The following is a 57,671-nucleotide window of genomic DNA, read 5'->3' as shown; positions in this document are numbered from 1 at the left end:
GCTCTCTAGTACTATCATCATGCCACATTCTAATTATTTGCCCTTTAGTTCCATTTTTTGTAGGATCCATATCTATACATAGATGGTTTCCTGATCCATCATAAGTAATCGGAATCCATTTTGGGTTCCACCAAAAATCTTTAATTTCTTCATCGGGTTCAGTTTCATTATCTTCAAAGTCTCCACCTTCATATAAATCGTACCAAATTTTCCATTCATCAATTATTCTATTAGAAGAAAGTAACTCTTCCGCATCTATTAAGCCTTCGGCATTTCTGTTTTGACCGTTGTGTATACTTAAAAATGCTATAAAGTCTTCAGGTAATTCTGTTTGTATGGTTTGTTGGAGTTGTTTTATTTCTTCTGGTTGAATAGCAGGTTGAAGCTCTTCTGATAAATGTGGAGCATTAGAAGAAACCCAGTTTTTAAAACGGTTCCATAAATTTTCGATTTCAATTTTTTGATTTTTCATTGTAATTATTTTTTGTAGTGTAATATTGGTGCTTGCTAAACTTCTTGTAAAAAAAATAGATAGTGCTTTTCACAGCACTATTTTAATTTTCAAGCTAAAGTACTATGTGTGGAAAATGCTTAAGGAAGTTTTTTCGCTAATTTTTCGTTAAAAAAGAGTAGAGGAGACTAAAATTGTATTCCTAACTTAAAGTTCAATACTCTTCCTGTCATGTAGTTAGGAATGCCGTATTGGTTTTTACTGTAAGCATCACGTACCCATGTATTGGTGTTGGAATTACGGATATCGAAAATGTTAAATAGCTCTAAACCAGCGGTGAGTTCTTTGAAACTACGTAAAAATCCAGTTTTATGTTGTTTGTTAGCATCAGCAAAAACATAAGAAATTCCTACATCGGCACGTTTGTAATCATTCAAACGGTTTTGAAATTGATATACATCAGCATAAGCAGGAGCACCGCCAGGTAACCCTGTGTTATAAACAAGATTTAGATAAGCTTTTAGGTCTGGTAAATTAGGTACATAATCTTGAAATAATATTCCAAAATTTAAGCGTTGATCAGTAGGTCTGGCAATGTAGCCTCTGTTGTTAATATTTTCTTCGGTCTTTAAATACCCAAAGCTAACCCAACTATCATTACCAGGAACAAACTCTCCGTTTAAACGAACATCTAACCCGTAGGCATAGGCATCAGTAACATTATCAGCACGATAACGAATACGAACATTATCTACTGAATACGCATTTACATCTGATAAATCTTTGTAATAAGCTTCGGTAACTAATTTAAAAGGGCGTTCCCATAGGTTGAAACTAAATTCATTCCCAGCAACTATATGAATAGATTTTTGTGCTTTCACTTCAGGGTGTACTTGTCCGTCATAATCACGTAACTCTTTATAAAAGGGAGGTTGTGAATACCAACCACCTGAAACCCTAAATAACATATCATTTTCCCAATCAGGTTTTATGGTAAGTTGTGCTCTAGGACTAAAAATTGTTTGAGAATACGCATTAGTAGAAGCTGTTTTTATAGACCAATAATGAGAGCGAACACCTATATTCATCCAAACTTGATGCTCGTTCCAAGTAGTTTTCCTGCTAAATTGTAAAAAGCTAGTAACACGATTGATGTCTATTTCATTTACCGCTCTTATGTTTCTGTAAGGCTCAATAGGACCTGTAAAAGGTTCGTATGGTTGGTTGTTAGGTATGTGATGTGGCGGACGAACAGAAAAACCTAAAGAATCTATAACTTCCCATTCACGAATACGATCTTTTATATTTTCAGCTTGGTATTTGACACCTGCTTTCCATTCATTATTACCCTCTTTAAAAGTAGCTTTTAGTTGAATATTATTAATTAAAGCATCTAAGTCGTTACGAGCATGGTTAATCTGTGAACCGATGCCTTGAGAAAATTCAACTTCACCGAAATCTTCAGAACCAATATTGCTATTTACTTCACCTATGGCGTAAGCGGCAGCAATATCAAAGTATTCTTCTTCTTGTGTATTAAAAGATGAAATAGTACCAGTAAGTTTTAGATTGTCGTTAACTTGATAATCAGCAGAAAAAGCTCCAAATAAGGTTTGAAAACGATCTTCTTCTTGTCCTTGATAAAAAACAATTAACTCTAGCGGGGCACTTAAGGTACCAAATCGAGTTTTACGAGTTAATGGTTTATAGTTGTAGTTGTTGAGAGAGAAATTACCTAAGAAATTTAAAGTAAGTTTATTGGTAACTTGATAGCTTAAAAATGATTGTACATCAGTAAAACGGGGTCTGAAGTTAACTTCTGTTTGTTTACTATTAACAAATAAACTATTATCACGATAACGAACACCTACTATAGCACTAAGCTTATTGTTAGCAAAAGTATCTTCAATAGTAAAACTACCTCCTAGTAAACTTAAATCTAGCTGAACACCAAAATTGGTTGGTTTTCGATATGTAATATCCAAAACAGAAGATAATTTATCACCATATTTTGCTTGAAATCCACCTGCAGAAAAATTAATATTCTGAATCATATGTGGATTGGTGAAACTTAAGCCTTCTTGTTGACCAGAGCGAATTAAAAAGGGACGATATACTTCAATACCATTGACATATACTAGGTTTTCATCAAAGTTACCACCGCGAACATTGTACTGGGTACTTAATTCGTTATTGTTACTAACTCCCGGTAGTGTCATTAATATATTTTCAACACCAGCATTGGCACCAAGTATATTTTTTACTTTTTTGGTTTTTATTTTGGTAATGCCTTGTGCTTCTTTTTCCTGGTTTTTAACAATAATTTCTTCCAACTGTTCATTTTTAATTTGTAAAGTAGGAGAGAAGTTAAAGTTTTTTTTTCCTCGAGATGTGAATTTTTTTACTAAAGTTTTATAGGAAACATGCGTAAATGTAACGGCAACTGTTTTTCGCATAGGAATCGTAAATTGATATATTCCGCTAGCATCGGTGGTAGTTCCTTTTGATAAATAAGAAATCGCAACTCCTTCAATAGGTGTATTGAATTTATTGGTAATGATTCCTTTTACTGTAGCTGTTTTTTGCGCAAAAACTAGTGAAGGGAACAGTAATAAAAGAATAATTTTTTTCAAGCTTGTTTAATTTGTTTTTCTGAAGAATGTTACTGAAACTGTTTCAGTATTACCCACATTATCAGAGACTACAAGTTTAAAAATATGTTTGCTACCAACCAACTTTTTATCATTAAAATCGTACGTAAGGATTCTTTTTTTATGATTATACTCCATTAAAACCCACTCACCATCAATAGTAGCGCGATAATTTTTAATACCAGTTTCTTTATCTCCAATTTTAACTTTTAGTGTTTTATTTTTAGAAATCCATTGGTTATTACTAAAATTATATAGTTGAATAGTTGGTTTTTGAGTATCAAAACGTAAAGCATAACTACCTAAACGTTTGGTTGTAGTATACACTTTGTCTATTTTTTTTCTTGTAGATGTGTATCTCGGGTATTTCGGGTTTGTAACATTGGCAATGTATACATGTTGTTTTTGATCTTCTGTTAAAAAAGAAGTTTCAAAAGTTAGTGTATAACGCTTGTCTAAAGGAATTGTAGGGTTGTGAACTTTAGCGGTACCATTTTCAATCTTAAAATCAATAAAGCAATCTTCATAAAAGGTGTTTTTAGGAAAAGCAATTGTTACATTTTTTTGATGAAACTTATTAAAGTTAGCTGCTATAATTTTATAGTTTGTGGTATCTTTTTGCTTATAAACTAAATTACTTGCAGTCCCTCTAACTGGTATTCTTATTTTAGAAGTGTTGTGTTTGAAATCTTTTGCAATGATTTCAATATTGTAATTAGCTCCGTTTTCAATATGAATCTTTCCATTGTTTACTAAATCTTCATATAGGCTAAGTCTGTTTGCTTTTACTTTATGTGTTCTTTGTACCCTATTTCTATATTTTTTATAATGCTTGTAATCGATCAACAGATTAATATATTTACTCTCAGCAAAAGAAAAGGTTTCAACATCATGATAATATACACGCTGACCATTTACCTTCATTTCTAAACTATAAATTCCATTTTTATTCAATGCACCATTTAATCGGTCAAATACACTAATACCAAAACCAACAGTACCGCTAGCTGTAATTTTTTCTGCTATATAATTACCATCTCCCTTGTTTTTAAAAGAAATAACAGACTCTAAAGCAGAGTTGTTAATTCGAGCATCATCACTTAATGGATAGGCTACTAATTTTTGAACAGTAGGAGTTTTATCATCTTTAGCTGTTAAACCGAAATGCATTGGGTTGATAATATGTTCTGTTTTAGTATTTCTAACTTCATAATGTAGATGTGGACCGCCAGAACTACCGGTGTCTCCAGTATAACCAATAAGTTGCCCTTTCTTTACAGGGAATTTATCTGACTTAAGAAAAAGGTTTCCTGTGCTATACTTTTCTTTTTTATACTGAACACTTTTTACATATTGTTGAATACTTGGTTCAAATCGTTTTAAATGTGCATATACAGTAGTATAGCCGTTAGGGTGCGTTATATAAAGAGCTTTTCCAAAACCATACTGCTGTACTTTTATACGAGAAACATATCCACTTGCAGGAGCATAAATAGGAATACCTTCTTTTCCTTGGGTTTTAATATCTACACCAGAATGAAAGTGATTACTTCGTAACTCTCCAAAGGTACCAGACAGTACTACGGGGATTTTTAGTGGATTTGAAAAATAATTTCGTGGATACTGATTTTGAGCTTGTCCGCTAACAAAAAAGATTAATAAAATAAGAGAAAAATAAAATTTCAAAATGCAATAGTTTTAAAGCAAAATTAGTAAAATTCTATCAAAAACCTTAAAGGCTTAAAATCAATGGTTTGGTAAAAAACATTAAAAGAGTTGCTAATTATAAGTTATATTAATAACTTTGTGAATATAGTTTTATTCTCTAAAATAAATGAGTAACCCTTTAAAATCAGTTCATTTACTGGAAGATAGGTTAAAGAACTTACTTTCGAACTATGAGTTTTTGAAAGAAGAAAATAAAGTTTTACTTCAAAACAACGCAGAGTTACAAGTTTTATTACAAAAAAAAGAGAAGCAGTTAGAAGAGCAGCAAAAACAATTTAATTTGCTAAAAATTGCTAAAACTATTGAAGGCAGTAACGAAAATACAAGAGAAACAAAACTCAAAATAAATGCTTTGGTTCGAGAGATTGATAAATGTATTACTCTTTTGAACACATAAATATTAAAGTTCTTTACATGGCAAAAATAAAAGTTAATGTGGTAATTGCTGGTAGAACGTATCCGTTGAGTGTGAATAATACCGATGAAGAGGAAGGATTACGTAAGGCAGCGAAAAGCATTAATGAATTAATTGCTAAGTTTGAAGAAAGTTATGCGGTAGCAGATAAGCAAGATGTTTTAGCAATGAGTGCTTTACAATTTGCCTCAAAAGCAGAAATAGTATCGTTAAAAAATACTAAAGAAAATACCGAAGTATTGCAAAAGATAAATGAATTGACTAACTTGCTAGAAGATCATTTATAAAACGTTCTTTAAAATATATATATTTAATATACTGCCTACATTAGTACATTGTTTGTTAAACTCAACGTTATTCAATTATAAAGGATGAGTCGTGGTTAGTAAAGCAAGCCGATTTTACCTCGGATCCTTGATCAATCAGTTAATCCTAAACTTGTTATTTTGGAGTTTTTAAAACCCTATTAATGTAGGCTTTTTTATACAATCAAATCAAAATTATGGAGGGAATATTATTTCCTGTTTTAGCAGGAATTATAGGTGTAGCAGTAGGTTTTTTTATTGCTAAAATGTTAGAAAAATCTAATGCAAATAAATTAATACAGGAAACAAAAAAAGAGGCTGGTAGCATTATAAAAGAAGCTAAAGTAGAAGCCGAAGCAATAAAGAAAGATAAGATTTTACAAGCTAAAGAGAAGTTTATAGAACTGAAGTCTGAGCACGAAAAAGTAATCTTATCAAGAGAAAAGAAAGTTTCTGATGTAGAAAAAAGAGTAAGAGATAAAGAAAGTCAAGTATCATCAGAGCTAGACAAAAACAAAAAACTTAATAAACAATTAGAGAAGAAAGAAGCTGATTTTGATTATAAATTAGACTTTTTAGAAAAGAAAGAATCTGAATTAGAAAAAATGCACAAGCGCCATGTGGATATGCTTGAACAAATTTCTGGACTATCTGCCGATGAAGCAAAAACAGAGTTGGTAGCATCTTTAAAAGACGAAGCAAAATCTGATGCTATGTCTTTTATTCAAGACACCATAGAAGAAGCGAAAATGACTGCTCAACAAGAAGCTCGTAAGGTAGTGTTAAACACTATTCAAAGAGTAGGAGTAGAGCAAGCAGTTGAAAACTGTGTATCTGTATTTAATCTTGAATCAGATGATGTTAAAGGTAGAATTATTGGTCGAGAAGGACGTAATATTCGTGCTTTAGAATCTGCAACTGGTGTTGAAATTATTGTAGATGACACTCCTGAAGCAATTATCTTATCTTGTTTTGACCCTGTTCGTCGTGAAATAGCTCGTTTATCAATGCATAAACTGGTAACAGACGGAAGAATTCACCCAGCAAGGATTGAAGAGGTTGTGAAGAAAACAGAAAAGCAAATTTCTCAAGAAATTATAGAGGTTGGTAAGCGTACTGTTATCGATTTAGGAATTCATGGTTTACACCCTGAATTAATCAAAACAGTTGGACGTATGAAGTATCGCTCTTCTTATGGTCAAAACTTGTTACAACACTCACGTGAAGTTGCAAATCTTTGTGGTATTATGGCTGCTGAAATGGGCTTAAATGCAAAAGCTGCTAAGCGTGCAGGTTTATTGCATGATATAGGTAAAGTACCAGAAACAGAAAGTGAATTACCACACGCATTATTAGGAATGCAATGGGCTGAAAAATATGGTGAAAAACCAGATGTATGTAATGCAATTGGAGCTCACCATGATGAAATTGAAATGAAGAGTTTAATGGCTCCTATAGTTCAAGTATGTGATGCTATTTCTGGAGCAAGACCAGGTGCACGTCGCCAAGTTTTAGATTCTTATATCCAACGTTTAAAAGATTTAGAGGATATTGCTTTTGGGTTTAATGGAGTACAAAAAGCATATGCTATTCAAGCAGGACGCGAATTAAGAGTTATGGTAGAAAGTGCAAAGGTAAACGATACAAAAGCTGCTGAATTATCATTTAATATTTCTCAAAAAATTCAGAATGACATGACCTATCCAGGTCAAGTTAAGGTTACTGTAATTAGAGAGACAAGAGCTGTTAATGTAGCTAAATAGTTTATTAGTTATATAAAATGAAAAATCCCTCATCAACTTTGATGAGGGATTTTTGTTTAATTACGGTTTCTTCTTGATTTACCTTTTTGTTCAGGTTTTCCTTTCCTATATTTATTATTCTTGTAAATTTTGTGTTTACGTCTTTTTATAACTTTACTACGCTTTCCAATTTTTGAATTTGGTAAGGCTCTATAGTAATAATAATTATTATCCTCTCTAAACTTACGATAGTTTCTTCCAAAATCTTTTCTGTAAAAATAAACATCATCATAGTCAAAAATATCTCCTATGTTTATATCGATATTTACATCAACTCCATCATCATAATAGTAACGATCATCATAATGATAACGGTGTCCTGATTTTACAAATCCTCTAAATCTTGGATTTCCCCATCTATCGTATTGAATATGTAAGTTTCCTACTTTAAATAAGTTTCCGAATTTATATTTTATAAATACGTTACCAATTCGTTTCACGTTTCCTCTAGCATCGTAGTTTATGTACACATTTCCTACACTTCTAACACGACCTCTTCTATCACGTTTAATGCGTACGCCGTAATCAGAGTATCTATTGTAATGGATATTAAAGTCGAAATCTCCGTTTAAAAATACATGGAATTGAATTCCTCTTTCTACAAAGGTAACAGCATCATTATTACGATTTGTAACCCCAATTTTGCTAGTTGATTTTTCAATGTTGTCGGCATTTACTGTTGTTAATGACATCATTGCTAATAATAAAAGTATCCCTGTTCTCATAATTGCTAATTTTAGGGTTATGCTTACTCTATATGCTTTTCAGCTTCCGCAGTTGTTGTATAATTTTCAAAGAGCGTGCCAAAAAATATTTTACTATTGATTTTAAATAGTCGTGTAAAGTTTTAATTTGTTTTACCTTATTGATTCTTAGTGTTTTATTTTGGTTGTGAAAAATAATTTATTTGTCCACGTAAAAAGTTCTATATTTATACGACTTACTCGAAAACTTATACTTACGAATGATAGCAGCTATTAATAAAAATTTACAAAGAGGAATTAAACTATTAGAAGCAATTAATGATGAACAGTATAGTGATACATCAATTCCACCATATTATTCGAGTATAGGTGCTAATATGAGACATATTCTGGATGTTTTCGTCTGTATTTTTAACGGGTTAGATAAAAAATGTGTTGATTTTTCTGACAGAGAACGCAATCAACTAGCTGAGCAGAAGACGGAGTTTGGAATTGCATATTTTAAAGAGGTAATTGAGCAACTATATTGTTTGGAAACAGAAGATTTTGATACAATTATTTCTGTTACAGATGATTTAGGAACTGGAAAAGTAACGGCAAATTATACGTTAGGTAGTGCTTTGATACAAGCGCATAGCCATGCAATACATCATTTTGCTAGTATAGGTTTTATAATCAATCAATTAGGAATAGAGTTACCTGATGCAGATTTTGGGTACAACCCTACAACTCCAAAGAAAGAATTAGTAAGATAATTATCGATTAATGTAAACCCAGCCTTTTTTAAGCTTTTGATAAGCGTTTGGTTGGTCACCTAATTCTAAATTGTAAAAGTAAGTTGCTGCTGGAAGTTTATCTTCTCTGTTAATAGTTGATCTACCATTAGAAGTACCGTCCCAATCATTTTTATAGTCTTCTGTTTGATATACAATATTCCCCCAACGATTATAAATAACTAGTTTGTTGTGAGCATATTCATTTACTTCATCAAAAACTAAGTAGTCGTTAAGATTGTCTCCATTTGGAGAAATTAAAATATTATTATTTGTCTTAATTTCATCGTTTAGTAATGAACCAATGGTAATTACCTCGTAATTATCTGGAACAAAAGCAGCAGATGTAATTGTTCCTTCTAATAAATCTCCAGTAACTTCCAATACGTCTAAATTTACCCATTGATTTTCTGTTTTATTCCAGCCTACAACGATTAACTGAGAAACTTGATTTGCCAAAGAGCCTATATCACTACGATTATTCCACGTTAATGTGATTTGGGTTTCATCTTTTCCGTTTAAGTCCCAAAATTCAATATTGCTAATATTTTCAATTATAGCTTGTTTTTGGTCTGTTAAAAAATTAGCAGTAAAGTTTGTGGGAAAATTAGGATCCTCGTAAAAATATGCCCCTTTAAAAAAGTAATATTTATCTGTGTGAGGTAAGCTCATTGGACGTAACATTGTTCCGTCTCCCACAGGAAAGGAAAAACTAGAAGTGTTTTTATTTCCTTGTTTTAAAGATGTATATCCGTTAACGTGTCGTTCATTATCTTCTCCCGCGTAGAAATCATAATCAATAAAATCTAATGAAATATTAGAATTATTTTTTGGAGTGATTATTTGCCCGTTGATAAAGCTTAATTGATTGCGTATTCCTAGAGAGTTATATAATTCTAGATTTTGTAGAGCATCAACCTCTACATTGAAAAAAGTAACTTGATTGGTGCCTGAAATGGTTCTGATTTCGTTGTCAGCATAAAACCCTGCAAACCCTATTGTGTTATCTATAGTACCATTGTTTGTTAAATTTATATGAAAACCAATTTGCGCTCCATCATGTAATTGCACATTTCCAGTATTATAAAATGCTGTTTGTGCTGTTACTATGTAAGTAGTATTAATTAATATAAAGAGCAATAGTTTTTTCATATCTCATTTTATTTATAGGCGGTGTATAATACAACAAGGTTTTCAGTACTTGCATTATTAGTTCTACTTACATTAATAGTAAAGCCATTGGTGTTAAAAGAAGCAAGCGAAGCTGTAATTTTACCAAGATCGTCACCGTTTTGATTACTATATCTTAAGCCTATACAGTTTGATGAAGAAGCAAATCTTGATATGTCATTAATAGAGTTACCACTACCACCAACATAAATAACTTGTTGAGTTATAGTACCACCATTATCTCTTGCAAAACCATTCATAGTACCAAATGAATTAGCTATACTACTATTGTTATTACCTACGCCGTTATCAGTATCCAAGTTAAAAGATTCAACATTTGCGTGGGCAACAAATGTAATTTGAGAAGGTTGAAAAGGTAATGTATTTACAGTTATACTTCCACTGCTATTGATTATAAAAGCTCCAGTGTATACCGTTGGACCCAAATATACTCCACTATTTGTGCCAGTAGTAATTTGATTATTTGCTTCTGTTGCTAATAATGCCTTTTTTTGTATGACGCCGCTAGCATTTGTTGTTAAAATATCTGTAGTATTTGTAACTGTTTGGATGTCTCGAACACGTAATCTTCCATTTACATCTAGTCTTTCGGTAGGGGCGTTTGTATTAATTCCAACCTCACCTCCGTTTTCTAAGAAGAGTCTGTAATCTTCTACGTTACTTTCAACAAAGTTTAAACCATCCGCTAAAAGATTCCAGTGCCACCTAGGAGTTCCTGTATTATCTTCAAAAGCTAAAACATCAACTCCATTAGCTCTTATAACTAAAGGATGTGTGTTAAAAACGGAAGCTTGATTAACAAGTACTTGTCCAACGTTATTATTAAGTCTTAGTTTTTCTATATTTCCAGCTCTTAAAACCAAATCTTGGGCATCAATCGTTCCTAAAAAATTAGTGCTAGAATTTGTTCCATTATTTCCTGTAATAAGCCAACTATTTAAAGAGGGACTATCTATCCAATCAACTCCAGTACCAGTAGAGCTTAGTATTTGACCAGAAGTGCCAGAAGAGTTATTAACATCTAATAAGGTGCTGTTAAATTCGGTAGGACTTTGTAGCATAATATTACTTGGAGCAGAAAGCTCCATTGTTGTACCCGCTGAAATTTGAGAAGAAGTTCCAGAAGATATTTGCATTGTGCCACCAGTAGAACTTATTTGTGTGCCGAAAGTACTAAATAGTTGTAAGAAGTTAATATTATTAAAAGTTAAGTTGTTTGCATTACCGTTTAGTATGCGATTATCTGCCAAAGTACCATCAGCAGTATAAATATTTTGAGATGTCAGTGTGGAAGTGATTGGTTTCCAGCCATCTACAGTGTCGTATATTTTTATTTGACTATTGGTTGTATCGAACCAAACATCATTTTCTACAGTAATTACTGTTGGATTATTAGGGTCAGTAGGTGATGTAAAGACGTTATTGTTGTTTACTTTTTGTATAGTTCCTTTATTGTCAATAACTCTTATCTCTTGAGAAGAAACAGTATCTGAAAAGGTTATTATCAAAAGGATTACTAATAACTTTATGATATTATATATATGTCTAAATTTAAAGGTCATTACTATACTATTATAACTTTGTTGAACTCGAAGGTGCTCTAAATATTCCAAAAGGTTGTTGAGTTTTGTTCTATCTCTTGTATTTGTATATTACTTATGTTAGTTCTGTACATAATAAATTCGGTAAAACTAGTCGTGGCATGATGTTGAGGTTGATTACCATTAGCCCAACCTATGGTGAAATCTGTATTTAAAGTACATCTACCAGTTACATGAGCTCCATTAAATCGTTGCACTCCTCCAGATCTAGCAATTACATTAGTGTTACTTTTTATAAAAGAATATATTTCCCAAACCCCAACATTTCCATTATTATTGAAAGAGCGTGTGCCGTTGCAACAAATACCAGGATCAAAATATAAATTCTGATCACTCCAGTTTACATGCGAAGACCAACGATTAGCGCTATTTAATACACCAAATGTATGTTGTGCTCTTCTGGTTGCTCTCATTACTCCTATAACTGTACCTTGATTTCCATTATTAGTTACATCTTGAATACCGTTTGGAGTATTAATTAATAAGTGATCATTATTTCCATCGCCTTGAAAATGTGGGTTGTTTATAGTAGGAATAAAACGAGGCTGTCTGTTTCTTGTCACCTGTACAGCGTTCCTACCGAGTCCACTTTGATCATACCACGTATGTACAAATACATTATTAGCTCCTCTCCATGCGTTTATTGCTGCAATATCAACAACATCATTATCATTCCACCCAAAATCTTGTTCTGCATTATCTCCAGCTCTTCTAAGTCTAATAATAGGGCCATTATAGTCACTTTCTAATACCCGCATAGAAAAGGCAAAACTTATATTATCTAGTTTGTCATCGAGTATGTGAAGGGGTTTCATTGTAGGGAAGTGATTATATCTAGCTATTTGTGAGTAGCTGAATAATACTATAAAAAGAAAAAATATAGTTATATATCTTTTCATGTTTACCTTTTTAAATCTCCTGTTAAATGAAATATATTTGTAGCTGTGGCAATTAAACCAATTCCAGCATCTTTGCCTGCAGTTTTAAAACGAGATAATCTGTTTAGAACTGTAACACCGCCAGCTCCAGTTATGGTGACGTTTCCATTACCAATTTGATAAATACTTATGTTGTATCCTATTGGTAAGCCTGCAGGAACTGTTAGGGTAACATCAGCAGCACTATTGAATGTGAAAACCTTTCCATTATCGGCTAGAACCAATGTGTAATTTGTTGTTTTGTTTACTACTTCAGCTAAATTAGGATCAATCCAATCAGTTCCAGTAACTGTTGAAGATAAAACTTGTCCAGCAGTACCTGCATCATTATTACTATCTTCAAAACTTTTAGCTACAGAAAGATTTTCAAAAACTCTAACATTACTGTTTTGTAAATCAATACCGTCTCTAGCTCTTAAGGTTAAAAAACCATTGGTAGAGTTGATATTTATAAATCCTGAGTTATCAATATCAAACCTACTAAAATCTGTAAAACGTAAAGAATTTCCATCACCAGTTAAAGTTCTATTATTAGTCAAAGTATCGTCAAAAGTGTAGATATTTTGAGTTGTAGTTGATGTGATTAATTTCCACCCATCTGTTGTGTCATAAATCTTTATCTGGTTATTAGTTGTGTCGAACCAGACGTCATTTTCTAATGTAATAATTGTAGGATCGTTAGGGTCAGTAGGTGATGTAAAAACATTATTATTGTTCACCTTTTGTATAGTTCCTTTATTATCAATAACTCTAACTTCCTGTGCATTAGTACTAACAGAAAAAAGTACTAATGCATAGGAAGTAACTATAAATAGTTTAATATGTTTAATGCTATTATAAGGCATTAAAATTATTTAATCCAGTGAATTTCAAAAATATCATTTTCGTAAATCTCCCAATTATTATAGTCGTTAGGTGCAGCTAAAGCTTGAGGTTGAACAGTTACTACACCAGCACCTAAAGTATAATCTGTACCAGCTCTTAATTTTGCTCCATTTCTATATACTGAAACTTTAAATAAAGAAATAGCTGCAGTCATATCAGCTACAGGAATATCTAAATTAGCTGTAGAATCAGCTGTAGCTGGATATTCTACTCTAACTCCTTGAACCTGTAGTAAGTCAGAAAGTAACATTTTTTTTACAGCACCAGTTGCCTCGTCTCTTAATAATACAGTAAAACCAGTACCAGGAGTAGCATCATCGTGATTAGATCTATCAGTGGCATCTGTAGAAGCAGTAGCAGTAGCGTCAAGAAGCTCTAAACCATCTAAAGCAAACTCAGCTCCTGTACCAGCAGCAATATAAGTATTGTCAGTTAATGTTCCTCCTAATTGCCAAGTAGTAACAGTTCTATTACCAGCAACAGTAGAAGTAATCGTAGTAATACCATTATTAGACTGCATATATTTAATAGTTCCTTTGTTGTCTATTAATCTAATAGATTCTCCAGCAGCAGCTGTACGTGCTGTCTTTGTAGCGTCATTAGCACCAGTAGTAGGGTCAGTTTGCGCACTAACAGTACCAACAGCTAAGAAACCAACGGCAAGTAATGCTATTTTAAATTTGTTTGTAATTGTTTTCATAAATTGATAATTAAATTGTTTTTAAGATTTTAAGTTGAGGATTGTTATTAATAAAGTTGAACTATTCGTATTTCATCACCTGCGTAACATGTAGCATCAGGTTCTATGGTAATTGTTGTGGCATTATCAATAGTAAAGTCTATTCTAACTCCGTTTCTGTACACATTAATTTTATCAGCTGTATATAATGTAAGCCCCGTAAAAGTTACTTGACCATCTGTAGCTGTAATTTCTGTAATTTCCTCTTTCAGTAAGTTAGAGGCAGTAGTTCTTTTTAAAACGCCAGTAATTCTATCTACTGTAACGATATCATCAGTTGCAGTGCTTCCATTTTCTAAACCTGTAATGGCTAATGTATTTGTAGTACTAGTTTCAATAGTGGTAGGCTGAATTAATACGCCACCTAATTGAATAGTGTTACTTGCGTTTATAAAAAGTCCGTTATTAGCAGAAGGTGTTGCGTTAGATGTTACCCAAGTTGTACCGTCATAAGCATAAATTATACCAGTAGTTGTATCTACATAAACGTCTCCAGAAGTTGGATTAGGGGCAGTACTAGTATTAGGTGCTCCGTTACCTCTTCTAGGATTGTTATCTATAGAAATCCAATTCGTTCCATCCCAAATACTGGTGGTATTATTTTGAGTATCGTTAATCCAAAAATCCCCTATTTCATTATTTGTAGGTGCTGTAGAAGAAGTAGTAACATCAATACTTTCTCTTGTTCCTGAAGCACATAAACCTTTCCAAGAACTACCATCGTACATAAACACACAGTTTTCATCGGTGTTAAAAACTAAAGCTCCTCGTAAAGGTTGGATAGCATTCATTTGAGCATTAGTCATTCTACTGATGACTAAAACTTTGTCTGAGCTTTCTAGTTCTAAAATAGAGCTTAAATGAATTGAAGAGGGATTGTCCCCAACTTTTACTTGTGAAAAAGTTGGAATAATAACACAAAAAAGAATCAAAGAAAAAAGTAATCTTCTTCCCATTCAGTTAAATAATTAATTGTTCTTAAGACTCGGGGGGATTCTTAAGAATACATGAACATGCATTCTTTTGCAAATATAGAAAAGATTTTTTATTTGGAGAGACGTTTGATTTTTTTTGTGTACTTTTTTAATAAAATAATTTCATTAAGAAAACTTATAGAGCCTTTGTATGGAGTGTTGAAGTTTCTATGATTTGTAATAGCAATAGTAAAGAGCGATTTCCAGTGGGTTCTTATAGCTTTTAAAGCTTTTAAGTAGGTGTAGTTTTCTGCATCATAAATATGTGTAGGTTCTGCTATAATTCCGTTGATTTCTAGTATTTTAAATTCGATTCCTTTTTCTAATTCTTCAAAGGTATTGTACTTTAAGTCAATTCGTCCATAGTACCAACCTGGTATTGATTTACTAAGCTTATCAAAAGTGGTGGTTAGTTTATCACTTATTAAATGATTACCATTAATAAATTGTGTTCCTTTTGAATGATTGCCTATAGCTGTAAGTTTAATAATTTTGTTTTTAATAGGTATTTCTGTCAGTTTATCTTGGTGGATCTTAGTAAATAAGTCGATGTATAATTTAGCTCTTTCATCAGCAAGAATAAGCTCTTTTAATGTAGAAGTACCATCTCCTGTAACAGATAAAAAACGTTTTAGCGTTAATGAAGAAATCTTACCGGAATCATCTTTTGGATTTCTGTGGTAAAAAATACCGCATTCATTCTCATGGTCTAAAAATTCTTGAATGATAATATCAATAGAGTACTTTTCAATATAGTTTTTTAAGGCTGTTTTTGAAGCTATTTTCTCAACCAATAGTCCTCGAAAACCTACATCGGGTTTTGCTATCAAAGGGAAGCTAATTTTTTGTTTTTGAATTTTTTTACAAACTATTTCAAAATTAGTGTTTGGTTTTATTAAAACCGATTTAGGTCGGTATTTTTCAGGAACCAATAATATGGTTTCGTATTTGCTTTCAGTACCGTTTCCAGAGCTTTTTATGCAGGGGTTTGCAGCACTAAAAAATGCTAAGTGTTTAGCTTTAAAAGCTAAATAAAAAGCGTAAGGAAGATTAGGGAGGTAAAACATCGCCGAGGGCCAGTGCTCCCAATTTATTATTTTTTTTATGGAATTGTTTTTTATCAAAAGTTATTTGCTAAAAAGATGGTCTAATATGGTTTTAAATGCTTTAAAACCATAATATACAGTAAATAGTATTAATAAAACACCAACCACGAGTAAACCATAAGCAATAAAAACTTTAGGAGCTTCTTTAAAAGCACGTAAGGCTTTAAAGGCAATACTTAGTATTAAAGGAGAAATAATAAGCAAGCCTAAAAAAACTAAAAGCTTTTTTATACCAGTTTCAAAAGTAGTAGGTTTATTCATTTGTAAATTTTTTTATAGCTTCACGAACATTTCCATATTTTTTTAATAATTCGCTAGCTGTCTTTTGGTCGATATTTAATTCAGAAGCTAACATTTTTTCTCCTCTATCTACTAATTTATTGTTGGATAGTTGCATGTCAACCATTTTATTCCCTTTAACTCTTCCTAATTGAATCATACTGGCTGTAGATAGCATATTCAATACTAATTTTTGAGCAGTTCCCGCTTTCATACGAGAGCTTCCTGTTACAAACTCAGGACCTACAACGACTTCAATGGGAAATTGAGTGGTTAATGATAACGGGCTATCTTGATTACAGGTAATACATCCTGTTACAATATCGTTATTATTGCATTCTTCTAAAGCAGAAATAACATAAGGAGTGGTACCTGATGCGGCAATTCCTACAACAACATCTTTTGAAGAAATTTGATATTCTTGTAAATCTTTCCAACCTTGGTTAGTAGAATCTTCAGCAAATTCAACCGCTTTTCTAATGGCATAATCACCACCTGCAATTAATCCAATGACCAATTCATGGGGAACACCAAAAGTAGGAGGACATTCGCTTGCGTCTAGGATACCTAAACGGCCACTAGTACCCGCACCGATGTAAAATAATCGCCCACCTTCTTTTAATTTCAAGACAATTTGTTCTGTGAGTTTCTCTATTTGTGGAAGTGCTTTTTCTACAGCTAAAGGAACTGTTTTATCTTCTTTGTTAATGTTAGACAATAACTCAGAAATACTCATTTTTTCTAAATCATTGTAGTTAGACTCTTGTTCGGTTGTTTTGGTAAACTTCATGTTTCAAATTTACTAATTAAAAATTTTAAGAAATTAGAATGTGACGAATATAATTTTTTTGTGTCTTAACTATGAGCCAAGCAATGTTATGGGGGATTAAATAGTAATTCGGGGGACATTATTGTTTAGTAATTTGTTTGGTTTATTTTAATAAAAAAGCAGGTGATTTTTGTCACCTGCTTTTGAATTTTATATAATAGATTAATTATATACTTTGTAAAATATCATTAAGAGTTTCACTAGGTTGCATAACTGCATTAGCTAATGCGTCATTAGGCTCGTAGTATCCTCCAATATTTACTGCTTTACCTTGAACAGTATTTAGTTCTTCTACAATTGTAGTTTCATTTGTTGCTAATTTTTCTGCAATAGGAGTAAATTGAGCTTTTAACTCGGTGTCTTTGTCCTGAGAGGCTAAAGCTTGTGCCCAATACATTGCTAAATAAAAATGAGAACCTCTATTATCTAATTCTCCAGTTTTTCTTGAAGGTCCTTTTTTATTGTCTAATAATTTGTCAGTAGCATCATCTAAAGCTTCCGCTAATATTTTTGCTTTGTTGTTATCGTTTGTTTCTCCTAGATGTTCTAAAGAAACAGCTAAAGCTAAGAATTCACCTAAAGAATCCCAGCGTAAGTGATTTTCTTCTACTAATTGTTGAACATGTTTTGGAGCAGATCCTCCAGCGCCAGTTTCAAACAACCCACCACCATTCATTAATGGTACGATAGATAACATTTTAGCTGAAGTTCCTAATTCTAAAATAGGGAATAAGTCAGTTAAGTAGTCACGTAATACATTTCCTGTTACAGAAATAGTTTCTTTACCTGCTTTAACTCTCTCTAAAGTATATTTAGTAGCTTCTACTTGAGATAAGATTTTAATTTCTAATCCAGTAGTATCATGATCTAGTAAGTACTTTTCTACTTTTTTAATAATCTCTCTATCATGAGCTCTTTCTTCACCTAGCCAAAAAACTGCAGGTGCTCCTGTAGCTCTTGCACGAGTAATAGCTAATTTTACCCAATCTTGAATAGGTGCGTCTTTTGTTTGACACATTCTCCAAATATCACCAGCTTCAACAGTATGCGTTAATAAAGTAGTTCCGTTGGTATCAATCACTTCAACTTTTCCGTTAGAAGTAATTTCAAATGTTTTATCATGAGAACCGTATTCTTCAGCTTTTTGAGCCATTAAGCCTACGTTAGGAACTGTACCCATTGTAGTAGGATCAAAAGCACCATTCTTTTTACAAAAATCGATAGTTTCTTGGTATAAACCAGCATAAGAACTATCAGGGATAATTGCTTTAGCATCTTGCGGTTCTCCTTCTTTATTCCACATTTGACCAGAAGTACGAATCATTGCTGGCATTGAAGCATCAATAATTACATCTGAAGGAACATGTAGGTTGGTAATTCCTTTGTCAGAGTTTACCATTGCTACATCAGGATTGCTAGCATAAATAGCTTCAATATCTGTTAAAATATCCGCTTTTTTATCTGCTGATAACTCTTCAAGGTTACTTACTAAGTTTCCAAAACCGTTGTTTACATCTACACCAATTTCTTTAAAAGTTTCACTATGTTTAGCAAACAAATCTTTAAAGAAAACACGTACAGCATGACCAAAAATGATAGGGTCTGAAACCTTCATCATAGTTGCTTTCATGTGTAAAGAGAATAACACTCCTTTATCGTTAGCGTCTTTAACTTGTTCTTCTAAGAAAGCTAACAATGCTTTTTTACTCATTACTGAAGCATCAATAACTTCTTTAGCTAGTAATGATACTTTATTTTTTAAAACAGTTTTATTTCCGTTAGCATCCGTATGTACAATTTGTATATCAGTAGCATTAGGTACAGTAACTGATTTTTCACTGTGAGCAAAGTCACCTTCTGTCATTGTAGAAACATGAGTTTTAGAGTCAGTACTCCAAGCACCCATTGAATGAGGGTTCTTTTTTGCGTAGTTTTTTACAGCTTTTGGAGCTCTACGGTCAGAGTTACCTTCACGTAAAACAGGGTTTACAGCAGATCCTTTTATTTTATTATAACGTGCTAAAATTGCTTTCTCTTCATCAGTTGTAGCTTCTTCTGGGTAATTTGGTAAAGCATAACCTAAAGCTTGTAGTTCTTTTATAGCAGCTTTTAATTGAGGGACAGAAGCTGAAATATTTGGAAGTTTAATAATGTTAGCTTCTGGTTTTTTTGCTAAATCTCCTAAAAAAGCTAAGGCATCTTCAACCTGCTGCTCTTTAGGCAAAAGGTCTGAAAAATTAGCAAGAATACGACCCGCAAGAGAAATATCTTTGGTTTCTACTTCTATGTTAGATGATTTTGTAAAAGCTTTTACGATTGGTAAAAACGAACGAGTAGCTAATGCTGGAGCTTCATCCGTTTTTGTGTACATAATTTTAGCAGTCTTATTCATATTTATAAGTAATAAATTAAATTATATTTTGAAGTGACGCAAATTTAAGAATTACGGTTGAGTTTTTTGATGCTAAATTATTATTAATTAGGGGGTTTTGTTATGAAAGTGATAATTTAAACAGGTAAAACAGAGATTTTGTTATTAAAAACAAAAGCCATATCAAACAATTTCTTGTAATTGATATGGCTTTCTTGAAATAGTAAGGGTACTGACCTGTATTACTACATAGTCAAATAAAACTGCGTTTATGCTTTTTCCTTAGAAAAAACTACGTTACTACCTCAAAAGAAACTTTACTTTATAAATTATGTCACCTATAAAATAAAAGCTTCGGTGTTTTTAAACAGATTGGTTAAGCTAAATAAAAACCAATAATACTTATAAACTTATAACTAGAAAACTATAAATTATTAATAACTTACAATTAATCAAAAAAATTATGATGATTATACTTAGCTTTAAGTATGTTTAAAAACAAAATATATAAAGAACGTTACTTTAAAGGTTTACTTTTGGTGATTAAATTAATATAGTTAACTATAATTCTGACGTCACTTACTTTGTAAACTCTATCCTCAAATATAAGAAATAATACTGTCTTTTTAATAGGTTTAAGTGTTTTGTTATCAACAGTTTAAATAGGTGTGTTATTAACAAAAAGTGAATAAAAAAAACACCATGATATCATGGTGCTTTTTAATTTTTTTAGAAAAAAGAGGTTTTTAACGTCTTCTTTCTTTAATTTTTGCTTTTTTACCAGTAAGACCTCTAAAGTAGTAAATACGAGCTCTACGTACTTGACCAGTTTTATTAATCTCAATCTTTTGGATAGATGGTAAATTGATAGGGAAGATACGCTCAACACCTACAGTACCAGACATTTTTCTAATAGTAAATGTTTCAGAAGCACCGCTTCCTCTTTTTTGGATAACAACACCTCTAAAGAACTGAGTACGAACTTTGTCTCCTTCTCTAATTTCGTAGTATACTGTAATAGTATCTCCAGCTGCGAATTCTGGTAATTCGTTTCTTGTTACAAATTCGTCTTGAACAAATTTTACTAAATCCATTTTATTATTATTTATGGTTGTATAAAAGCAACATTCACGATTTTCGTCAGAGGTTGATTTTGTGGCTGCAAATTTAAAACTTTTCTTTTGATAAAAAAAATAAATAAAACACTGATTATTAGCTAATCTAATAAATCTGAACGTATTTCTTTTGTTCTTTTGTATGCTTGTTCTGAGCGCCATTCTTCAATCTTAGGAAAATTTCCTGATAATAAGACTTCAGGTACTTTCATTCCTTTATATTCTGAGGGTCTTGTATATACTGGTGGCGATAGTAAGTTATCTTGAAAACTATCTGTTAGAGCAGAGGTTTCGTCACCTAAAACTCCAGGGATTAATCGAATTACAGCATCACATAAAACTGCAGCAGCTAATTCACCTCCAGTTAACACATAATCACCAATAGAAATTTCTTTAGTTACAAATTTATCACGTACACGTTGGTCTACACCTTTATAATGACCTGTTAAAATGATAATATTTTCCTTTAATGAAAGTGTATTTGCCGTAGCTTGATTTAGAGTTTTAGCATCAGGAGTCATATATATAACTTCATCATAAGTCCTTTCAGATTGAAGTTTTTCAATACACTTTGCTATGGGTTCAATCATTAAAACCATTCCAGCACCCCCACCAAATTGATAATCGTCTATTTGACGATAATTACCAAATCCATATTCTCGTAGGTTATGAAAATGAACTTCAGCGAGTCCTTTATCAATAGCCCTCTTCATCATTGAATTTTCAAAAGGACTTTTTATTAAGTCGGGTTCTACCGTAATAATATCTATTCGCATGCGGCAAAGATAGCTGTTTTAAAGGAGATTTATTGTGGGAATATTTTTTTGAATTTTTTAGGAAGCTCTTTAGTGATAGTTATTTCTTCTTTACTAAAAGGATGTGTAAAAGTAAGCGTAGATGCATGTAGAAACAATCCTTTCCCTTTCAGAATTTTATTTTCTAAAAAATAATCCTTGTCCCCTAAAATAGGACTGTTTATAATAAGTAAATGTTTACGTAATTGATGTTTTCTACCTGTTTTTGGGTTCAGTTCTACTAAATTCAAAAAATCAAATCGAGGAGACTCCACTGATTGTATAACTTCAAACGAAGTAAAGGCACTTTTGTTATCGATAGGTAAATCAATTTCTCCACTTCGTCCCATTTTACCAATACAAATAGCATAGTATGTTTTCCGAATTTCTTTTTTTTCAAATAGTTGATTTAAAGCAATAATACTCTCAGTTGTTTTTCCAATGAGTAATAACCCGCTAGTTGGATAATCTAAACGATGAACAGGTCTTGGGCGAGTAGCATCAGATAAAGTACTTTTCTGTAAGTTTTGTACAAGTGCGTTGTCAATTGTAGCAAAAGAGTTGCCACTTACTAAAATTCCAGCAGGCTTGTAAATAATAGCAAGATGATCATCTTCAAAAAGAATATCTAAGGGGAAATTAAAATGTTTTTTTTGCGAGTTTTCTTTTGATTGAAGTAACTCAATGGTTTCGCCTCCTTTAATGTATAAAGCGGTTGTGGCTGTTTTACCATTAACTTTAACTAACCTTTTTTTAATGGCTTTTTTTATACCAGATTTAGTAGGAATAGTTTTGAAAATTCCAACAGCATACTCTTGTAATCGAATGGTGTTATCTATAGTTTTTACTATATGAGTTTCTATAGTTCTCAATAAAAAATGAATGATTCTTTTGCCAAAACTAGTCAATAAAATTAAAAAAGAGGTTATTCACATCGATAAAAATAGGGTAGCGGCTGTGAATCAATAAATGTATAAACAAATAGTGGTAGATTAAATACAATCACCTTCAAGTTATGAGGTTTTTACAAAGCAGATGTGTATTTGGAGTATACTACATGTAGGCTTGAAAGGTTTATAAGGAATTGAGTAATTCTGTTTCTATAAAAGACTCTCTTGCCTTATTTTTTTACGCTTAAAGAAGTTTTTTTAATAGTTACTGATAGTGTTATAACTTTAATCACCAAACTAATGTATATAGTAAAAACTAACCAATCATGAATGATTCACTATTCAATGCAACCATAGGAGTAAATTTTAGTAACACCTTTCAAAGTGTGGGAAAACAAGTAAGTGCAGCAAAGGCAGCAGGACAAATAAAAGCAACTGGCGTTAAAACAGTTAAAATGTTTACGTACAATCAAACAGATTGTATTAGTGCTTTTGCTAAGGAAGGATTACAAGTTTTAGTTGATGTGCCTAATGGTGATTTGAAAGCTTGTGCCAATAATGATACAACTACCATAAACGCGATTGTAAAAGTATTATCAGATTATTCAACTACCATTCCGATGATATGTGTAGGAAATGAGCCTTTAGGAAGTTGGTATCATAATGCCTATGCACCGGATCTTGTAAATGCTTTAATAAACATAAAAGCAGCAATTGAAACTAAGGGACTTATAACGAAAGTAACAGTTCCTTTTAACTATGCTATTATGGGGAATTCATATCCGCCTTCAGCAGGAGCGTTTAATCAAAATCTTAAAAAGATTATTCTAGATGTTTGTACCATTTTAAAAGCAGATAGTTCAGTGTTTATGGTTAATGTGTATCCTTTCCTTACCCATAATAGTCAGCCAAATAATGTTCCTTTAGACTATTGTTTGTTTACTGCAGGAGAAAATCATTGGGTTCATGATGGAAGTTATACATATAAAAATATTTTTGATGCAATGTATGATGCGTTATATGTAGCATTAGGAAATAATGGATATGGAAGCTTACCTATTGTTATTGGTGAAGCAGGGTGGCCAACAGGACCTAGTGTTACTTACTCTACAGCAACAAAAGTAAATGCACAAACCTTTAATCAAAATTTAATCAATCATTGTAAAAGTGGAAATGGAACACCACGTAACCCTAATGTTAGAATACCTTGTTTTATTTTTGAAATGTATGATGAAAATACTAAGCCAACTGATGCTGGTGCTTTTGAGCAACATTGGGGAGTTTATGACTATGATTCCCAAAGTAAAAACTATCAATCCAAGTATAGTTTAACATGGTAGTTAGTTTTATAAATATAAAAAAGGATAGCTAATTAGCTATCCTTTTTATTTTTAATATCCAGCTGGCCTTTTCCAACGAACAGGCGGGGTAGGCTCTGGTTTAGGAGTAAATTCATTACTTTTTAATAATCGTAGGGCTTCATCCACAGCTTTTTCTAACTGAGGATCTTTTCCTTTTAAAACTTTGCTAGGCTCTTGGTGTACTTCAATATCAGGAGCTACGCCTTCACCTTCAACAGCCCAATTACCATCTAAATCAAAAAATCCGCCACGAGGAGCAACCATTCTACCACCATCAATAAAAGCAGGTGTATCCCAGGTTCCTACTAAACCTCCCCACGTACGAGTTCCTACTAAAGGTCCTATTTTTCTTTCTTTAAACATGTAAGGAAAAAGGTCTCCTCCAGAGCCAGCGCGTTCATTAATAATCATCACTTTTGGTCCCCAAATACCAGCAATAGGTGTTGTCCATGGTTTTCTTTTATTAGCCTTACTGTTAAAGTATCCAAAAGGTTTTCTAGATAAAATATCAATCATATAATCGGCTGCGCTACCACCTCCATTATTTCTTTCATCTATAATAACTCCTTTCTTATCTTGCTGAGAAAAATAATAGCGATTAAAAGAGGTAAATCCGTTGTTTGAAGTATTGGGAACATATACATACGCCAATTTCCCGTTAGACAATTTATCCACTTTTCTTCTATTTTCTTCTATCCAGTCGATAGAGCGTAAACTTCTTTCGCTGGCAACAGGTTTTACCAAAATGGTTTTTGCTCCCTTAACTGTAGGTTTAGAATTTACTTTAATATAAATTTCTCTTCCAGCTGTCTGTTCAAGTGTTTTGTATGGATTATCTTCTGAAGTTAGGAGAACTCCATTAACTTCTAATAAATAATCTCCTTCTTTAATGTCGATACCTGGAAGTCCAAGTGGAGCTTTAATGTTTGGGTTCCAACGTTCTCCTTTGTATATTTTAGAAAACTTGTATAAACCATTTACTTTTTCAAAATCACAACCTAATAATCCAACAGGGACGTAGTTGGTTTTAGGAGTATCACCTCCGTAAACGTATGAATGACCAATAGCAACTTCACCGCTCATAATGTCTACAACATAGTTTAAGTCAGTTCTGTGTCTTACATGATCAATCCATGGAGCGTACCATTGGTAGATTTTATCCCATGGGGCACCGTGTACATTGTCAACATATAAAAAATCTCTCATATAGCGCCAACCTTCTTTAAAGATTTGATGAGCTTCAGCTTTTGGATCGACCTTAATTTTTAAATTGGTTTTTATAGAGCCTTTACCAGGTTTTACTGGAGATTTACTACTAACAATACTCCAGTTTCCTTTACTTGATAGTAATACAGATTCTCTATCTTCTGAAACTGTTATTGAACGAGCTTCTTTGGTAAATTCAGTCGCTTTTTCTTTTGAAATATCATAGTCGTGAATAGTAGTATTTGGGCTGTTTTCATTTGCTTCTGCTACAAAAACATGATTTTTTGGTGCTTTGTATAAAGCTGTATAATTTTTAGCAGGTAATTTTAAGGTAATAGCTCTATTGAAAATACCTTCTTCATCAATCACAACTTTTATTTTATCAGCTTCTTTTGATGTTTTTTTATCGTCTTTTTTTTCTTTTTTGCTCTTTTCTTTTGAATCTTTTTTTTCAGCTTTCTCTTCATCAGTTTTTGGTAGGTTAGGAGCTTTGTCTTTGCTGTTCAAAACAACGGCATATAAGCTACGAGTTACTGAAGGGTCGTAAGAACTCATGTCTAACCACCCAGATGCTAATCCGTAGTTTGTGCTAGCCAAGGTATAAATATATTTCCCTGAAGCATCCCAAACAGGTGAAATAGCATCTGCTAAAGGATCTGTAATTTGAATTGTTTTTTTGGTGCTGATTTGATATGCGTAAATAGATTTAAAATGATTTTCATTTTGTTTAGCATAAGCAATCCAATCACTATCAGGAGACCATTTCGGATTCATGGTTCTATTTGGATGTGCAAAATTATCAGTAGCTACTTTTTCAGCTTTTTTAGTTTCTAAATTTAAAATCCAAATATTAAAATGCGTATCGGTAAACGATACATATTTTCCATTAGGAGACCAATCAGGTTTGAAATAAAAAGTAGGATTAGGAATCTTAATATATGATTTGCTATCTCCATTTTGGTCGGCAATTACTAACTCGTATTCTCCGTTTTTATCAGAAAACCAAGCTACTTTATCTCCTTTTGGAGACCAAATAGGGTATCTGTCAGCCACTCCAGAAGTGTTGGTTAAGTTTCTCCAAGTACCATTTTTTTTTGGAACAGTAAAAATCTCCCCTCTATATTCGAAAATGGCTCTTTTTCCTTTCGGAGAAATATTTGGGTTTGTTAGGTTTTTCCCTTTTACATCCATCCAACGAGTTCTTGCGTAATTTAAATCACCATGAACTCTTATCGGAATTTGTTTGGTAACAGAAGCTTCAGGGTTTAAAAAATGAATGTAACCTCCCTGTTCGTAAACAATTCCGTTGGTACTTGCATCTAGACTTTTTACATCAAATCTTTTGTGAAATGTAAGTTGTTTTTCTTGTTTAGTAGTTAAGTTATATGACCAAATGTTACTAGTATAATCTCTTTCAGAAATATAGTAGACAGAACCGTTATACCAAACAGGTTCTAAATGTCTTTCTCTGTCTTTTTGAGGAGTTTTTAGAAGTTGTTGATTTTGTATATTCAAAATCCAAATAGGCATTGCCTGACCACCACGGTAATTTCGCCATTCAGCATCCCAACTTGTGATAGGAGTATAGGCGAGATATTTACCATTTTTTGAAAATTCTCCATAAGCAGCTCTTGGAACTTTAACAGCTTCAGGGAGTCCTCCTTTTAATGAAACTGTGTAAAATTTATTAGTTTGGGTCGGTTTGCCTTCTCTAGAAGAACGAAATAGAATTTTGTTGTCAGGAGTCCAACCTTGTACAAAGTCACCACTTGGGTGATAGGTTAATCGCTTAGGCTCACCACCAGAAGAAGGAATAACATATATGTCAGTATTTCCATCGTATTGTGCTGTAAACGCTATCATTTTACCATCATTAGAAAAATGTGGGTTAGACTCATAGCCATCGTCGCTAGTAAGTCGTATAGCATCTCCTCCTTGAATAGGAGCTTTCCATAGGTCGTTGGCATATACAAAAACAACCTCAGAATTTGAGGCTGTAGGTTGCCTTAGTAAGCGTGTTCCCTGAGAAAATCCAGTATAACAAACTATAGAGGTAAGTAAGGTCAGTATTTTTTTCATGTTTTTTTGAAATTTTAAACCTTAAAACTACTTAATTAACTGTTAAAGGGAGTGAAAAATTTGTTAAAACATAAGAGTTAAAAAACTAAAACCCAATAGCAGTATCATCGCCTCTAGGGTCTGCACCACCTTCTAGTTTTCCATTAGGAAGTATTAAAATAGCATCTACTTTGCCAATAACTGGTGAGTTGGTTTCGTCTAGTTCATATCCATGCTGTTCTAACCTTTTTTTTACTTGTTTGTCAAATCCTTTAGGTTCCATTTTAATAACATCGGGCAGCCATTGATGATGAAAACGAGGTTGATTTACCGCTTCTTGCATTCCCATATCAAATTCATGTACATTTAAAATGGTTTGTAAAACTGAAGTGATAATTGTTGAGCCTCCAGGAGTTCCTACAACCATATGTAGTTGACCATTTTTCTCTACAATAGTAGGAGTCATTGAGCTTAACATGCGTTTTTCGGGTTCAATTTTATTGGCTTCGGCTCCTACTAACCCAAACATGTTAGGAATACCAGGTTTGCTTGAAAAATCATCCATTTCATTATTTAAGAAGAAGCCTAAGTCTGAACAGTATAATTTAGAACCATATGCTCCGTTTATTGTTGTAGTGGCAGAAACAGCATTTCCAAATTGATCAACAATAGAGTAGTGGGTGGTTTCATCACTTTCAATCATAGTAATACTTCCATGAGAGACATCGGTAGAAGAAGTTGCTTTTTTAAAAGAAAAATCATTCATTCTTTCCTTTGTGTATTCTTTGCTGATAAGTGCTTTAACTGGAACTTTCACAAAGTCAGGATCTCCTAAATAAAAACTTCTATCAGCATAGGCTCTTCGTTCTGCTTCCGTAATTACTTGCATCGTTTTTGTTGAGTTATGTCCAAATTTGTCTAAGTCAAAAGGTTCTATTCCATTCATAATTTGTGCTAAACAAATACCACCACTTGCCGGTGGTGACATAGAAATGATTCGTAGATCATCATAAGTAAAGGTAATCGGAGTTCTCCATTTAGCTTCGTATTTAGCCAAATCTTCTTCGTTTATAATTCCACCATTCGACTGCATAAAAGCAACGAGACGTTTGGCGGTTTGACCTTTGTAAAATTCATCTCTACCATTTTGTGAAATACGTTCTAAAGTGGTAGCTAAAGCAGGGTATTTGATAGTGTCTCCTTTTTTCCAAAGTTTATCAAAAAGAATAGAGTCTTTGTTTACTTTTAAAAAATAATGTTGATATTTTTTTATACGGTCTTCTTGTTTTTGAGTAACTACAACGCCTTTTTTAGCTAAAGCTATGACTGGTTTTAAAATTTCTTGAATTGGTAATGAACCAAGCTTATTATGTGTAGCAAAAACTCCTGCTACTGTTCCTGGTATTCCTACTGCCATAGCTCCTAAAGTGCTTTTGTTTTCAATTACATTTCCTAAGCTATCTAAATACATATCTTTATGAGCGGCAAGTGGAGCTTTTTCACGATAATCTAATGCACCGATTTCTCCTGTGCCTTGTCGATAAACCATAAATCCACCTCCACCAAGATTCCCAGCATATGGATAAGCGACTGCTAGTGCTAGTTCGGTAGCAACCATAGCATCAAAAGCATTACCGCCTTTTTGTAAAATATCTGAACCAATTTTTGAAGCCTCTTTGCGGGCAGAAACTACCATGGCTTTTTCGGTAATTGTACCTATAACTTTTCTCTTCTTACAACTGTATAATACTGTGAGTATTGAAAAAAATAAGAGTGCTTTTTTCATGTTTTGTTAACTTAGTTCTTTTAGTTTTTGATGCGAGAATGCACGGAGATCTTCAAAAAAAGTAGTGAAATCGTTTTCAAAAATTTGATAATTCTCTAGTAAGTCTTCCGTAGCTAAGTTCATTTTTGATTTTCCATTAGTACGTCTATTCATGCCATTTAAAACCTCTTGAATTCCTTTGGCAAATTGATAATTGTATAACCAATTATATTGTACCATATAAGGAAGCATTTCTTGTGTTCTTTTAGGAAGACTATCAATATTTTCTTGAAGTAATTTATATACAGAATTTACATATATATTTAACGGAATTTGAGAATAGTTTCTCCAGTTTTTGGCTAAATAATGATCGTAAAAAATATCGATAATTACACCATCGTAGTGTCGATAGCGTTCATGTAAGCGTCGTTTGCTTATTCTAACAATTTTATGCGCATCCGTATACGTATCAATTTCTCGATGCAATAAAATGCCTTTTTGAATATCTTCATGAAAGTGAGAAAACTTATTGCCTTTCACGTGGTCTGCTATAAAGTTACCAATCATGATGTTTGTGTTATCTTCAGAAAGGTATAAGTGCGCTAAAAAATTCATTTTATAAATGTAAACAAAAAACCACAACTCTATAGTTGTGGTTTTAAAGTTTATGTATAAGTTTTTAATTCTTTACAGGAGTGTTCTTTAAAATTTCTAATAAAAACTTCCAGAATTTTTGTGTTGATGATATCTGTGCACGCTCATCAGGTGAGTGAGCTCCTTTAATATTAGGTCCAAAAGAAACCATATCCATTTCTGGGTAGTTTTGACCTAAAATACCACACTCTAAACCTGCGTGACATGCTGCTACATGTGGTTTATCGTTGTGTAGTTCTTCGTATAATTTTGTAACTGTTTTTAATATTTCAGAATTTACATTAGGTAACCATCCTGGATAAGAACCAGAAAATTCTACATCAAAACCAGCTAATTCAAAAGATGAGCGTAATGAGTTGGCTAAATCCCACTTATTAGTTTCAGAAGAAGAACGAGTTAAACAACCAATTTTAATAGCTCCGTCTTTTACAATAATACGAGCAATATTATTTGAAGTTTCTACTAATCCATCTATATCTGGACTCATACGGTATACTCCGTTTAAAGCAGCATAAATTGCCTTAATTAAACCTTCTTGAACACCTAAATCCATCACGGTTTTAGGAGTTTCAACTTCTTTTAATTCAATAGTAAGGTTAGGTTCTAATGTTGAAAACTCAGCTTTAATATTGTTAATAAGCTCATGTATTTCAAATAAGAAAGGTTCTTTAGAAACAGCATCAATAACTATAGTAGAAAAGCTTTCGCGAGGAATAGCGTTGCGTAAACTACCTCCGTTAATTTCTGAAACACGTAATCCGAAGTTGGTAAAACCGTCAAATAATAAACGGTTCATAATTTTATTAGCGTTTCCTAATCCTTTAATGATATCCATCCCAGAGTGACCTCCACTTAAACCAGTGACAGAAATTTCATAGGCTATGGTGTTTTCTGGAGTGGTTTCTTCACTGTAATTTCTAGTTGCAGTAACATCTACACCACCAGCACATCCCATTCCTATTTCATCATCTTCCTCAGTGTCAAGGTTTAATAAAATTTCACCTTCTAATAATCCTCCTTCAAGTCCCATAGCACCCGTCATACCTGTTTCTTCATCAATTGTGAATAAAGCTTCGATAGCTGGGTGAGCAATGTCAGTAGACTCTAAAACTCCCATAATAGCAGCAACACCTAAACCGTTGTCAGCTCCTAACGTAGTTCCGTCAGCTTTTATCCAATCACCATCTACAAACATTTTGATTCCTTCTGCATCAAAATCAAAAACTGTATCTGAATTTTTTTGATGAACCATATCTAAATGGCTTTGCATAACCACTGTTTTTCTGTCTTCCATTCCAGCTGAAGCAGGTTTACGAATAATTACGTTCCCTACGTTGTCAACCATGGTTTCAAGATTTAGTTTCTTACCGAAATCTACCATAAACTGGATTACTCTTTCTTCTTTTTTAGAAGGGCGAGGTACGGCGTTTAAGTCGGCAAAATTTTTCCAAACAGCTTTTGGTTCTAGGTTTCTTATCTCTGAATTCATGTGAATTGAAGTTTTAATTTTAAAGCCACGAAGATACTTAATCCTTATCGAAAAATTGTAAATTCGCAGCATGGATTTTTCGTCGAAACTATTAGAAAACGCAGTGAATGAAGTAAGTCGATTACCAGGAATTGGTAAGCGTACCGCACTTCGTTTGGTGTTGCATTTATTGAAACAACCGAAAGAGAACACGAAGTATTTAGCAGAGGCTTTAACGCATTTACGTAACGATGTAAAATCATGTAAAAAGTGTCATAATATTTCAGATACAGTGTTATGTGATATTTGTAGTAATCCGAAGAGAAATGCTGAGATTGTGTGTGTGGTAGAAGATATTCGTGATGTGATGGCGATTGAAAATACTGCGCAATACAGAGGTTTGTACCATGTGTTAGGAGGAAAGATTTCTCCTATTGAAGGAATTGGTCCTCAAAACCTACAAATAGAATCACTAGTAGAAAAAGTAAAAGAAGGCGAAATTAAAGAGTTGATTTTTGCTCTGAGTTCTACCATGGAAGGTGATACCACCAATTTTTATATTTATAAGCAAATAGAACAATACGGAGTAACAACATCAACTATTGCTAGAGGGATCTCAGTAGGAGATGAGTTAGAGTATGCAGATGAAGTTACTTTAGGAAGAAGTATTGTGAATAGGATACCTTTTGAACAGTCGATAAAAGGGTAAAAAAGAGACTGTTCAAAAGTAAGAGTAGAAATAAAAGTTTTCTGTTAGTTATGTCTTTTTTAATCAAAAAAGCTCTGTTTTTTTGATTAAAAAACAGAGCTTTTATAGAAAAATTAAATTTTGTTGTAGAAATCCTTGTAAGAATTTTTACTTTTTCTTGAAGGTAGTGATAGCGGTTGTTGTTCCGTCAGGTGTATCTTCAGTAAATATTTCTTGATAGGTGTTGTTGTCTTTAAGTAATATTTTACTTGATTCATCATCTCCTTCTCCTAAAGTTGTGTAATTATTATTGCCTTTATTTGTCCATGTTCCTTTAAACGTTTCTTCAGTAAGGCAAGTGTTCTCTCCGTTGTAATAAGAATACGTAGCTGTAAATGTACCATTTTGAGAGATTGTGATTGTTGTGTTTTTTTCACAATCACTAACTTCTTGCTCATTTATAGAAAACTTATACCAAGTTCCTACGATAGGGTCTAAATTGTTTTCGTCGTCAGAAGAACAAGCTAATAAGCTAAACATAGCAATTGTTAAAACTAAAATTTTTTTCATAGTTAAATGTGATTTAATTTGAGGTTTATAATTTGCGGCGAAACTAGTAAAGTTATTCGTTATAAAAAAAAATTAATTATCTAATTTTTTATCTTCCTCGATCAATTCTTGCTCGTATTTATCCCACGATTTTTTAGCTCTTACTTTTTTATAATAACGAATACCAATCATTAATAATACTCCAAATAAGATAATTCCTACCACGCCCCAAATCCAGTTAATAGCACTTTTTAAAACGACTAAAAACACAACAGCAAATAAAATTACGGTTGGAATTTCATTAAAGAGTCGAAGTTTATTAGAGGAATACTTAATCTCATCACGTTGTAGTTCTTTGTAAACTTTATGGCAAAATCCATGATAAAAATATAGCGCTAATACAAAGGCTAATTTTACATGCATCCACGGCATTTCTAAATACACAGGGTTTTTATACAATATCCAAAAAGCAAAAAAACTGGTTAAAAATAAGGAAGGCCAAGTAATAATGTACCATAAACGTTTAGACATTAACTTGTATTGGGTTTGTAATATAGATTTAGCCGGTTCGTCTTTTTTTTCTGCTTCTACATGGTAAATAAACAAGCGACCTATGTAAAACAATCCTGCAAACCAAGTAACTACAAAAATGATATGTAATGCTTTTACGTATAAAAAATCCATTGTATTTAGTTTAAAGTTGTAAAGTTAAAAGTTTTTAAATTAGCTAACTACTATTGTTTATGAGATCATCACGTCGTTATAACTCCTCATGATGACTGTTTTGTTGTCATTGCAGAGAAACGTGGCAATCTGTTAATTGTTTACTGTTAACTGAAACTCTTCAATCCATCCTGCTAAAACATCCACCCATTCGTCATTATCATTAATACAAGGAACTGTATAAAATTCTTCACCACCTGCTTCTAAAAACTCGTGTTTACCTTCCATAGCTATTTCTTCCAAGGTTTCTAAACAGTCAGATACAAAGGCAGGAGTTACAATAGCTAATTTTTTAATACCGTCTTTTTCTGCTTTATTTACAATTGTTCTATCGGTATACGGTTGTAGCCAAGGATCAACACCTAAACGAGATTGGAATGAAGTTGATACTTTATTTTCATCTAATCCTAATTCAGAAATTACGTTTTTGGTTGTTTGGTAGCATTGGTGGCGGTAACAAAACTTGTGTGCTTCAGAAGGGGTATTACAACAACTTAAATTTCCAGCTTCAGGGTTACAATGTGATTTTGTGATGTCAGATTTTCTAATGTGACGTTCTGGTACACCGTGATATGAGAATAAAATATGGTCGTAGTCCTTATCGGCTAAATAATCTTTTATACTATTAGATAGCGCTTTGATGTACTCAGGTTTGTTGTAAAAAGCTGGTACGTCAGCAATTTTCATGTTGGGGAAGAATTCTTTTCTCAATTCTTCTGCCAATACCAAAATAGTTTCAGTAGTTGCCATAGCAAACTGAGGGTATAATGGAACTAACAAAACTTCAGTAACACCTTTATCGTGCAATTCCTGTAATCCACTTTTGATTGATGGATTTCCGTAGCGCATTGCCAAAGCAACAGGAAGTTCTGTTTTTGCTTGTACCTTGTTTTGTAAACGTTCTGATAGTACAATTAAAGGAGAACCGTCTTTCCACCAAATTTTTTGATATGCTTCAGCAGATTTCTTAGGGCGTGTATTTAAAATAATACCTTTCACAATAAAAGTACGTAACCAATAGGGAACATCAATTACACGTTCGTCCATTAAAAATTCACCTAAGTACTTTTTAACATCTTTAGGGTTTGTACTTTCTGGTGATCCAAGGTTTACTAATAAAACTCCTTTCATGTATTTATTTTTCTAAGTCTTTACGAGTGAAGTGTAGTAACCTTCAGAGGCTATTCTACTTTACTCGTAATAAAATTCTTTAATTGGTTTGTTGTTTCGTATAATGTAATAGCTAAACTATGAATTACATTCATGCTAGAATTGCGCCCATACATTGGTATGTCTACTGTTGCATCTACTAAGTTAACATTTTCTATACCATTTCTTTCGCTACCCAAAAGTAACACAATTTTAGAATGTGAAGTGAAATCGTAATCGCTAATGTTTATACTTTTATCGGTAATTTCAATACCAATAATAGTATTTCCTTCTTCTTTTAATTGATGGATAAGTTGTTCAAAATTCCCATAAGTATCATATGGTATTTGTTGAATAGTGTTTCGAGCTGTTTTCTTAACAGTTCTATTGTCTATAGTGGGTGAACTTTCGTGTAAATAGATTTTAGATACTCCAAAGCTTTCAGAAATACGAAAACACATACCAATATTTTCAGGAGTACGAATAGCATCACAAACAATAGTTATAGGGAATTCTTGTTGGTTGTTTTCTATATCGTAATGAGTTAATTGTTTCATTTTGTAAGTTTCAAAGTTTCAAAGTTTTAATTTTGTCTACTGTCTACTGTCTACTGTCTACTGTCTACTGTCTACTGTCTACTGTCTACTGTCTACTGTCTACTGTCTACTGTCTACTGTCTACTGTCTACTGTTGTAAACTCATTACATATTGTTTAGGAGTCGTGCCAAACTTCTTTTTAAAAGCGGAAATAAAGTGACTAGAGGTACTGTATCCTACTTGTAAGCCAACCTCATTTACATTGTATTGATTACTTTCTAATAGTTTACGGGCATGATCCATTTTGTAATCAAATAAAAAGCTATAAACAGTATCGCCATAAATTTGTTTGAATCCTTCTTTTAACTTTTTTAAGTTTAAACCTACTTCATTCGCTAAATCTTGCAGACTAGGCGGTTCACTCATTCTGGAAATGATAATATCTTTTGCTTTTCTAATCTTTAAAACTTCTCGGTCATCAACTAAAAATGGGCAATACTCTTCATTGGTGTTTTCGCCACTATCAAAATGTAAACTTAGGAGTTCATATGTTTTTCCTTTTATATAAAGGTCTCGCATAGAACTTTGGCTCTTAGCCGTTAAAATTTGTTGAAGGACTAATAAAACATTAGCATTTATTTCTGCATTGTCGTAATACTTTTTGTTTTTATTGTTCTCACTTAAAAAAGGAATGTAACTAGCCTCTTTAGAAAAAAAAGTATGGAATTTTTCGATTGATATCAATACAGATACCAAAGAGGTTTTTGGTAAAATTTCTAAATTGATAGGTAAATCTTGTTGTGGATTGTATAGGAATATTGAATGCTTGTCTAAAACATTAAAAGTATAACTGTTGTTGTTAAAATGAAATTTGCAATTGCCTTTAACACAGTAATGTAGTTGTATGTAAGAGTTGTCAATATCTCTTTTAAAAAACTCTGTTTCGTCTGAGTTATTTTGGAATTTTAGCACAAAAAAACCTTGTTCAATGGGAACTTCTCTAAATGTACTTTCTGCGATGTTTTTTGACATGGATTCAGTGGTTTGTATAAATCTTGCTATTTAGAATGATTCTAAAATAAAATGTTTCTCCTAGTCTGTTTTACTGCAAAAATACACTTTTGTGTAAGTTTTTAAGGTGTTTTTAAGCGAAAAAACGAATAGCGACATTAAAAGTTCTTTTAGCGATACTTTTTTTTGTTCAATATTTATATTTTTGACCGACTTTTTGAAGAAGACTCAATGACAGTAGAAAATAAACATCATAGTAATTTATACAACATAGGCGTTAGTTATAAAAAAGCTGATGCTGCGATTAGGGGGAAATTTAGTATTTCTAAAGAAAATCAAATACAACTTTTAGAAGAAGCAAAACAAAAAGGAATAGACGGTATTTTTGTGTTGTCTACTTGTAATAGAACTGAAGTGTGTGGTTTTGCAGAACACCCTTTTCAGTTAATAAGTATGTTGTGTAAATACTCAAACGGTTCGGTAGAAGAATTTGCAAACGTATCAAACGTATATAAAAATAAGGAAGCTATTAGCCATTTGTTTAGAATGGGAACAGGGTTGGATAGCCAGATTTTAGGAGATTACGAAATAGTAGGGCAGTTACGTCAAGCATTTAAGCAAGCTAAAGAAGTAGGAACTACAAATGCATATTTCGAGCGCTTACTAAACCATGTAATGCAAGCAAGTAAGCGAGTTAAGAATGAAACTAAGTTAAGTTCTGGAACCACTTCAGTATCGTACGCTGCTGTTCAGTACTTAATTAATAACTTACCAGATTACAACTCGAAAAATGTTTTAGTATTTGGTTTAGGTAAAATGGGAAAACACACCTGTAAAAATCTAGCGGAGTACACACAAAATAAATCGGTAAGCTTAATTAACAGAACGGAAGAAAAAACAGAGGAATTTGTAAAAGACCATAATTCGATAAGAAAAGCGTCGTATGCAAATTTAGCTGAGGAGGTTCAAAACAGTGATGTGTTAATTGTTTCTACAGGAGCTAGTTTTCCTACTATAACGAAAGAACATGTTCCGACTGATAAAGACTTGTTGATTTTAGATTTATCAATGCCAGCAAATGTGTCAAAAGAAGTTGCAGACTTAGAGAGCGTCATGATGGTAAATGTTGATGACCTTTCAAAAATAACAGACGAAACCTTAGCGATACGTCAGCAAGAGGTACCTCTTGCCGAAGCAATTATTGAGACTCATAATCATGAGTTTCAAGAATGGTTAAACCACAGAAGATTTACACCAGCAATTACCGCTTTAAAAGAATCATTACAAAGCATTCAACAAGGAGAAATAGCTTTTCACAAGAAAAAGATTAAAAATTTTGATGAAGAACAAGCAGAAATATTAACATCAAGATTTATACAGAAAATAACTACACAATTTGTAAAACATTTAAAAGACGAAGAAACTTCAGTAAATACAAGTATTGAAGTAATGGCTAAAGTGTTCGGAGCAAATTTACAATCCACCCATGCAGAAGATAATTAGAATAGGTACACGCGATAGCCAATTGGCTATGTGGCAAGCAAAAAAAGTTCAAAAACTTTTAGAAGAATTAGGTCATCAAACTCAATTAATCCCCGTTAAAGCAACGGGTGATTTAGTTTTAGATAAACCTCTTTACGAATTAGGAATCACAGGGATTTTTACTAAAAATTTAGATATAGCCATGTTAAATGGTGATATTGATATTGCGGTACATTCTATGAAAGATGTTCCTACGGTATTGCCAGAAGACATTATTCAAGCGGCAGTTTTAAAGCGTGCTAACTACAACGACATTTTGTTGTTAAAAGATAACGAAGAGTTTATGGCGCAACCTAACGGAGTGATTGCTACAGGTAGTTTACGAAGAAAAGCGCAGTGGTTAAATCGTTATCCAACTCATACAGTAGAAGGTTTACGAGGTAACGTAAATACACGTTTACAAAAGTTAGAAGATAACGATTGGAACGGAGCTATTTTCGCAGCAGCTGGTTTAGAACGTGTAGGCTTACGACCACAAGGAGCGGTAAACCTAACATGGATGATTCCTGCACCAGCACAAGGAGCAATAATGATTACAGCGTTAGATAAGGACGAAGAAATCAAAGAAATTTGTACTGAGATAAACGATAAAGACACAGAAACTTGTACAGGGATTGAACGTGAGTTCTTAAAACGTTTAGAAGGTGGTTGTACAGCGCCAATTGGGGCTTTAGCTTTTATAAATGAAAAGGAAGAAGAAATTAATTTCAAAGGAATTTTGCTAAGTAGAGATGGTAAGAAAAAGATTGAAGTTAGTAAGAAAGTAAAAGTTGGTAAACATAAGTACGTAGCAAAAGATTGTGCTAATTATGTAATTGATAAAGGCGGAAAGCTAATTATGATGGAAGACGAAGGAATTGAAAAAGAGTTTTCAATCTATTCGACTAAAAAATTATCAGAAGCACAGAAAAAATTATTACCAACACACATGAGTGTGAATGATAGCGATTTTATAAAAATCCGTTTTAATAGAATTGCACCTAAAGTAATTAAGCAAGAAATTGAAAATGTAATTATTACTAGTAAAAATGGTGTAGAAGCAATTCTAAATTCATTTACTTCGGATGAATTACAATTCAAAAATATTTATTGTGTTGGTCGAAGAACAAAAAAGTTAATCGATCAACGTATAGGAAAAGTAGCGCATTCAGAAAGAAACGCGAAAAGACTATCTGACTACTTATCAAAAGAACTAAAAGGGCAAGAAGTAACATATTTCTGTAGTGACTTACGTTTAGACACACTCCCAATACTTTTAAAGGCAAATGGAGTTGTTGTAAATGAAGTAGAAGCATATAAAACAATGTATAGTCCATCAAAAGTTGATGAAAAAGTAAATGGAGTATTGTTTTACAGCCCGTCAACAGTTGAAAGCTACATGGAAAAAAATACAGGAGATAAAATAGCCTTTTGCATTGGTGATACTACCGCTAATGAAGCCAAGAAACATTTTAAGGAAGTACAAATAGCAAAGATGCCAACAGTAGAAAGTGTACTAGAGTTGGTAAACCTTCACTTTGTAAAAGAATAAATTATGTTTAGAACACGCAGACTAAGAAAAACTGAAAACATCCGTCGATTGGTACGAGAAACCAAATTATCGGTAGATGATTTTATATATCCTTTATTTATTGAAGAAGGAACAGGTATTGAAACAGAAATCCCTTCAATGCCAGGAATTAACCGTTATTCATTAGATACTATTTCTAAAGAATTAGATGAGGTTGTAGCGTTAAAAATACCAGCAGTTTTGTTATTTGGAATCCCATCTAAAAAAGATGATGAAGGTACCGAAACTTGGAATGATAACGGAATTATGCAACAAGCTATCCGATTCATTAAAAAAAACTATCCAAGTTTATATGTAATTACCGATGTATGCTTTTGTGAGTACACATCACACGGTCACTGTGGTGTAATACATGATAACGATGTAGATAACGATGCGACGTTAGTGAACTTAGCAAAACAAACAGTTTCACATGCGAAAGCAGGAGCAGATATGGTAGCACCATCAGGAATGATGGACGGTGCCATAGCTATGATGCGTGAATCGTTAGACAACACAGGTTTTGCAAACTTACCAATTATGGGATATTCTGTAAAATATGCATCAGGATTTTATGGGCCTTTTAGAGAAGCAGTAGATTCGGCGCCATCGTTTGGAGATAGAAGAACCTATCAAATGGATCCTTCTAATAGAGATGAAGGGTTGCGTGAAGCTACTTTTGATGATGAAGAAGGAGCAGATATTTTAATGGTAAAACCGGCCTTATCGTATTTAGATATCATTAGAGATTTAAAAAATAATTTTGATAGACCAATCGCTTGCTATAATGTAAGTGGAGAATATTCAATGGTAAAAGCTGCTGCTGAAAAAGGATGGATTGATGGTGAAAAAGTAATGATGGAAAGCCTTTTATCAATGAAAAGAGCAGGAGCAGATATTATCATTACCTATTTTGCCAAAGAAGCTGCTAGAGTTTTAATGAGATAAAATATGAAACAATCAATAGTACACATAGCTTTAGTAGTAAGAGATTATGATGAAGCAATTGAGTTTTATACTAAAAAACTAAGTTTTACTTTGATTGAAGATACATATCAGCCAGAAGAAAATAAGAGGTGGGTTGTTGTTGCTCCACCAAACTCAAAAGGAACTTCTATATTATTAGCTAAAGCTTCTAAAGAGGAACAAAATAACTTCATAGGAAATCAAACAGGAGGAAGAGTTTTTCTTTTTTTAAATACAGATGATTTTTGGAGGGATTATAACGAAATGAAAGCTAAAGGTATTGAGTTTGTTAGAGCTGCTAAAGAAGCTGAATATGGAACTGTAGCAGTATTTAAAGATTTATATGGGAATTTGTGGGATTTATTACAATCAAAATAAACAATATACTCATAAATAAAATAATTTAATAGATAACTAAAGTAAGTTATGGAATTCAAAAAATCACAAGAGTTATATAATAAAGGACTAGTAAACTTAGTCGGAGCGGTAAACTCTCCAGTACGTGCGTTTGCATCCGTAGGAGGAAATCCTTTATTTATAAAAAAAGCGAAAGGAAGTAAAATTACGGATGTAGATAATAATTCGTATATCGATTTAGTATTGTCTTATGGTCCAATGATTTTAGGGCACCGCCATAAAAAAGTAGAAAAAGCCATTAGAAAGGCTTTGAAAAAAGGATATTCTTTTGGAGCATCAACGAAGGGAGAGATCAAATTAGCAAAAATTGTTTGTGATGCTTTCCTAGGTATGGACAAAGTTCGTTTTGTAAATTCTGGTACTGAGGCGGTATTAAGCGGAATCCGTTTAGCGAGAGCGTATACAGGAAAAGATAAAATTATCAAGTTTGCTGGCTGCTACCACGGACATCAAGATGCGTTGTTAGTTGCTGCGGGTTCAGGTTTAGCTACTTTAAGTTTACCAGGAAGTAAAGGTGTGCCTGAAGGAGCAGTAAAAAACACGTTGATTGCCAACTATAACGATTTAGAAAGTGTAAAAGCACATTTTGAAGCACATGATGATATTGCAGGAGTTATTTTAGAGCCTGTAGCAGGAAACATGGGAGTAGTAACTCCGCAAGATGGCTTTTTAAAAGAACTAAAAGAATATGTAAATTCTAAAGGAGCTTTGTTGATTATTGATGAGGTAATGACAGGTTTCCGTTCTAAATTTGGAGGAGCACAAGAATTATTTGATGTAGAAGCCGATATTACTTGTTTAGGAAAAGTAATTGGAGGTGGATTTCCAGTAGGTGCGTATGGAGCAAGTAATGAAATTATGGAAACAGTAGCTCCTTTAGGAGGAATGTATCAAGCAGGAACTTTGTCAGGGAATCCAATTGCCATGGCGGCGGGAATTTCAACTTTAACAGAATTAAAGAAACAAAATCCATATGAAAAGTTCAACGAGATTGCTCAGATCATTGAAGTATTCTTGTTAGAATCAGCAAAAAAGCATGGAGTAGAAATTACCGTGAACCGATTTGGTTCGATGATTAATCCATTTTTTACAGACGTTACTGTAACCAATTTTAAAGAAGCACAAACTTCTGATACGAAGAAATATGCTACTTTTTTCTGGGAAATGACTAAAAATGGAGTGTTTTTACCACCAAGTCAATTTGAAGCATGGTTTTTATCATCAGCTTTAACGGAAAATGATATTCAAAAGATCGCTAACGCCATTGATAAGTCGATGGAAGCAGTATCAAAAATGTAGAATAAATAATTGTCATTAAGAGGAAGAATGACGTATAGATAGACATGATAAAAAACGATTTATTTTTAAGAGCGTTAAAAGGAGAAACAGTTGATCGTCCGCCAGTATGGATGATGCGTCAAGCAGGGAGATACTTACCAGAATTTATGGAAATTCGTGAAAAGTACGATTTCTTTACACGTTGTAGAACTCCAGAATTAGCCTCAGAAATTACAGTACAACCAATTCGTAGGTACGGAATGGACGCTGCTATATTGTTCTCAGATATTTTAGTAATTCCACAAGCAATGAATATTGAGGTGGAAATGAAACCTAATTTCGGGCCCTATTTACCAAATCCAATAAGAGATAAAAAAGGGTTGGATAGCGTAATTATTCCTGATGTAAATGAAGAATTAGGCTACGTAATGGACGCTATTAAAGCAACCAAAGAAAAGCTGAATGATGAGGTCCCATTAATAGGTTTTGCGGGGTCACCATGGACAATTTTATGTTACGTTGTACAAGGTCAAGGATCTAAGAACTTTGATAAAGCAAAAGAATTTTGTTTCACGCAACCAGTTTTGGCACATGAATTGCTTCAGAAGATAACAGATACCACAATTGCTTATTTAAAAGAAAAGGTAAAAGCAGGTGTAAATGCTGTACAAGTTTTTGATTCTTGGGGAGGAATGTTGTCTCCAACCGATTATCAAGAGTTTTCGTGGCAATACATGAATCAAATAATAGAAGCATTAAAAGATGATGCTCCAGTTATTGCTTTTGGTAAAGGATGTTGGTTTGCCTTACATGAAATGGCACAATCGAATGCCTCAGCTTTAGGAGTAGATTGGACGTGTTCTGCTAGAAATGCACGCTATTTAACAGGAGGAAATATTACCTTACAAGGTAACTTTGATCCTTCAAGATTGTTGTCTCCACCAGCAGAAATAAAAAAGATGGTACACCAAATGATAAATGAGTTTGGTAAAGACAAATATATTGTTAACTTGGGGCACGGAATTTTACCTAATATTCCGCTAGAGAATGCAAAGGCATTTATAGATGCGGTTAAAGAGTATAAAGCCGATAGATAACCCCCTTTAAATAATTAAAAATGAAGAAATTATCTTTTGTTTTGATGTGTTTTTTAACAACTGTTATTTTCGCACAAAATAAAACGTATTACAATTTTGCAGTAAACAATTGTGTAGAAGAAAACACCGAAGGTTTGATTGATAAGTGCATTAAAGGCTCTTATTTATTAAATTATAACTTTACTACAATGGATAGTAAAACGGTAAGTACAGACAAAATTAACAAGCCAATTGTGTTGATAGCTAACGCAACTTGGTCAGCTCCTTGTTGGGGAGATGTACCAGCTTTAAACAAAATGGTTGAAAAATATAATGACCAATTAGAGTTTGTTATGATTTTCTGGGACAAGGAAGCTAAAGTTAAAAGAATGGCTGAAAAACTAGACAAGAGAATTAAGTTAGTTCCTGCGAGAGATATCGATAAAGTTCAAAAAGGATATTTAGATATCAGTGGTTTTGTTCACAAATTAGATTATCCAACAGCTTATTTAATTAGTAAAGACAAACAATTTGTTAATATTAAAAGAGGGGCTGCAACACCTACCAAAGAAGTAAGTTGGGATAAAGTCAATGAAATCAACACAAAGAATTTTGAAGATTTTTTAGCACCAATTTTAAAATAAATTGATTCAACAATATTTCATAGACCTCTTTCTTTATTGAAAGAGGTTTTTTATTTTCACAAAAAAAAGATATGATACAAAATATTATAAAAGGAGTTAAAGCCTATTTTGAGGCTTTTGGAATGATTTCAAAATTAAGATTATGGAAATATTTTATTATTCCGATGTTTATAAGCCTGTTAACAGCAACATTTGTTGGTTTTATGGCGTATACATTCTCCGATAATATTGGGCACTACGTAGCTAATTTTTGGAAGTGGGAATTTGGAAAACAGACTTTTGAGGTGATCAGTACTTTTATAAGTGGGCTACTAATTGCAGTAATTGGATTAGTGTTATATAAACATATTGTAATGGCGCTATCTGCACCTTTTATGAGTCCAGTTTCAGAAAAAATAGAAGACCATCTAAGAGGGGGAGATCATACACACAGAATTACTTCTTTTCAAGAGCAGCTAATAAGAGGAATACGAATAAACCTTAGAAATTTAACTAGAGAGTTATTGTTTACAATTCCTATTTTGTTACTTGGATTTATTCCAGTAATTGGTATTGTTTCAACCGTATTGTTATTTTTAATGCAAGCCTATTACGCAGGTTTCGGAAATATGGATTATACGCTTGAACGCCATTTTAAATACAGAGAAAGTATCAGTTTTGTAAAAGAGAATAAAGGATTAGCAATAGGAAACGGAATTATATTTATGCTGTTTTTACTAATTCCTATAATTGGAGTAATCCTTGTATTACCTTTATCTGTAACTGCAGCAACTACAGAAACTATTAAGAAAATACAGCTTAAAAAATTACCAGAATAAGTACTTTTGCACTTCAACAGAAACAAACACATGAAAGAACAATTTTACGCCTACATTCAAGAATTACAAGATACCATAACATCAACATTAGAAGCTATAGATGGTAAAGCCAAGTTTCAAGAAGATTTATGGGAACGTGCTGAAGGTGGAGGAGGTAGAACTCGTGTGATTGAAAATGGGAATATTTTTGAAAAAGGCGGCGTAAATATATCTAAAGTTTTTGGTGAGTTACCAGAAGCATTAAGAAAGCAGTTTGGTGTAGAAAGTGGAGATTTTTTTGCTTGCGGATTAAGTTTAGTAATACATCCAAAGAATCCGTTTGTACCAACCGTACATGCTAACTGGCGATATTTTGAAATGTATGATGGAGAAGGAAACATAGTTACACAATGGTTTGGTGGCGGACAAGATTTAACTCCGTATTATTTATTTGAAGAAGACGCAGTACATTTTCATAGTGTTTGTAAAGAAGCTTGTGATAAACACGATTCAGAATTTTATCCGAAATTTAAAGAGACCTGTGACAACTATTTTTGGAATACTCATCGAAATGAAGCACGCGGTTTAGGAGGTTTGTTCTTTGACTATTTAAAAGAAACAGAAGAGTTCTCTATACAAGATCGATATGATTTTGTTACCGAAGTAGGAAACAGCTTTTTAAACTCGTATATGCCGATTGTAGAGAGAAGAAAAGAGATAGTTTATACTCAAGAGCATAAAGATTGGCAAGAAGTACGTCGTGGTCGTTATGTGGAGTTTAATTTAGTACATGATAGAGGAACATTGTTTGGTTTAAAAACCAACGGACGTATTGAAAGTATTTTAATGAGTTTACCGCCTACTGTACAATGGAAATACAATCATCATCCAGAAGAAGGTTCTGAAGAAGCTAAACTATTAGAAGTTTTAGCAAAACCTAAAAATTGGGTTTAAAATAAACAAAATATCATATAATTTTATAAAGGCAGAAAACTTGGGTTTTCTGTTTTTTTAGTTGCTATATTAACAATAAAAAGCCTCCCAGTTAAAGTCGAGAGGCGAACTTAAATGTTTTCACAACGGAATAATCCTTATTGTGAATTGATTTCAAAATTGTACTGCTAATATACACCTTTTTAAATTAGTCGATTACGGATTGTCGTATATCGAATAACTTTTTTTTACTTATTTTTAAATCATTAAGTAATTCGTTTCTTAATGAAGCAATTGCGACTTCTTCCTCTTAAAGATAAAAATATTGTATCATAAGTTCACTCTTGTGTTGTGAACTAGTATAAAAAAGCGAAATAAAATGACTAAAAAAATTCTAGGTTTAGATTTAGGTACCAACTCAATTGGTTGGGCGTTGGTAGAAAGCGATTTTGAAAAAAAAGAAGGAAAAGTTATAGATAATGGCGTGCGAATTATTCCGATGGATAAAGGAACTATGAATAATTTTGGTACTGGGCAATCAATTTCTCAAACAGCAGACAGAACAGCTTACAGAGGTGTACGACGACTTTACGAAAGAGATAATTTAAGAAGAGACCGTTTGCATAGAGTACTAAATATTCTTCAGTTTTTACCAGATCATTATGCGAATACAATTGATTTTAAAAAACAATTAGGTCAATTTAAAAAAGGGCAAGAGGTTAAGTTAAATTACAGACCTAACCCAGAAGGAAAAGATGAATTTATATTTCAAAAATCATTTTTAGAAATGGTTACTGAATTTAAAAAAGAGCAACCTCAATTGTTTTACACAAATAAAAGCGGAAGAGAAACAAAGATTCCTTATGATTGGACGATCTATTACCTGCGTAAAAAAGCCTTAACTCAAAAGATTGAAAAAGAAGAACTAGCTTGGTTGCTTTTAAATTTTAATCAAAAAAGGGGATATTATCAACTACGTGGTGAAGAAGAAGAAAACAGTGGTAAAAATGAAGAGTTTTATGCTTTAAAAGTTGTAGAAATTGAAGAAACCCAAGATAAAAATGCAAAAGGAGTTTGGTATAATGTGCAGTTAGAAAATGGATTTGTTTACAAAAGGCAAAGTAAAGAGTCATTAGATAGCTGGATTGGTAAAGTAAAAGAGTTTATAGTTACGACTCAGTTAGAAAAGGATGGGAAACCTAAACTAGATAAAGAAGGAAATATAAAACGTAGTTTTAGAATGCCTAAAGAAGATGACTGGAACCTTGTAAAGAAAAAAACAGAACAAGATATTAATAATTCTAACAAAACAGTAGGGGCTTTTATTTACGATTTCTTACTTAAGAATCCATCTCAAAAGGTAAATGGAAAATTAATAAAAACCATTGAGCGTAAATACTATAAAGAAGAACTGGAAAAAATATTAAAAACTCAAATAGGATTCCATACAGAGTTAAAAGACACGAATCTTTACATTCAATGTGTTAAAGAACTATATTCTAAAAACGAAGCGCATCAAAATAATATATGCAGCAAAAAGAAAGATGAAATGTTTCGTTACTTATTTATGGACGATATTATTTTTTATCAACGTCCATTAAAAAGTAAAAAATCGAATATAGCTTCTTGTCCTTACGAAAACAGGGTATTTATTAAAGAAGGTGAGAAAATAACACAAGGTTTAAAAGTCATATCAAAATCACACCCTTATTTTATTGAGTTTAGATTGTGGCAATTTATTCATAATCTAAAAATTTATAAGATAGGAGAAGAAAAAGATATTGATGTTACTTCTCAGTTTTTAGCAACTGAAAAGGATGTTGCTGATTTATACGATTTCTTAAATGATAAAAAAGAAATAGAGCAGAAAAATATCATCAAATATTTTATTGATTTAAAAAAGATTGATAAAAAAGAGAAAGATATATATAGATGGAATTACGTGGTTGATAAAAAATATCCGATGAACCCAACCCGCAATAGTATCTTAACTCGACTCAAGAAAGTAAGAAACATCAACGTTTTTAAGTTTTTAACATCAGAAATAGAGCTACAATTATGGCATATTATTTATTCGGTAACTGATAAAAAAGAGTTTGAAACTGCTTTAGGAAATTTTGCCATGAAACAAGAATTAGATAAAAATTCTTTTGTTGAGGCATTTAAAAAACATCCACCGTACTCATCAGATTACGGAGCTTATTCAGGAAAAGCAATAAAAAAAATACTTCCTTTAATGCGTAGAGGTAAATATTGGAATGAAAAGACTATTTCAGAAAAAGTAAAAGATTTTGTTTCCGAAATTTATGAACGTATCAAACATCTTAAGTTCGAAAATATACAAGAAGAAAATTTAAATAAAGCTATTGAGTTGGTTAGTGATGATGCTATATCAAAACAATTTATCAAAAGTTTTTTAAAACATTCTATAGATAATCCATTAACAGGGTTAAATACTTACCAAGCATGTTACGCTGTTTACCAAAGGCATTCAGAAGCCTCATTAATTACGCAATGGAAAATACCTAAAGATATTGATAGTTATTTAGAAAAGTTTAGGCAACATAGTTTAAAAAATCCAATTGTAGAACAAGTAGCTTTAGAAACGTTACGAACTGTTAGAGACATTTGGCGCTACAATTTGAGTATAGACAAAGAATTTAAGTTTAGTGAAATTCATGTAGAGTTAGGAAGAGATATTAAAAACTCTAAAGATAAGCGTAAACGCATTTCTCAAAAACAAAATCAAAACGAAAACACAAACAATAGAGTTAAATTATTACTAGAAGAAATGTACAAAGATGGTGCTCGATCATATTCTCCCAGTCATCAAGAAATATTAAAAATATACGAAGAAGGGGTTACACAAAATCCACAAGCATCTTATAATAAAGTAAAGGAAGATGAAATAGAAAAAATTAAAAAAAATACTAACCCTAGTGCTACAGACATCAAAAGATATAAATTGTGGTTAGAACAAGGGTATATTTCTCCATATACGGGCAAACCAATTTCCATAAGTAAGTTATTTACACACGAATATCAAATAGAGCATATTATTCCCCAATCACGTTATTTTGACGATTCATTTAGCAACAAAGTAATTTGTGAAGCTAGTATTAATGAAGATAAAAGTAATAAAACTGCCTATGAATATTTAAAAGCAAAAGGAGGAAGTATAGTACATGGGATAAAATTATTAACTTTAAGTGAGTATGAAAATCATTGCACCCAATACTTTAAAAAGAACCGAACAAAACTTAAAAATCTATTAAGTGAGAAAATACCTGAAGGGTTTATTAACAGGCAATTAAATGATAGTAGGTATATAGCTAAGTTTATAAAAGGAATACTTAGTAATATTGTTAGAGAAGAAGGTGAGAAAGAGGCTACCTCTAAAAATCTTATTTCTGTTTCTGGAGCTATCACTTCAAAGCTCAAACATGACTGGGGATTAAATGAGCAATGGAATAAATTGATTCAACCACGCTTTGAACGACTTAACCTTCTCAACAACTCCAACCAATATGGATATTTAGATTATCAGAAAGATAGGGAAGGAAATAATATTGGTAAACAATTTTTTAGATTAGTTACACCAACTGGAGTTAATAAAAAACGAATAGACCATAGACACCATACACTTGATGCAATAGTAATTGCTTGTTGTACAAGAGATCATATTAATTACATTACCTCATTAGAAACCGAAAGAAAAAATCATAAGCTAGTTTCTAAATTATGTAATCTTAAAAAAGTAGCTCGTAAAAGAAATGGAAATACAGAAACTATTGAAGTTTTTAATTCATATAAAAAACCTTGGGAAAATTTTACAACCGATGTTTTATATAGCTTAGAAAAAACAATTGTAAGTTTTAAGAAAAACACAAGAGTAATAACCAAAACCAATAATAAAACTTGGCAATGGGTAAAAGATAAAAAAGGAAGTCTAAATAAACAACTAGTTCTACAAATAAAAGGAGATAATAGAGCAATTCGTAAACCATTACATAAAGAAACGGTTTATGGGAAGGTGTATATAAAGGAAAAGAAAAAGAGGCTTTCGAGTGTTAAAAATTTTATTGAACACCCTGAACTTATAATAAACAAAACAATTAGAGAAAAAGTAAAAGCTTTAAATAAATTGTATGATTCAGATAAAAAGAAAATAGTAAAACATTTAAAAGAGAATCCTATTGAGCAAGATGGTAAAAAAATAGATAAAATAGAAGTTAGGGAATGGACGAAAAACGCCACAGCTTATAGAGTTAAATTATCTGATTCGTTTACCAGAAAACAATTAGAATCTATTACAGATTATGGCATTCAAAAAATACTTGAAAAGCACGTTAAAAAATATATAGATGAGAATGGAAAAGAACGATTTGATTTGGCGTTTAATCCTGAAGGAGTTGATACATTAAATAAAAATATTATAGAATTTAACAATGGTAAAAAGCACCAACCAATACATTCTGTTAGGATTTATGAAGAAGGAAGTAGATTTCAAGTTTCTACTAATGAGCAAAACGTAAATAAAACTAAAAAATATGTTGAGGCTGCAAAAGGTACTAACCTCTTTTTTGCGGTTTATTGGAATGCTAGTAAAAAAGAAAGAATATACGAGACCATTCCTTTAAAAGAAGTAATCGATTGGCAAAAATGGAGAGCAAAAAATATAGCTTTTAACGAACCTTTAATTCCAATTGATAAAGAAAAAGGAGAATTTTTATTCTTCATATCACCTAATGATTTGGTTTTTGTACCAACAAAAGAAGAACAAGACACTCCTAGTTTGGTTGATTTTTCTAATTTATCAAAAGAACAAGTTAATAGAGTATATAAGATGGTAAGTGCAACAAAAGGGGAATGTCATTTTGTATCTCAATATTATTCAAATAATATAATTTCTAATGAAAATGGATCGAATAATAAAAACGAAAGGGTTCAATTAAAAGATTTAAATGAACTTGATGAAAAAGGAAAGCCTAAAATGATAAAATCTATTTGTTGGAAATTAAAAGTTAATCGTTTGGGCATAATAGAAAAAGTAGAACGTTAAAAATTAGAAAGACTATGTTAAAAAGAACCATTTATATAGGAAGTCCAACATATTTAAAGCTAAAACACAATCAATTAGTTGTAGAGTGTCCAGAAACTAAAGATGTAAAAGGAACAATTCCTATAGAAGATATAGCCTTGTTAATGTTAGATCATCATCAAATAACTATATCTAACCAACTTATCAACCAATTGATGGGAAATGGCGTTGCATTAATACATTGTGACAATCATCATTTACCTAATGGATTAACGCTACCGCTTGTAGGGCATTCAGAACTTACTGAGCGATGGAGGCACCAATTACATAGTTCTATTCCTTTAAAAAAACAATTATGGAAGCAAACAGTTATTGCTAAAATAGAAAATCAAAAACAGTTATTGCAACGAAATAACAGCCCTTTTGAGGCTATGAATAGCTATTTAGAGAAAGTAACTTCTGGCGATGAAGCGAATATGGAAGGAAAAGCAGCGAATCACTATTGGAAGTATATTTTAACCGATTTTCAACGAGAACGTTTTGGTAATGCCCCAAATAATTATCTAAATTTTGGATATGCTGTTTTACGTAGTATTGTGGCACGTGCCATAGTAAGTAGTGGGATGTTGCCCGCACAAGGTATTTTTCATAAAAACAAATACAATCCGTACTGTTTAGCAGACGATGTAATGGAACCTTACCGTCCTTTTGTAGACAAACTAGTTTTAGAATATATAACACGATACCCTACGGAAGAAGAATTAAGTAAACAAGCCAAAACACATCTTTTACAAGTAGCTACTGAAGATGTACTTATTGATGAAAAGATACGTCCTTTAATGGTAGCGGTAACTACTACAACCGCTAGCTTGTACAAATGCTTTACAGGAGAAAGGCGCACTATTTTATACCCTAGTTTGGTATGAGTCAGCAACGTTACAATGCTTATAGAATTATGTGGATATTAGTATTATTTGATTTACCAACCGAAACAAAAACAGAACGAAAAGCAGCCAATGGTTTTAGAAAAAAATTACTAAACGATGGCTTTACCATGTTTCAATTTTCTATATACATACGGCATTGTGCGAGTAGAGAAAATAGTAAAGTACATGTAAAAAGAGTAAAAAGTATGCTGCCAAAACATGGAAAAGTGTGTATGTTTGAAATAACCGACAAACAATTTGAAATGATGGAAATTTTTCATGGTAGAAAAGAAATTCCGAAGCCAACGCCAGTACAACAATTAGAATTATTTTAATTTGTGTATTTCTATTAAATGCAAAAACCTCCCGAAAATAGGAGGTTTTAAAGATTTACCTTGTGATTGCTCACGTAAAAATACAATTTGAAATCAATTCACAACATATCTACTGAAGTATGTATCTGCATTTTTCTTGTGATTGCTCACGTAAAAATACAATTTGAAATCAATTCACAACCTGGTAAGGTCATAATTATATTTATTTTAACTTGTGATTGCTCACGTAAAAATACAATTTGAAATCAATTCACAACATATTACTTTATCTATAATGGACGAATACACTTGTGATTGCTCACGTAAAAATACAATTTGAAATCAATTCACAACAAATTTCCTAACCTAACTCTAGTAGAACCTCTTGTGATTGCTCACGTAAAAATACAATTTGAAATCAATTCACAACATACTAGCCATAACAGTGTGGTATTGTAAGCTTGTGATTGCTCACGTAAAAATACAATTTGAAATCAATTCACAACTTAGCGATATAAGAGTTAGACAAATAGAGACTTGTGATTGCTCACGTAAAAATACAATTTGAAATCAATTCACAACTGTAAGTTCCGTACTCACCATCTAACATTTCTTGTGATTGCTCACGTAAAAATACAATTTGAAATCAATTCACAACTGCCTTCTGCGTATTTATTTCCTAAAGGTCTTGTGATTGCTCACGTAAAAATACAATTTGAAATCAATTCACAACTAATCCAATATAAGGAAGCAAAAACAGCGACTTGTGATTGCTCACGTAAAAATACAATTTGAAATCAATTCACAACACATCTCCTTAGTGTTTAAAACGTCTGCTTCTTGTGATTGCTCACGTAAAAATACAATTTGAAATCAATTCACAACACATAACGTTGAGCATTGTATAATTCTTGCCTTGTGATTGCTCACGTAAAAATACAATTTGAAATCAATTCACAACGAGTTTTCTTTGCTATATGAATTATTACACCTTGTGATTGCTCACGTAAAAATACAATTTGAAATCAATTCACAACCAGTCTCCATTGTTTGGTTGTTTAACTTTTCTTGTGATTGCTCACGTAAAAATACAATTTGAAATCAATTCACAACAGCAAAGTTTTGGGTAAGCCAAGCTAGGAACTTGTGATTGCTCACGTAAAAATACAATTTGAAATCAATTCACAACTTATGGCAGCCTGATCATTTCCAGAAAAAGCTTGTGATTGCTCACGTAAAAATACAATTTGAAATCAATTCACAACTTGTTTTGTTTACACTCATATTTTCTATTGCTTGTGATTGCTCACGTAAAAATACAATTTGAAATCAATTCACAACTAACAGTTAGAAAAGCATCTACTTTGTATCCTTGTGATTGCTCACGTAAAAATACAATTTGAAATCAATTCACAACATTATTCAATTAAAGGTTCAGGGGAATTAACTTGTGATTGCTCACGTAAAAATACAATTTGAAATCAATTCACAACTCTTATCTCTAACCTTAACTACATGAGGTTCTTGTGATTGCTCACGTAAAAATACAATTTGAAATCAATTCACAACCTCAAGGAAGTCAATTTGTAGTTGGTACAACTTGTGATTGCTCACGTAAAAATACAATTTGAAATCAATTCACAACTTACTTGGGTAGATAATTCAGGAATTGAAACTTGTGATTGCTCACGTAAAAATACAATTTGAAATCAATTCACAACTCAATACCGAAAGTACAAGAACGGCTGAAGCTTGTGATTGCTCACGTAAAAATACAATTTGAAATCAATTCACAACTTGTTGATGAGGAGGAAGAATTGGAGGAAGCTTGTGATTGCTCACGTAAAAATACAATTTGAAATCAATTCACAACCATTTTTGTAAGAGAGTATTTTTCCGTCATCTTGTGATTGCTCACGTAAAAATACAATTTGAAATCAATTCACAACTTAATCCTAAATCTAAATTATGTTTAAATCTTGTGATTGCTCACGTAAAAATACAATTTGAAATCAATTCACAACTATATTGCAGAAGATAAAAGAAAAACTTCTCTTGTGATTGCTCACGTAAAAATACAATTTGAAATCAATTCACAACGATACCTGAAGCAATGGGACCCGATGATAACTTGTGATTGCTCACGTAAAAATACAATTTGAAATCAATTCACAACAGAGGGGGATAAGAAAGCAATAAGTATAATCTTGTGATTGCTCACGTAAAAATACAATTGTAAATAACTAAACCTACTTCCAAACAATATTTTTCTTGGTCAATTCATTGTTTACATTGTGAATATGGAAAAGACGTGCTTTTAATAACAACTTTCTTCCATTCATAGTTCGAGTATATACTAATTTAGATTTACCAAGATGTTTGTTCCAGCAAGATTGAAAAACTAGGCATTCTTTTTTACGAATACCAAAAATTTCAGGAACAGAAAAAAAGTTATGTAGCTTTAATTTTTTACGAAGCCAATTTGTTTTTATCAATAAATACTTAGGGTTATCAATAGGTTGGAGTAGCTCATCCAAAGCTTTTATAATTAAAGTACTCTCATATCTATTTGCTCCATGTATAGTACAAGAAACATTTCCTTTAGCTAGTAATTGAGTTTGAGTTTGTATTTTATCTAAAGGAGTTGTTAAATGATTTAATGTATTAAGAGATTCCAAGATTGCTAATGTCATTTTGTCTATTTTCTTATGAATTAATCCGAAGTATACATATAACTGTGCAGACTTGTAAATTTTATAACCAAAAGTTAACCCCAAAGCTGAAGACAAAGCAAAAAGGAAGTAAACGATCCCTTTTTGTAAGAGTACATTAAAGTTTTTTATGATAAATTCAGGAAGAAAAAAAGATAAACCAACAATAATTTCACCAACCGTGTACTTAACAATATCTTGATAGTATAACCTTTTCTGTTTGGGAAACTGCTTGTTCCTTTCATTATAAAAAGTAAGTTCTTTACTAATTTCTTTTCCATTGCTAATGGAACTTTTCCATTGTTTAGCAATCAAATTTCTGTTTTCAGAAAGCGCTAAGGTTTGTTTATTTAAACTATCAATATCTTCATCAATAAAATTAGCAGGAAGCTGTAAACGTTCAATCCCGTTAGAAATAACAGCTTTTTCATCATTAGAAATACCCAAAAAAGCATCGAAACGACGTGAAAGAATTTCAAAATCTCGTCCTCCCAACTCATCTGAAATATCAATACAAGCCAAATGCCAAATTAAGCCGACTTTATCAGGATCTTTACTATCTACTCTAATTGCACGACCACGCATTTGATTAGAAGTAACAAACGACCCCACAACTGACGCTAAAATTAAACTATTAATAGATGGAGCATCCCAACCTTCACCTAATAGTGATTTTGTTCCCACTAACACTTTGATATGTCCAAGTTCAAAAAGCTGCGTAATGACTTCAACAATACTATGTTTAGATGAGTTTTTAGTTGTAAGAGTTACAAACTCAGTGTCTGATTTTAAAGGAGTATAACTGTAGTTGTCAATAGCATCAATTAAACCAAGCTTAGCGATGATGCTACTATGAATAATTACTAAACTACCTGTAAGAACTGCTAAACTATTTTTATTTTTTGTAGCTATTCTAACATGATGAAAAATAGGAACAACACCCAGTTTTTTTATCTCTTGTATTTCAGGTAAAGTAGTGTTTAGATATTCTTTTCTAATATAGTCAGATAAAATAACACAACGTAAATCATCTTGTAAATTTCGTTGTTCTTGTTGAACAATTGTGGTAATACTTTTTAATTTACTAGGACTATTACTGAGTGATTTATATAAAAGTTCATTTCCTATTAAATTGACTTTATTTTTATTAAAAACAGCTAGTTTTCGAAGTCTTTTTTCCAAAGTATTAAGATAAGTTTCATATTCAATAAGCTTATCGCGATCAACAACTAGGAGATATTGAAATAAAACTTGAATCCATTCATTTGTTATTGAAGGGAAATCAATCTTTTCATTTTTATCAAAACCTAATACTTCTAATTTTTCAACAGGAATAACTTCTCTTGCTTCATGTAAGAAGATTAGCATTGAAGAAAAGAAATCAGAATACTTGTAAAGTTCTTCTAAATTTTCTTCAGTTTTAGCATAAAACCTGTGTTGTTTTAGAAAAAATATGAATTCTTTATCTTTTAAAATATCAGTAACAAACTGAGCTATTTTTAATCGAAAATTAGTAATAAAATTAATTTCCTGATCTTCAGGTTTGGATAGAAAAACTAAATCTTGGTGTGGACAAAGGTTTTGTTCTTTAACCAAATCAGGAACTACAATTTCATCGTCAATTTCTCCACATAGTTTAAAATATTTTTGAATTTCAGCATTTTCACTATCGTAGGGTGGAGTAGCAGTTAAAGCAACAACGGTTTGCATGTGTTGTTCTTTCAAATCAAACAAACATTTCCACCAAGCATTTTTTAAATGATGTGCTTCATCTAATAATAAAACTTCAATTTGATGCTCTTTAAAGAACTTGTAATAGTCTTCTTTAGTTTCAAAAGACTTATAAAAACTATGTAAAGCTTGATATGTAGAAAAGGTAATATCAGAAGGTTGCTTAATATCAAATGAAATCTGTTTGAAATTACAATCGGTAGTAAAAAAGTTTTGCAAACGATCTTCCCATTGGTTTCTAATGGTTAACGTGGGAGCTAAAATCAATGTTCTTTTACCTATTCTTTTAATAATTTCTATTCCTAAAATGGTTTTACCAGAACCTGGAGGTGCAACTATATGAAAATGATTGTCCTGTATATGAGAGGAGAAGTTTTGTAGCACTTTTGCTTGATACGGTCTCCAATCAAATAGGAAGTTAAGTTTGGTAATAGCTGTATTCAACAATTTTTAATTAGGTTAAAGAGTTCAAAAATAGAATTTTGAGTTAACAAACAAAAGTTTAATCTGATATTGGATTATTCGTAATAATATTTGTTTTTTACAGAGATAACAATAATCTATTTGTGGTTTTTAAGAATTGAATTGAGGATAATTTAATCAATAAAGAAGAAGTCAAAAATATTTAACGTATAAAATCATGAAAAAATCGTTGCTTTTTAGTAACTTCGCAAGCGTTTAAAATTATACACTATGGCTAGATACGAATTGAAGTTGCCTAAAATGGGCGAAAGCGTTGCAGAAGCAACAATAACTTCTTGGGTAAAAGAAGTTGGAGAGACTATTGATATAGATGATACCGTTGTTGAAGTAGCTACAGACAAAGTAGATAGCGAAGTACCTAGTGAAGTTGAAGGAACCTTAGTTGAAATCTTATTCGAAAAAGATGCTGTTGTAGAAGTAGGTGAAACTATTGCAATTATAGAAACGGAAGGAGAAGAAGGAGCAACAACTGATGCGTCTAAGAAAGAAGATGATACCCCAGAAACTGTAGCAGCAGTTGAAAAAACAGTTGAAGTAGCAAAAGAAACAGTTGCTACTACGATTGATACTTCATCAAGTGATCGTTTTTATTCTCCATTAGTAAAGAGTATTGCACAAACCGAAGGAATACCTGTAGAAGAGTTAGAAACTATAAAAGGAACAGGTAAAGAAGGAAGAGTTACTAAAAGTGATATTTTATCATATTTAGAAAATAGAGGAAGTCAACCAAAAGTTGCAGCATCAGCTTCAATAGAAAAGAAGTCAGCACCTCAATCAACACCAGCACCAACTCCTGTTTCATTAAGTGGTCAAGATGAAATTATAGAAATGAGCCGTATGGGGAAATTAGTCTCTAAACACATGGTTGACTCTATTCAAACATCAGCACACGTACAATCGTTTATTGAAATTGATGTAACTAATATTGTTAATTGGAGAAATAAGGTTAAAAATGCTTACCAACAAAGAGAAGGAGAGAAATTAACGTTTACACCAATATTTATGCAAGCTGTAGCTTCTACAATTAAGAAGCACCCTATGATAAATATTTCTGTTGATGGTGATAAAATCATTAAAAGAGGAAATGTAAACTTAGGAATGGCTGCAGCGCTACCTGATGGGAATTTAATTGTACCAGTAATTAAAAATGCTGATATGTTGAATTTAGTGGGTATGACTAAGCAAATAAATGATTTAGCAACTAGAGCTCGTGCTAATAAGTTAAAACCAGATGAAATTCAAGGAGGAACCTATACGGTAACTAATGTTGGAAGTTTTGGGAGTATTACAGGTACGCCAATAATAAACCAACCTCAAGTGGCAATTTTAGCTTTAGGAGCTATTGTTAAAAAACCTGCTGTTATTGAAACTCCAGAAGGAGATTTTATAGGAATCCGTCATAAGATGATTGTTTCACATTCTTACGATCATAGAGTGGTAAATGGAGCTTTAGGAGGCATGTTTATTAAAACATTAAAAGATATTTTAGAATCTTGGGATGTAAATCAAGATTTTTAATAAAAGCGATATAATATTTTAAAAGGCTTAGGTGA

45 protein-coding genes, 1 other RNA gene, 1 pseudogene and 1 CRISPR repeat array (1 of these 48 only partly in view) are annotated in these 57,671 nt (G+C 32.2%); of the genes and pseudogenes, 20 read left to right on the top strand and 27 right to left on the bottom strand.

Annotation, left to right across the window (positions count from 1 at the left end; all coding sequences use genetic code 11):
• From C7448_RS10095 to C7448_RS10085, 3 genes are all read right to left on the bottom strand, one after another.
• Window positions 1-472: the 5' portion of an SMI1/KNR4 family protein gene (locus C7448_RS10095; RefSeq protein ID WP_115901246.1), read on the bottom strand. Its footprint begins 113 nt before the window's first position; only the first 472 of its 585 coding nucleotides appear in the window; its start codon is at window positions 470-472; the stop codon falls past the left edge of the window.
• Window positions 473-639: 167 nt separating this feature from the next.
• Window positions 640-3,084 (bottom strand): carboxypeptidase-like regulatory domain-containing protein, encoded by a 2,445-nt coding sequence (locus C7448_RS10090; RefSeq protein WP_115901245.1) that lies wholly within the window; start codon window positions 3,082-3,084, stop codon window positions 640-642.
• Window positions 3,085-3,090: 6 nt separating this feature from the next.
• Window positions 3,091-4,788: a M23 family metallopeptidase gene (locus C7448_RS10085; RefSeq protein WP_245939466.1), complete on the bottom strand. Its 1,698-nt coding sequence runs from the start codon at window positions 4,786-4,788 to the stop codon at window positions 3,091-3,093.
• 220 nt (window positions 4,789-5,008) lie between these two features.
• Here C7448_RS10085 and C7448_RS10080 point away from each other — a divergent pair, with 220 nt between their 5' ends.
• From C7448_RS10080 to rny, 4 genes are all read left to right on the top strand, one after another.
• Window positions 5,009-5,227, top strand: coding sequence for a hypothetical protein (locus tag C7448_RS10080; protein ID WP_245939465.1), 219 nt, complete (start codon window positions 5,009-5,011; stop codon window positions 5,225-5,227).
• A gap of 17 nt (window positions 5,228-5,244) precedes the next feature.
• Window positions 5,245-5,532, top strand: a complete 288-nt coding sequence (locus C7448_RS10075; RefSeq protein WP_115901276.1) for a cell division protein ZapA — start codon at window positions 5,245-5,247, stop codon at window positions 5,530-5,532.
• 59 nt (window positions 5,533-5,591) lie between these two features.
• Window positions 5,592-5,700, top strand: a non-coding RNA gene (gene ssrS, locus C7448_RS10070) — 6S RNA.
• A gap of 47 nt (window positions 5,701-5,747) precedes the next feature.
• Window positions 5,748-7,313, top strand: a complete 1,566-nt coding sequence (gene rny, locus C7448_RS10065; RefSeq protein WP_115901242.1) for a ribonuclease Y — start codon at window positions 5,748-5,750, stop codon at window positions 7,311-7,313.
• A gap of 56 nt (window positions 7,314-7,369) precedes the next feature.
• On the opposite strand, the gene C7448_RS10060 is transcribed toward rny, so the two are convergent.
• The gene (locus C7448_RS10060; RefSeq protein WP_115901241.1) at window positions 7,370-8,077 is read right to left on the bottom strand and encodes a hypothetical protein; all 708 of its coding nucleotides are present in this window, start codon (window positions 8,075-8,077) and stop codon (window positions 7,370-7,372) included.
• 239 nt (window positions 8,078-8,316) lie between these two features.
• Here C7448_RS10060 and C7448_RS10055 point away from each other — a divergent pair, with 239 nt between their 5' ends.
• Window positions 8,317-8,811 carry a DinB family protein gene (locus C7448_RS10055; RefSeq protein ID WP_115901240.1) on the top strand — a complete coding sequence of 165 codons (495 nt, stop codon included), beginning with the start codon at window positions 8,317-8,319 and terminating at the stop codon, window positions 8,809-8,811.
• Here the strand turns inward: C7448_RS10055 and C7448_RS10050 are convergent, their stop codons facing one another.
• The 13 genes from C7448_RS10050 to C7448_RS09990 form a co-directional block, all read right to left on the bottom strand.
• The gene (locus tag C7448_RS10050; RefSeq protein WP_115901239.1) at window positions 8,812-9,981 is read right to left on the bottom strand and encodes a gliding motility-associated C-terminal domain-containing protein; all 1,170 of its coding nucleotides are present in this window, start codon (window positions 9,979-9,981) and stop codon (window positions 8,812-8,814) included.
• Window positions 9,982-9,989: 8 nt separating this feature from the next.
• Window positions 9,990-11,582, bottom strand: a complete 1,593-nt coding sequence (locus tag C7448_RS10045; protein WP_147300523.1) for an autotransporter outer membrane beta-barrel domain-containing protein — start codon at window positions 11,580-11,582, stop codon at window positions 9,990-9,992.
• Window positions 11,583-11,620: 38 nt separating this feature from the next.
• Window positions 11,621-12,436 (bottom strand): hypothetical protein, encoded by an 816-nt coding sequence (locus tag C7448_RS10040; protein WP_170137033.1) that lies wholly within the window; start codon window positions 12,434-12,436, stop codon window positions 11,621-11,623.
• 86 nt (window positions 12,437-12,522) lie between these two features.
• The gene (locus C7448_RS10035; RefSeq protein ID WP_115901236.1) at window positions 12,523-13,404 is read right to left on the bottom strand and encodes a hypothetical protein; all 882 of its coding nucleotides are present in this window, start codon (window positions 13,402-13,404) and stop codon (window positions 12,523-12,525) included.
• A 5-nt stretch (window positions 13,405-13,409) separates the two neighbouring features.
• Complete coding sequence (locus tag C7448_RS10030; protein WP_115901235.1) at window positions 13,410-14,144, bottom strand: hypothetical protein; 735 nt, start codon at window positions 14,142-14,144, stop codon at window positions 13,410-13,412.
• A gap of 47 nt (window positions 14,145-14,191) precedes the next feature.
• Window positions 14,192-15,139 (bottom strand): hypothetical protein, encoded by a 948-nt coding sequence (locus C7448_RS10025; protein ID WP_115901234.1) that lies wholly within the window; start codon window positions 15,137-15,139, stop codon window positions 14,192-14,194.
• An 89-nt stretch (window positions 15,140-15,228) separates the two neighbouring features.
• Complete coding sequence (locus C7448_RS10020) at window positions 15,229-16,281, bottom strand: ATP-grasp domain-containing protein (RefSeq protein WP_211321905.1); 1,053 nt, start codon at window positions 16,279-16,281, stop codon at window positions 15,229-15,231.
• Between the two features lie 3 nt (window positions 16,282-16,284).
• Window positions 16,285-16,524, bottom strand: a complete 240-nt coding sequence (locus C7448_RS10015; RefSeq protein ID WP_115901232.1) for a DUF6095 family protein — start codon at window positions 16,522-16,524, stop codon at window positions 16,285-16,287.
• Window positions 16,517-17,332, bottom strand: a complete 816-nt coding sequence (murQ, locus tag C7448_RS10010; RefSeq protein WP_115901231.1) for an N-acetylmuramic acid 6-phosphate etherase — start codon at window positions 17,330-17,332, stop codon at window positions 16,517-16,519. Before murQ ends, C7448_RS10015 begins: the two co-directional genes overlap by 8 nt.
• Window positions 17,333-17,537: 205 nt before the next feature.
• Window positions 17,538-19,763: an NADP-dependent isocitrate dehydrogenase gene (locus C7448_RS10005; protein ID WP_115901230.1), complete on the bottom strand. Its 2,226-nt coding sequence runs from the start codon at window positions 19,761-19,763 to the stop codon at window positions 17,538-17,540.
• 725 nt (window positions 19,764-20,488) lie between these two features.
• A complete protein-coding gene (gene rplS, locus C7448_RS10000; protein ID WP_115901229.1) occupies window positions 20,489-20,836 on the bottom strand; it encodes a 50S ribosomal protein L19 in 348 nt (115 codons plus the stop codon).
• 122 nt (window positions 20,837-20,958) lie between these two features.
• Window positions 20,959-21,633 (bottom strand): tRNA (guanosine(37)-N1)-methyltransferase TrmD, encoded by a 675-nt coding sequence (gene trmD / locus C7448_RS09995; protein WP_115901228.1) that lies wholly within the window; start codon window positions 21,631-21,633, stop codon window positions 20,959-20,961.
• A 29-nt stretch (window positions 21,634-21,662) separates the two neighbouring features.
• On the bottom strand, window positions 21,663-22,523 hold the full coding sequence (locus C7448_RS09990; RefSeq protein WP_115901227.1) for an RluA family pseudouridine synthase: 861 nt from the start codon (window positions 22,521-22,523) through the stop codon (window positions 21,663-21,665).
• 344 nt (window positions 22,524-22,867) lie between these two features.
• Between C7448_RS09990 and C7448_RS09985 the strand changes: the two genes are divergently transcribed.
• Window positions 22,868-23,881: a glycosyl hydrolase family 17 protein gene (locus tag C7448_RS09985; protein WP_115901226.1), complete on the top strand. Its 1,014-nt coding sequence runs from the start codon at window positions 22,868-22,870 to the stop codon at window positions 23,879-23,881.
• A gap of 51 nt (window positions 23,882-23,932) precedes the next feature.
• Here C7448_RS09985 and C7448_RS09980 read toward each other — a convergent pair whose 3' ends face one another.
• The 4 genes from C7448_RS09980 to C7448_RS09965 form a co-directional block, all read right to left on the bottom strand.
• The gene (locus C7448_RS09980; protein WP_115901225.1) at window positions 23,933-27,187 is read right to left on the bottom strand and encodes a S41 family peptidase; all 3,255 of its coding nucleotides are present in this window, start codon (window positions 27,185-27,187) and stop codon (window positions 23,933-23,935) included.
• Window positions 27,188-27,272: 85 nt separating this feature from the next.
• On the bottom strand, window positions 27,273-28,952 hold the full coding sequence (gene ggt, locus C7448_RS09975; protein WP_115901224.1) for a gamma-glutamyltransferase: 1,680 nt from the start codon (window positions 28,950-28,952) through the stop codon (window positions 27,273-27,275).
• Between the two features lie 6 nt (window positions 28,953-28,958).
• Entirely contained in the window at window positions 28,959-29,546 is a 588-nt protein-coding gene (locus C7448_RS09970) for an acyl carrier protein phosphodiesterase (protein ID WP_115901223.1), read from the bottom strand.
• A 64-nt stretch (window positions 29,547-29,610) separates the two neighbouring features.
• Window positions 29,611-31,074 (bottom strand): aminoacyl-histidine dipeptidase, encoded by a 1,464-nt coding sequence (locus C7448_RS09965; RefSeq protein WP_115901222.1) that lies wholly within the window; start codon window positions 31,072-31,074, stop codon window positions 29,611-29,613.
• 70 nt (window positions 31,075-31,144) lie between these two features.
• On the opposite strand from C7448_RS09965, the gene recR reads away from it, so the two are divergent.
• Window positions 31,145-31,762 (top strand): recombination mediator RecR, encoded by a 618-nt coding sequence (gene recR, locus C7448_RS09960; protein ID WP_115901221.1) that lies wholly within the window; start codon window positions 31,145-31,147, stop codon window positions 31,760-31,762.
• Between the two features lie 147 nt (window positions 31,763-31,909).
• On the opposite strand, the gene C7448_RS09955 is transcribed toward recR, so the two are convergent.
• From C7448_RS09955 to C7448_RS09935, 5 genes are all read right to left on the bottom strand, one after another.
• Window positions 31,910-32,311 (bottom strand): lipocalin-like domain-containing protein, encoded by a 402-nt coding sequence (locus C7448_RS09955; RefSeq protein WP_115901220.1) that lies wholly within the window; start codon window positions 32,309-32,311, stop codon window positions 31,910-31,912.
• 72 nt (window positions 32,312-32,383) lie between these two features.
• Entirely contained in the window at window positions 32,384-32,974 is a 591-nt protein-coding gene (locus C7448_RS09950; protein ID WP_115901219.1) for a CopD family protein, read from the bottom strand.
• A 132-nt stretch (window positions 32,975-33,106) separates the two neighbouring features.
• Window positions 33,107-34,144, bottom strand: a complete 1,038-nt coding sequence (hemH, locus tag C7448_RS09945; RefSeq protein ID WP_115901218.1) for a ferrochelatase — start codon at window positions 34,142-34,144, stop codon at window positions 33,107-33,109.
• 50 nt (window positions 34,145-34,194) lie between these two features.
• Window positions 34,195-34,719, bottom strand: a complete 525-nt coding sequence (locus tag C7448_RS09940; RefSeq protein ID WP_115901217.1) for a TrmH family RNA methyltransferase — start codon at window positions 34,717-34,719, stop codon at window positions 34,195-34,197.
• Window positions 34,720-34,846: 127 nt separating this feature from the next.
• A complete protein-coding gene (locus C7448_RS09935) occupies window positions 34,847-35,731 on the bottom strand; it encodes a helix-turn-helix transcriptional regulator (protein WP_115901216.1) in 885 nt (294 codons plus the stop codon).
• Window positions 35,732-35,941: 210 nt separating this feature from the next.
• Between C7448_RS09935 and hemA the strand changes: the two genes are divergently transcribed.
• The 12 genes from hemA (at window position 35,942) to cas2 (ending at window position 51,214) form a co-directional block, all read left to right on the top strand.
• Window positions 35,942-37,213, top strand: coding sequence for a glutamyl-tRNA reductase (gene hemA, locus C7448_RS09930; RefSeq protein ID WP_115901215.1), 1,272 nt, complete (start codon window positions 35,942-35,944; stop codon window positions 37,211-37,213).
• Window positions 37,197-38,783, top strand: a complete 1,587-nt coding sequence (gene hemC / locus C7448_RS09925) for a hydroxymethylbilane synthase (RefSeq protein ID WP_115901214.1) — start codon at window positions 37,197-37,199, stop codon at window positions 38,781-38,783. The genes hemA and hemC overlap by 17 nt, the downstream gene beginning before the upstream one ends.
• 3 nt (window positions 38,784-38,786) lie before the next feature.
• Window positions 38,787-39,749 (top strand): porphobilinogen synthase, encoded by a 963-nt coding sequence (hemB, locus tag C7448_RS09920; protein WP_115901213.1) that lies wholly within the window; start codon window positions 38,787-38,789, stop codon window positions 39,747-39,749.
• Between the two features lie 3 nt (window positions 39,750-39,752).
• The gene (locus tag C7448_RS09915; protein ID WP_115901212.1) at window positions 39,753-40,145 is read left to right on the top strand and encodes a VOC family protein; all 393 of its coding nucleotides are present in this window, start codon (window positions 39,753-39,755) and stop codon (window positions 40,143-40,145) included.
• 48 nt (window positions 40,146-40,193) lie between these two features.
• A complete protein-coding gene (hemL, locus tag C7448_RS09910) occupies window positions 40,194-41,483 on the top strand; it encodes a glutamate-1-semialdehyde 2,1-aminomutase (protein ID WP_115901211.1) in 1,290 nt (429 codons plus the stop codon).
• A gap of 44 nt (window positions 41,484-41,527) precedes the next feature.
• Window positions 41,528-42,559 (top strand): uroporphyrinogen decarboxylase, encoded by a 1,032-nt coding sequence (gene hemE, locus C7448_RS09905; protein ID WP_115901210.1) that lies wholly within the window; start codon window positions 41,528-41,530, stop codon window positions 42,557-42,559.
• Between the two features lie 20 nt (window positions 42,560-42,579).
• Window positions 42,580-43,182 (top strand): TlpA family protein disulfide reductase, encoded by a 603-nt coding sequence (locus C7448_RS09900; RefSeq protein WP_115901209.1) that lies wholly within the window; start codon window positions 42,580-42,582, stop codon window positions 43,180-43,182.
• Window positions 43,183-43,253: 71 nt separating this feature from the next.
• Complete coding sequence (locus tag C7448_RS09895) at window positions 43,254-44,000, top strand: EI24 domain-containing protein (protein ID WP_115901208.1); 747 nt, start codon at window positions 43,254-43,256, stop codon at window positions 43,998-44,000.
• A gap of 30 nt (window positions 44,001-44,030) precedes the next feature.
• Window positions 44,031-44,933: an oxygen-dependent coproporphyrinogen oxidase gene (gene hemF, locus C7448_RS09890; protein ID WP_115901207.1), complete on the top strand. Its 903-nt coding sequence runs from the start codon at window positions 44,031-44,033 to the stop codon at window positions 44,931-44,933.
• Between the two features lie 358 nt (window positions 44,934-45,291).
• On the top strand, window positions 45,292-49,974 hold the full coding sequence (gene cas9, locus C7448_RS09885) for a type II CRISPR RNA-guided endonuclease Cas9 (protein ID WP_115901206.1): 4,683 nt from the start codon (window positions 45,292-45,294) through the stop codon (window positions 49,972-49,974).
• Window positions 49,975-49,988: 14 nt separating this feature from the next.
• On the top strand, window positions 49,989-50,879 hold the full coding sequence (gene cas1, locus C7448_RS09880; RefSeq protein WP_115901205.1) for a type II CRISPR-associated endonuclease Cas1: 891 nt from the start codon (window positions 49,989-49,991) through the stop codon (window positions 50,877-50,879).
• On the top strand, window positions 50,876-51,214 hold the full coding sequence (gene cas2 / locus C7448_RS09875) for a CRISPR-associated endonuclease Cas2 (protein WP_115901204.1): 339 nt from the start codon (window positions 50,876-50,878) through the stop codon (window positions 51,212-51,214). The genes cas1 and cas2 overlap by 4 nt, the downstream gene beginning before the upstream one ends.
• A gap of 59 nt (window positions 51,215-51,273) precedes the next feature.
• A CRISPR array of direct repeats spans window positions 51,274-53,445; the repeat unit is 46 nt; unit sequence CTTGTGATTGCTCACGTAAAAATACAATTTGAAATCAATTCACAAC.
• Between the two features lie 2,139 nt (window positions 53,446-55,584).
• Here the strand turns inward: cas2 and C7448_RS16220 are convergent.
• Window positions 55,585-56,079: pseudogene (locus C7448_RS16220) on the bottom strand (DEAD/DEAH box helicase); the annotation flags it as partial.
• A gap of 249 nt (window positions 56,080-56,328) precedes the next feature.
• Between C7448_RS16220 and C7448_RS09865 the strand changes: the two are divergent.
• Window positions 56,329-57,636: a dihydrolipoamide acetyltransferase family protein gene (locus C7448_RS09865; protein WP_115901203.1), complete on the top strand. Its 1,308-nt coding sequence runs from the start codon at window positions 56,329-56,331 to the stop codon at window positions 57,634-57,636.
• The last annotated feature ends 35 nt before the right edge of the window (window positions 57,637-57,671 follow it).

Source organism: Tenacibaculum gallaicum (assembly GCF_003387615.1).
Taxonomy (GTDB): Bacteria; Bacteroidota; Bacteroidia; order Flavobacteriales; family Flavobacteriaceae; genus Polaribacter; species Polaribacter gallaicus.
This window is presented reverse-complemented; position numbering and strand designations above follow the sequence as displayed.

Bases quoted from the DNA above. Each gene is read 5' to 3' on its own strand.
- C7448_RS10045 (WP_147300523.1), bottom strand. From the start codon at position 11,582: ATGACCTTTAAATTTAGACATATATATAATATCATAAAGTTATTAGTA.
- C7448_RS10030 (WP_115901235.1), bottom strand. From the start codon at position 14,144: ATGAAAACAATTACAAACAAATTTAAAATAGCATTACTTGCCGTTGGT.
- C7448_RS09970 (WP_115901223.1), bottom strand. From the start codon at position 29,546: ATGAATTTTTTAGCGCACTTATACCTTTCTGAAGATAACACAAACATC.
- hemA (WP_115901215.1), top strand. From the start codon at position 35,942: ATGACAGTAGAAAATAAACATCATAGTAATTTATACAACATAGGCGTT.
- hemE (WP_115901210.1), top strand. From the start codon at position 41,528: ATGATAAAAAACGATTTATTTTTAAGAGCGTTAAAAGGAGAAACAGTT.
- C7448_RS09900 (WP_115901209.1), top strand. From the start codon at position 42,580: ATGAAGAAATTATCTTTTGTTTTGATGTGTTTTTTAACAACTGTTATT.
- murQ (WP_115901231.1), bottom strand. From the start codon at position 17,332: ATGAAGTTTACCAAAACAACCGAACAAGAGTCTAACTACAATGATTTA.
- rny (WP_115901242.1), top strand. From the start codon at position 5,748: ATGGAGGGAATATTATTTCCTGTTTTAGCAGGAATTATAGGTGTAGCA.
- C7448_RS10075 (WP_115901276.1), top strand. From the start codon at position 5,245: ATGGCAAAAATAAAAGTTAATGTGGTAATTGCTGGTAGAACGTATCCG.
- hemF (WP_115901207.1), top strand. From the start codon at position 44,031: ATGAAAGAACAATTTTACGCCTACATTCAAGAATTACAAGATACCATA.
- C7448_RS09980 (WP_115901225.1), bottom strand. From the start codon at position 27,187: ATGAAAAAAATACTGACCTTACTTACCTCTATAGTTTGTTATACTGGA.
- C7448_RS09895 (WP_115901208.1), top strand. From the start codon at position 43,254: ATGATACAAAATATTATAAAAGGAGTTAAAGCCTATTTTGAGGCTTTT.
- hemL (WP_115901211.1), top strand. From the start codon at position 40,194: ATGGAATTCAAAAAATCACAAGAGTTATATAATAAAGGACTAGTAAAC.
- C7448_RS10050 (WP_115901239.1), bottom strand. From the start codon at position 9,981: ATGAAAAAACTATTGCTCTTTATATTAATTAATACTACTTACATAGTA.
- trmD (WP_115901228.1), bottom strand. From the start codon at position 21,633: ATGCGAATAGATATTATTACGGTAGAACCCGACTTAATAAAAAGTCCT.
- rplS (WP_115901229.1), bottom strand. From the start codon at position 20,836: ATGGATTTAGTAAAATTTGTTCAAGACGAATTTGTAACAAGAAACGAA.
- C7448_RS09955 (WP_115901220.1), bottom strand. From the start codon at position 32,311: ATGAAAAAAATTTTAGTTTTAACAATTGCTATGTTTAGCTTATTAGCT.
- C7448_RS09935 (WP_115901216.1), bottom strand. From the start codon at position 35,731: ATGTCAAAAAACATCGCAGAAAGTACATTTAGAGAAGTTCCCATTGAA.
- hemC (WP_115901214.1), top strand. From the start codon at position 37,197: ATGCAGAAGATAATTAGAATAGGTACACGCGATAGCCAATTGGCTATG.
- hemH (WP_115901218.1), bottom strand. From the start codon at position 34,144: ATGAAAGGAGTTTTATTAGTAAACCTTGGATCACCAGAAAGTACAAAC.
- C7448_RS09915 (WP_115901212.1), top strand. From the start codon at position 39,753: ATGAAACAATCAATAGTACACATAGCTTTAGTAGTAAGAGATTATGAT.
- C7448_RS09985 (WP_115901226.1), top strand. From the start codon at position 22,868: ATGAATGATTCACTATTCAATGCAACCATAGGAGTAAATTTTAGTAAC.
- C7448_RS10040 (WP_170137033.1), bottom strand. From the start codon at position 12,436: ATGAAACCCCTTCACATACTCGATGACAAACTAGATAATATAAGTTTT.
- cas9 (WP_115901206.1), top strand. From the start codon at position 45,292: ATGACTAAAAAAATTCTAGGTTTAGATTTAGGTACCAACTCAATTGGT.
- C7448_RS09940 (WP_115901217.1), bottom strand. From the start codon at position 34,719: ATGAAACAATTAACTCATTACGATATAGAAAACAACCAACAAGAATTC.
- C7448_RS10035 (WP_115901236.1), bottom strand. From the start codon at position 13,404: ATGCCTTATAATAGCATTAAACATATTAAACTATTTATAGTTACTTCC.
- C7448_RS09865 (WP_115901203.1), top strand. From the start codon at position 56,329: ATGGCTAGATACGAATTGAAGTTGCCTAAAATGGGCGAAAGCGTTGCA.
- C7448_RS10060 (WP_115901241.1), bottom strand. From the start codon at position 8,077: ATGAGAACAGGGATACTTTTATTATTAGCAATGATGTCATTAACAACA.
- cas1 (WP_115901205.1), top strand. From the start codon at position 49,989: ATGTTAAAAAGAACCATTTATATAGGAAGTCCAACATATTTAAAGCTA.
- C7448_RS09965 (WP_115901222.1), bottom strand. From the start codon at position 31,074: ATGAATTCAGAGATAAGAAACCTAGAACCAAAAGCTGTTTGGAAAAAT.
- C7448_RS10055 (WP_115901240.1), top strand. From the start codon at position 8,317: ATGATAGCAGCTATTAATAAAAATTTACAAAGAGGAATTAAACTATTA.
- ggt (WP_115901224.1), bottom strand. From the start codon at position 28,952: ATGAAAAAAGCACTCTTATTTTTTTCAATACTCACAGTATTATACAGT.
- C7448_RS10005 (WP_115901230.1), bottom strand. From the start codon at position 19,763: ATGAATAAGACTGCTAAAATTATGTACACAAAAACGGATGAAGCTCCA.
- C7448_RS10015 (WP_115901232.1), bottom strand. From the start codon at position 16,524: ATGAATAAACCTACTACTTTTGAAACTGGTATAAAAAAGCTTTTAGTT.
- C7448_RS10025 (WP_115901234.1), bottom strand. From the start codon at position 15,139: ATGGGAAGAAGATTACTTTTTTCTTTGATTCTTTTTTGTGTTATTATT.
- hemB (WP_115901213.1), top strand. From the start codon at position 38,787: ATGTTTAGAACACGCAGACTAAGAAAAACTGAAAACATCCGTCGATTG.
- cas2 (WP_115901204.1), top strand. From the start codon at position 50,876: ATGAGTCAGCAACGTTACAATGCTTATAGAATTATGTGGATATTAGTA.
- recR (WP_115901221.1), top strand. From the start codon at position 31,145: ATGGATTTTTCGTCGAAACTATTAGAAAACGCAGTGAATGAAGTAAGT.
- C7448_RS09950 (WP_115901219.1), bottom strand. From the start codon at position 32,974: ATGGATTTTTTATACGTAAAAGCATTACATATCATTTTTGTAGTTACT.